General features: G+C 46.6%; 69 protein-coding genes, 1 pseudogene and 1 other annotated feature (1 of these 71 cut by a window edge). Of the genes and pseudogenes, 68 read left to right on the top strand and 2 right to left on the bottom strand.

All coding sequences use genetic code 11. From position 1 onward, the window contains the following. The 65 genes and pseudogenes from BBG47_RS10865 to BBG47_RS10545 form a co-directional block, all read left to right on the top strand. Window positions 1–1,032, top strand: the 3' portion of a protein-coding gene (locus BBG47_RS10865; RefSeq protein ID WP_021252483.1) for a PIN/TRAM domain-containing protein. It extends 54 nt beyond the left edge of the window; 1,032 of the gene's 1,086 nt are visible here — the last part of the coding sequence; the start codon falls outside the window, past its left edge; its stop codon occupies window positions 1,030–1,032. Between the two features lie 42 nt (window positions 1,033–1,074). Further along, window positions 1,075–1,773, top strand: coding sequence for a 2-C-methyl-D-erythritol 4-phosphate cytidylyltransferase (ispD, locus tag BBG47_RS10860; protein WP_065291724.1), 699 nt, complete (start codon window positions 1,075–1,077; stop codon window positions 1,771–1,773). Window positions 1,774–1,814: 41 nt separating this feature from the next. Then, the gene (gene ispF, locus BBG47_RS10855; protein WP_065291723.1) at window positions 1,815–2,297 is read left to right on the top strand and encodes a 2-C-methyl-D-erythritol 2,4-cyclodiphosphate synthase; all 483 of its coding nucleotides are present in this window, start codon (window positions 1,815–1,817) and stop codon (window positions 2,295–2,297) included. Window positions 2,298–2,340: 43 nt separating this feature from the next. Then, window positions 2,341–3,789: a glutamate--tRNA ligase gene (gene gltX, locus BBG47_RS10850; protein WP_028532527.1), complete on the top strand. Its 1,449-nt coding sequence runs from the start codon at window positions 2,341–2,343 to the stop codon at window positions 3,787–3,789. A 622-nt stretch (window positions 3,790–4,411) separates the two neighbouring features. Continuing rightward, the gene (gene cysE, locus BBG47_RS10845; RefSeq protein WP_065291722.1) at window positions 4,412–5,158 is read left to right on the top strand and encodes a serine O-acetyltransferase; all 747 of its coding nucleotides are present in this window, start codon (window positions 4,412–4,414) and stop codon (window positions 5,156–5,158) included. A gap of 30 nt (window positions 5,159–5,188) precedes the next feature. Further along, window positions 5,189–6,604: a cysteine--tRNA ligase gene (cysS, locus tag BBG47_RS10840; protein ID WP_065291721.1), complete on the top strand. Its 1,416-nt coding sequence runs from the start codon at window positions 5,189–5,191 to the stop codon at window positions 6,602–6,604. A 43-nt stretch (window positions 6,605–6,647) separates the two neighbouring features. Further along, window positions 6,648–7,127, top strand: a complete 480-nt coding sequence (locus BBG47_RS10835) for a Mini-ribonuclease 3 (protein WP_028532525.1) — start codon at window positions 6,648–6,650, stop codon at window positions 7,125–7,127. 34 nt (window positions 7,128–7,161) lie between these two features. Further along, the gene (rlmB, locus tag BBG47_RS10830) at window positions 7,162–7,905 is read left to right on the top strand and encodes a 23S rRNA (guanosine(2251)-2'-O)-methyltransferase RlmB (RefSeq protein WP_028532524.1); all 744 of its coding nucleotides are present in this window, start codon (window positions 7,162–7,164) and stop codon (window positions 7,903–7,905) included. An 11-nt stretch (window positions 7,906–7,916) separates the two neighbouring features. Continuing rightward, window positions 7,917–8,456: an NYN domain-containing protein gene (locus BBG47_RS10825; RefSeq protein WP_021252475.1), complete on the top strand. Its 540-nt coding sequence runs from the start codon at window positions 7,917–7,919 to the stop codon at window positions 8,454–8,456. 206 nt (window positions 8,457–8,662) lie between these two features. Further along, a complete protein-coding gene (gene sigH, locus BBG47_RS10820; RefSeq protein WP_021252474.1) occupies window positions 8,663–9,322 on the top strand; it encodes an RNA polymerase sporulation sigma factor SigH in 660 nt (219 codons plus the stop codon). Between the two features lie 475 nt (window positions 9,323–9,797). Next, window positions 9,798–9,947, top strand: coding sequence for a 50S ribosomal protein L33 (gene rpmG / locus BBG47_RS10815; RefSeq protein ID WP_019420680.1), 150 nt, complete (start codon window positions 9,798–9,800; stop codon window positions 9,945–9,947). A 38-nt stretch (window positions 9,948–9,985) separates the two neighbouring features. Continuing rightward, complete coding sequence (gene secE / locus BBG47_RS10810) at window positions 9,986–10,177, top strand: preprotein translocase subunit SecE (RefSeq protein WP_028532522.1); 192 nt, start codon at window positions 9,986–9,988, stop codon at window positions 10,175–10,177. A 23-nt stretch (window positions 10,178–10,200) separates the two neighbouring features. After that, the gene (nusG, locus tag BBG47_RS10805; protein ID WP_021252472.1) at window positions 10,201–10,734 is read left to right on the top strand and encodes a transcription termination/antitermination protein NusG; all 534 of its coding nucleotides are present in this window, start codon (window positions 10,201–10,203) and stop codon (window positions 10,732–10,734) included. A 76-nt stretch (window positions 10,735–10,810) separates the two neighbouring features. Continuing rightward, complete coding sequence (gene rplK, locus BBG47_RS10800) at window positions 10,811–11,236, top strand: 50S ribosomal protein L11 (RefSeq protein ID WP_021252471.1); 426 nt, start codon at window positions 10,811–10,813, stop codon at window positions 11,234–11,236. Between the two features lie 62 nt (window positions 11,237–11,298). Then, window positions 11,299–11,991 (top strand): 50S ribosomal protein L1, encoded by a 693-nt coding sequence (rplA, locus tag BBG47_RS10795; protein ID WP_021252470.1) that lies wholly within the window; start codon window positions 11,299–11,301, stop codon window positions 11,989–11,991. Window positions 11,992–12,095: 104 nt separating this feature from the next. Beyond that, window positions 12,096–12,261 (top strand) — a sequence feature (ribosomal protein L10 leader region). A gap of 61 nt (window positions 12,262–12,322) precedes the next feature. Continuing rightward, a complete protein-coding gene (gene rplJ, locus BBG47_RS10790) occupies window positions 12,323–12,826 on the top strand; it encodes a 50S ribosomal protein L10 (protein WP_021252469.1) in 504 nt (167 codons plus the stop codon). A gap of 46 nt (window positions 12,827–12,872) precedes the next feature. Beyond that, window positions 12,873–13,238, top strand: a complete 366-nt coding sequence (gene rplL / locus BBG47_RS10785; RefSeq protein WP_021252468.1) for a 50S ribosomal protein L7/L12 — start codon at window positions 12,873–12,875, stop codon at window positions 13,236–13,238. A gap of 181 nt (window positions 13,239–13,419) precedes the next feature. Continuing rightward, window positions 13,420–14,034 (top strand): class I SAM-dependent methyltransferase, encoded by a 615-nt coding sequence (locus BBG47_RS10780; protein ID WP_065291720.1) that lies wholly within the window; start codon window positions 13,420–13,422, stop codon window positions 14,032–14,034. 366 nt (window positions 14,035–14,400) lie between these two features. Further along, entirely contained in the window at window positions 14,401–17,943 is a 3,543-nt protein-coding gene (rpoB, locus tag BBG47_RS10775) for a DNA-directed RNA polymerase subunit beta (RefSeq protein ID WP_065291719.1), read from the top strand. Window positions 17,944–18,095: 152 nt separating this feature from the next. Beyond that, the gene (rpoC, locus tag BBG47_RS10770; RefSeq protein ID WP_065291718.1) at window positions 18,096–21,719 is read left to right on the top strand and encodes a DNA-directed RNA polymerase subunit beta'; all 3,624 of its coding nucleotides are present in this window, start codon (window positions 18,096–18,098) and stop codon (window positions 21,717–21,719) included. 185 nt (window positions 21,720–21,904) lie between these two features. Further along, window positions 21,905–22,159, top strand: coding sequence for a ribosomal L7Ae/L30e/S12e/Gadd45 family protein (locus BBG47_RS10765; RefSeq protein ID WP_021252464.1), 255 nt, complete (start codon window positions 21,905–21,907; stop codon window positions 22,157–22,159). Between the two features lie 136 nt (window positions 22,160–22,295). Next, the gene (gene rpsL / locus BBG47_RS10760) at window positions 22,296–22,715 is read left to right on the top strand and encodes a 30S ribosomal protein S12 (protein ID WP_005544563.1); all 420 of its coding nucleotides are present in this window, start codon (window positions 22,296–22,298) and stop codon (window positions 22,713–22,715) included. 32 nt (window positions 22,716–22,747) lie between these two features. After that, on the top strand, window positions 22,748–23,218 hold the full coding sequence (gene rpsG, locus BBG47_RS10755; protein ID WP_021252463.1) for a 30S ribosomal protein S7: 471 nt from the start codon (window positions 22,748–22,750) through the stop codon (window positions 23,216–23,218). A 62-nt stretch (window positions 23,219–23,280) separates the two neighbouring features. After that, a pseudogene (gene fusA, locus BBG47_RS10750) lies at window positions 23,281–25,357 on the top strand (elongation factor G). Window positions 25,358–25,462: 105 nt separating this feature from the next. Next, on the top strand, window positions 25,463–26,656 hold the full coding sequence (gene tuf, locus BBG47_RS10745) for an elongation factor Tu (RefSeq protein ID WP_021252461.1): 1,194 nt from the start codon (window positions 25,463–25,465) through the stop codon (window positions 26,654–26,656). A 243-nt stretch (window positions 26,657–26,899) separates the two neighbouring features. Continuing rightward, entirely contained in the window at window positions 26,900–28,234 is a 1,335-nt protein-coding gene (locus BBG47_RS10740) for a globin-coupled sensor protein (protein WP_065291717.1), read from the top strand. Window positions 28,235–28,377: 143 nt separating this feature from the next. Continuing rightward, a complete protein-coding gene (locus BBG47_RS10735) occupies window positions 28,378–29,625 on the top strand; it encodes a hypothetical protein (RefSeq protein WP_065291716.1) in 1,248 nt (415 codons plus the stop codon). 321 nt (window positions 29,626–29,946) lie between these two features. Beyond that, window positions 29,947–30,255, top strand: coding sequence for a 30S ribosomal protein S10 (rpsJ, locus tag BBG47_RS10730; protein ID WP_005544556.1), 309 nt, complete (start codon window positions 29,947–29,949; stop codon window positions 30,253–30,255). 87 nt (window positions 30,256–30,342) lie between these two features. Next, entirely contained in the window at window positions 30,343–30,966 is a 624-nt protein-coding gene (rplC, locus tag BBG47_RS10725; protein WP_021252458.1) for a 50S ribosomal protein L3, read from the top strand. 25 nt (window positions 30,967–30,991) lie between these two features. Then, window positions 30,992–31,615: a 50S ribosomal protein L4 gene (gene rplD / locus BBG47_RS10720; RefSeq protein WP_021252457.1), complete on the top strand. Its 624-nt coding sequence runs from the start codon at window positions 30,992–30,994 to the stop codon at window positions 31,613–31,615. After that, the gene (gene rplW / locus BBG47_RS10715; RefSeq protein WP_005544549.1) at window positions 31,615–31,905 is read left to right on the top strand and encodes a 50S ribosomal protein L23; all 291 of its coding nucleotides are present in this window, start codon (window positions 31,615–31,617) and stop codon (window positions 31,903–31,905) included. Before rplD ends, rplW begins: the two co-directional genes overlap by 1 nt. Window positions 31,906–31,936: 31 nt before the next feature. Continuing rightward, complete coding sequence (gene rplB / locus BBG47_RS10710; RefSeq protein WP_021252456.1) at window positions 31,937–32,767, top strand: 50S ribosomal protein L2; 831 nt, start codon at window positions 31,937–31,939, stop codon at window positions 32,765–32,767. A 70-nt stretch (window positions 32,768–32,837) separates the two neighbouring features. Then, the gene (gene rpsS / locus BBG47_RS10705) at window positions 32,838–33,116 is read left to right on the top strand and encodes a 30S ribosomal protein S19 (RefSeq protein WP_021252455.1); all 279 of its coding nucleotides are present in this window, start codon (window positions 32,838–32,840) and stop codon (window positions 33,114–33,116) included. A 33-nt stretch (window positions 33,117–33,149) separates the two neighbouring features. Then, on the top strand, window positions 33,150–33,482 hold the full coding sequence (gene rplV, locus BBG47_RS10700; protein WP_021252454.1) for a 50S ribosomal protein L22: 333 nt from the start codon (window positions 33,150–33,152) through the stop codon (window positions 33,480–33,482). A 13-nt stretch (window positions 33,483–33,495) separates the two neighbouring features. Further along, on the top strand, window positions 33,496–34,161 hold the full coding sequence (gene rpsC / locus BBG47_RS10695; protein ID WP_021259841.1) for a 30S ribosomal protein S3: 666 nt from the start codon (window positions 33,496–33,498) through the stop codon (window positions 34,159–34,161). Between the two features lie 2 nt (window positions 34,162–34,163). Then, complete coding sequence (gene rplP / locus BBG47_RS10690; protein WP_021252452.1) at window positions 34,164–34,598, top strand: 50S ribosomal protein L16; 435 nt, start codon at window positions 34,164–34,166, stop codon at window positions 34,596–34,598. After that, window positions 34,588–34,788: a 50S ribosomal protein L29 gene (gene rpmC / locus BBG47_RS10685; RefSeq protein WP_005544540.1), complete on the top strand. Its 201-nt coding sequence runs from the start codon at window positions 34,588–34,590 to the stop codon at window positions 34,786–34,788. The genes rplP and rpmC overlap by 11 nt, the downstream gene beginning before the upstream one ends. Window positions 34,789–34,851: 63 nt before the next feature. After that, on the top strand, window positions 34,852–35,118 hold the full coding sequence (gene rpsQ, locus BBG47_RS10680; protein ID WP_005544539.1) for a 30S ribosomal protein S17: 267 nt from the start codon (window positions 34,852–34,854) through the stop codon (window positions 35,116–35,118). Between the two features lie 35 nt (window positions 35,119–35,153). Beyond that, a complete protein-coding gene (gene rplN / locus BBG47_RS10675) occupies window positions 35,154–35,522 on the top strand; it encodes a 50S ribosomal protein L14 (RefSeq protein ID WP_021252451.1) in 369 nt (122 codons plus the stop codon). Between the two features lie 39 nt (window positions 35,523–35,561). Continuing rightward, window positions 35,562–35,912 carry a 50S ribosomal protein L24 gene (rplX, locus tag BBG47_RS10670; protein WP_005544537.1) on the top strand — a complete coding sequence of 117 codons (351 nt, stop codon included), beginning with the start codon at window positions 35,562–35,564 and terminating at the stop codon, window positions 35,910–35,912. Between the two features lie 27 nt (window positions 35,913–35,939). Continuing rightward, window positions 35,940–36,482, top strand: coding sequence for a 50S ribosomal protein L5 (gene rplE / locus BBG47_RS10665; RefSeq protein WP_021252449.1), 543 nt, complete (start codon window positions 35,940–35,942; stop codon window positions 36,480–36,482). Window positions 36,483–36,572: 90 nt separating this feature from the next. Next, window positions 36,573–36,758, top strand: coding sequence for a type Z 30S ribosomal protein S14 (locus BBG47_RS10660; RefSeq protein WP_005544535.1), 186 nt, complete (start codon window positions 36,573–36,575; stop codon window positions 36,756–36,758). A gap of 32 nt (window positions 36,759–36,790) precedes the next feature. Beyond that, window positions 36,791–37,189 carry a 30S ribosomal protein S8 gene (rpsH, locus tag BBG47_RS10655; protein ID WP_005544534.1) on the top strand — a complete coding sequence of 133 codons (399 nt, stop codon included), beginning with the start codon at window positions 36,791–36,793 and terminating at the stop codon, window positions 37,187–37,189. 31 nt (window positions 37,190–37,220) lie between these two features. Next, window positions 37,221–37,763, top strand: coding sequence for a 50S ribosomal protein L6 (gene rplF, locus BBG47_RS10650; protein ID WP_021252448.1), 543 nt, complete (start codon window positions 37,221–37,223; stop codon window positions 37,761–37,763). Window positions 37,764–37,827: 64 nt separating this feature from the next. Beyond that, window positions 37,828–38,196, top strand: a complete 369-nt coding sequence (gene rplR, locus BBG47_RS10645; RefSeq protein ID WP_021252447.1) for a 50S ribosomal protein L18 — start codon at window positions 37,828–37,830, stop codon at window positions 38,194–38,196. A gap of 25 nt (window positions 38,197–38,221) precedes the next feature. Further along, the gene (gene rpsE / locus BBG47_RS10640) at window positions 38,222–38,719 is read left to right on the top strand and encodes a 30S ribosomal protein S5 (protein WP_021252446.1); all 498 of its coding nucleotides are present in this window, start codon (window positions 38,222–38,224) and stop codon (window positions 38,717–38,719) included. Window positions 38,720–38,732: 13 nt separating this feature from the next. After that, window positions 38,733–38,918 carry a 50S ribosomal protein L30 gene (rpmD, locus tag BBG47_RS10635; protein WP_005544529.1) on the top strand — a complete coding sequence of 62 codons (186 nt, stop codon included), beginning with the start codon at window positions 38,733–38,735 and terminating at the stop codon, window positions 38,916–38,918. 94 nt (window positions 38,919–39,012) lie between these two features. After that, window positions 39,013–39,453 (top strand): 50S ribosomal protein L15, encoded by a 441-nt coding sequence (rplO, locus tag BBG47_RS10630; RefSeq protein ID WP_021252445.1) that lies wholly within the window; start codon window positions 39,013–39,015, stop codon window positions 39,451–39,453. Continuing rightward, complete coding sequence (gene secY, locus BBG47_RS10625) at window positions 39,453–40,751, top strand: preprotein translocase subunit SecY (protein ID WP_065291715.1); 1,299 nt, start codon at window positions 39,453–39,455, stop codon at window positions 40,749–40,751. The genes rplO and secY overlap by 1 nt, the downstream gene beginning before the upstream one ends. 142 nt (window positions 40,752–40,893) lie before the next feature. Beyond that, window positions 40,894–41,538: an adenylate kinase gene (locus tag BBG47_RS10620; RefSeq protein WP_021252443.1), complete on the top strand. Its 645-nt coding sequence runs from the start codon at window positions 40,894–40,896 to the stop codon at window positions 41,536–41,538. 3 nt (window positions 41,539–41,541) lie between these two features. Then, window positions 41,542–42,294: a type I methionyl aminopeptidase gene (gene map, locus BBG47_RS10615; protein ID WP_065291714.1), complete on the top strand. Its 753-nt coding sequence runs from the start codon at window positions 41,542–41,544 to the stop codon at window positions 42,292–42,294. Between the two features lie 9 nt (window positions 42,295–42,303). Continuing rightward, a complete protein-coding gene (locus tag BBG47_RS10610) occupies window positions 42,304–42,615 on the top strand; it encodes a KOW domain-containing RNA-binding protein (RefSeq protein ID WP_021252441.1) in 312 nt (103 codons plus the stop codon). A gap of 2 nt (window positions 42,616–42,617) precedes the next feature. Further along, on the top strand, window positions 42,618–42,833 hold the full coding sequence (gene infA, locus BBG47_RS10605) for a translation initiation factor IF-1 (protein WP_005544522.1): 216 nt from the start codon (window positions 42,618–42,620) through the stop codon (window positions 42,831–42,833). Window positions 42,834–42,934: 101 nt separating this feature from the next. Then, window positions 42,935–43,048 (top strand): 50S ribosomal protein L36, encoded by a 114-nt coding sequence (gene rpmJ, locus BBG47_RS10600; RefSeq protein ID WP_003333770.1) that lies wholly within the window; start codon window positions 42,935–42,937, stop codon window positions 43,046–43,048. A 20-nt stretch (window positions 43,049–43,068) separates the two neighbouring features. Beyond that, window positions 43,069–43,437, top strand: a complete 369-nt coding sequence (gene rpsM / locus BBG47_RS10595) for a 30S ribosomal protein S13 (RefSeq protein WP_005544507.1) — start codon at window positions 43,069–43,071, stop codon at window positions 43,435–43,437. Window positions 43,438–43,456: 19 nt separating this feature from the next. Beyond that, window positions 43,457–43,852, top strand: a complete 396-nt coding sequence (gene rpsK, locus BBG47_RS10590) for a 30S ribosomal protein S11 (RefSeq protein ID WP_021252440.1) — start codon at window positions 43,457–43,459, stop codon at window positions 43,850–43,852. A 138-nt stretch (window positions 43,853–43,990) separates the two neighbouring features. Next, entirely contained in the window at window positions 43,991–44,935 is a 945-nt protein-coding gene (locus BBG47_RS10585) for a DNA-directed RNA polymerase subunit alpha (protein WP_021252439.1), read from the top strand. 33 nt (window positions 44,936–44,968) lie between these two features. Next, complete coding sequence (rplQ, locus tag BBG47_RS10580) at window positions 44,969–45,334, top strand: 50S ribosomal protein L17 (RefSeq protein WP_021252438.1); 366 nt, start codon at window positions 44,969–44,971, stop codon at window positions 45,332–45,334. Window positions 45,335–45,606: 272 nt separating this feature from the next. Continuing rightward, window positions 45,607–46,407 carry a tRNA pseudouridine(38-40) synthase TruA gene (gene truA, locus BBG47_RS10575; RefSeq protein ID WP_065291713.1) on the top strand — a complete coding sequence of 267 codons (801 nt, stop codon included), beginning with the start codon at window positions 45,607–45,609 and terminating at the stop codon, window positions 46,405–46,407. Between the two features lie 181 nt (window positions 46,408–46,588). Next, window positions 46,589–47,026 carry a 50S ribosomal protein L13 gene (gene rplM, locus BBG47_RS10570; protein ID WP_005544500.1) on the top strand — a complete coding sequence of 146 codons (438 nt, stop codon included), beginning with the start codon at window positions 46,589–46,591 and terminating at the stop codon, window positions 47,024–47,026. A gap of 22 nt (window positions 47,027–47,048) precedes the next feature. Then, window positions 47,049–47,441 carry a 30S ribosomal protein S9 gene (rpsI, locus tag BBG47_RS10565; protein WP_005544499.1) on the top strand — a complete coding sequence of 131 codons (393 nt, stop codon included), beginning with the start codon at window positions 47,049–47,051 and terminating at the stop codon, window positions 47,439–47,441. Window positions 47,442–47,699: 258 nt separating this feature from the next. Further along, entirely contained in the window at window positions 47,700–48,392 is a 693-nt protein-coding gene (locus tag BBG47_RS10560; protein ID WP_065291712.1) for a phosphoadenylyl-sulfate reductase, read from the top strand. Window positions 48,393–48,468: 76 nt separating this feature from the next. Next, complete coding sequence (gene sat, locus BBG47_RS10555; RefSeq protein ID WP_065291711.1) at window positions 48,469–49,644, top strand: sulfate adenylyltransferase; 1,176 nt, start codon at window positions 48,469–48,471, stop codon at window positions 49,642–49,644. 99 nt (window positions 49,645–49,743) lie between these two features. Next, the gene (gene cwlD / locus BBG47_RS10550; RefSeq protein ID WP_175400512.1) at window positions 49,744–50,526 is read left to right on the top strand and encodes an N-acetylmuramoyl-L-alanine amidase CwlD; all 783 of its coding nucleotides are present in this window, start codon (window positions 49,744–49,746) and stop codon (window positions 50,524–50,526) included. 70 nt (window positions 50,527–50,596) lie between these two features. Then, window positions 50,597–51,748: an Mrp/NBP35 family ATP-binding protein gene (locus tag BBG47_RS10545; RefSeq protein WP_065291709.1), complete on the top strand. Its 1,152-nt coding sequence runs from the start codon at window positions 50,597–50,599 to the stop codon at window positions 51,746–51,748. 69 nt (window positions 51,749–51,817) lie between these two features. Here BBG47_RS10545 and gerD read toward each other — a convergent pair whose 3' ends face one another. Then, entirely contained in the window at window positions 51,818–52,498 is a 681-nt protein-coding gene (gene gerD, locus BBG47_RS10540) for a spore germination lipoprotein GerD (RefSeq protein WP_021256083.1), read from the bottom strand. Window positions 52,499–52,628: 130 nt separating this feature from the next. On the opposite strand from gerD, the gene BBG47_RS10535 reads away from it, so the two are divergent. Continuing rightward, window positions 52,629–53,231, top strand: coding sequence for a KinB-signaling pathway activation protein (locus tag BBG47_RS10535; RefSeq protein ID WP_065291708.1), 603 nt, complete (start codon window positions 52,629–52,631; stop codon window positions 53,229–53,231). Between the two features lie 38 nt (window positions 53,232–53,269). On the opposite strand, the gene pdaB is transcribed toward BBG47_RS10535, so the two are convergent. Further along, window positions 53,270–54,079 (bottom strand): polysaccharide deacetylase family sporulation protein PdaB, encoded by an 810-nt coding sequence (gene pdaB / locus BBG47_RS10530; protein WP_021256085.1) that lies wholly within the window; start codon window positions 54,077–54,079, stop codon window positions 53,270–53,272. A gap of 172 nt (window positions 54,080–54,251) precedes the next feature. Here pdaB and BBG47_RS10525 point away from each other — a divergent pair, with 172 nt between their 5' ends. Next, the gene (locus BBG47_RS10525) at window positions 54,252–54,857 is read left to right on the top strand and encodes a stage II sporulation protein M (RefSeq protein WP_065291707.1); all 606 of its coding nucleotides are present in this window, start codon (window positions 54,252–54,254) and stop codon (window positions 54,855–54,857) included. 206 nt (window positions 54,858–55,063) lie between these two features. After that, window positions 55,064–55,288, top strand: a complete 225-nt coding sequence (locus tag BBG47_RS10520) for a hypothetical protein (RefSeq protein ID WP_021256087.1) — start codon at window positions 55,064–55,066, stop codon at window positions 55,286–55,288. The last annotated feature ends 180 nt before the right edge of the window (window positions 55,289–55,468 follow it).

The following is a 55,468-nucleotide window of genomic DNA, read 5'->3' as shown; positions in this document are numbered from 1 at the left end:
ACAGAGTTCCATCGGTATTGGAATATGCAGACAATGGAGTTTTCGTCATTATCCAACCCGGGAATAACTTCTAACGGACTGTTATGGGCACTTGGCGGGGCATTTTGCTTTATTGTGATGGGTCGTGCACTTTTTACGCCATTGGCACGGTTATGGGGCAGCTTGGAAGAACGCATGGTGAATATGTCAGCAGGGATGCTGGTGATTGGAGCTTCTGGCGCATTGATGGGACTGTCCTTTGGGGGGTTGCTTGTACCGCTATTTGAGCCGTTTGGGACAGTAGGGCGTATGGTATCGGTTTGTATGATTGTCCTGCTGTCAGCAGCAGGGTTGCAAGCAGCACTTATGAAGCAGGATGAGATTGTAAAGTGGGTCTCCGCCTTCCGCATGCCTGAACGAGGTGAAGAGAAGAGCAGAGGAATGGAAGAACATAAGATCTTGGATACAAGCGTCATCATTGATGGTCGCATCGCAGATATATGCAAGACCGGATTCATTGAAGGGACAATCGTCATTCCTGAATTCGTCTTAGAGGAGTTGCAGCATATCGCGGATTCGTCGGACTTGCTCAAGCGGAACCGTGGACGCAGAGGGTTGGACATTCTGAATAAAATTCAAAAAGAACTGGAAGTAAAAGTACTCATTTATGAAGGAGACTTTGACGAAATCTCGGAGGTAGACAGCAAGCTGGTTAAGCTCGCGAAGCTGCTAAAGGGGAAAGTCGTCACGAATGATTTCAACTTGAACAAGGTATGTGAGCTGCAGGGAGTATCAGTGCTCAATATTAACGATCTAGCCAACGCTGTGAAGCCAGTGGTTCTCCCAGGAGAAGAGATTGTTGTTCAAGTCATCAAGGATGGTAAGGAACATGGTCAAGGTGTAGCCTACTTGGATGATGGTACGATGATCGTCGTTGAGGGCGGCAGAGATTATATCGGCATGACGATGGAGGTTCTGGTGACCAGTGTACTTCAGACGTCAGCAGGACGAATGATATTTGCTAAGCCAAAACTGTTGGAAAAAGCCCAATAAACAGGTATGATGGGGATACTACCATCATGGGGGTTAGTAAGGATGGACAGAGGGTTTGGCGTGGTCATAGTCGCTGCTGGCAGAGGCACGCGCATGGGCACGGAAGAGAGTAAGCAGTATTTGCATTTACAGGATAAGCCAGTAATCATCCATACCGTAGAGCGGTTTCAGTCCATGGAGGAGTGCGAATCGATCGCATGGGTAACCACGGAACAGGATTATGCGCGCTGCGAAGCATGGGTGAAACAATACGGATTGCATAAGGTTCAAGACATCGTTACAGGAGGCAAGGAACGTCAGCATTCAGTATATGCTGGCTTGCAGGCTCTGAAAGCGCGTGGACTCGAATATGTGTGCATCCATGATGGTGTACGGCCCTTTGTAGAGCCGGGCAGAGTAAGCGCATGTTACGATGCGGCCCGGCAGCACAGAGCGGCCGTATTGGCCGTTCCGGTCAAGGATACCATTAAGCAGGTGGACAAGTCCGGTATTATTACGGCAACACCCGATCGCAGCAGCTTATGGGCGATTCAGACACCACAGGCTTTCCGGCTTGCTGATGTAATGGCTGCTCATGAGCTCGCGGAGCAGGAGCAATTCGTGGGAACGGATGATGCGATGCTTGTTGAGCGGATGGGAATTGCTGTTCACGTAGTGGAGGGGAGCTACACGAACATTAAGCTAACGACGCCGGATGATCTGGATTGGGCTGCATGGTGGCTGTCTCGTCATGAAGCTTAGCGAAATTGAATGTTGAGGCAGAAGGAGAGGGAGGCTTACGTATGATTAGAGTGGGACAGGGATTCGACGTGCACCAGTTAGTAGAGGGACGGCCGTGCATTATTGGCGGCGTTCGTATTCCTTACGAGAAGGGATTGCTTGGGCATTCAGATGCTGATGTGCTTCTGCATACGGTAAGTGATGCAATTCTGGGCGCACTAGGATTAGGGGATATCGGCAAGCATTTTCCAGATACGGATCCTGCATTCAAGGATGCGGACAGCATGAAGCTGTTAGAGCATGTATGGCAGCTAGCTATTGAGCGCGGTTATCGACTAGGCAACATCGATTGCACGATTATTGCACAGAAACCGAAGATGCTGCCGCATATTCCAGCGATGGTAGCGAATATCGCTCGCGCTCTCGGCGCAGAGGATTCGCAGGTGAATGTGAAGGCTACGACAACGGAACAATTAGGATTTGCTGGACGCGGTGAGGGAATCGCCGCACAGGCTGTTGTCTGCTTATTTCACAATATGGTATGATGAAATGATTAATGGAAAGACAAAGTACGGGAGTGAAGCAATCATGAATAACGATATTCGAGTTCGTTACGCACCAAGCCCTACAGGACACTTACATATTGGTAATACGCGTACGGCATTGTTTAACTATTTGTTCGCACGTCACCATGGGGGTAAGTTCATCGTTCGCATCGAGGATACGGACGTGAAGCGCAATGTGGAAGGCGGAGAAGAGAACCAATTTACGTACATGAAGTGGCTCGGCATGGATTGGGATGAGAGCATTGATGTAGGCGGGGATTTCGGCCCGTACCGTCAGACGGAGCGCTTGGATATCTATAATAAATATGTGGACGAGCTTCTAGAGCGCGGGCTTGCCTATCGCTGCTATTGTACGGAAGAAGAGCTTGCAGCGGAGCGGGAAGCACAAGTTGAACGCGGCGAAACACCGAAGTATTCCGGCAAGTGCTGTAGCTTGTCCGCTGAGGATCATGCACACCTGGAGGCAGAAGGCCGCAAGCCTAGCATCCGCTTCCGCGTGCCGCAAGGACGCTCGTATACCTTTAATGATATGGTTAAAGGTGAAATTACGTTTGAATCCGATACAACAGGCGACTGGGTTATCGTGAAGAAGGACGGTATACCGACTTATAACTTCGCGGTTGTCATCGATGACCATTTGATGCGGATGTCTCACATTTTGCGTGGAGAAGATCATGTGACGAATACGCTTCGCCAATTGATGATCTTTGAAGCGTTTGGATGGGAAGCGCCTGTATTTGGACATATGACGCTCATCGTAAATGAGAATCACAAGAAGCTCAGCAAACGGGATGAGTCGATCATTCAATTTATTGAACAATATGAGCAGCTCGGCTACTTGCCAGAGGCAATGGTTAACTTCATCGCATTGCTTGGCTGGTCACCAAAAGGGGAAGAAGAGATCTTCTCAATGGAGGAGCTCATCTCGATCTTTGACGAGACGCGCTTGTCCAAGAGCCCTGCTGTTTTTGATACGAATAAGCTGACGCATATTAATAATACGTATATGAAGAAAGCAGAACCTGATCGCATTGCGGCATTGTCGATTCCTCACCTCCAGCGTGCAGGACGCTTGCCAGAGCAGCTGAATGAAGAACAGCAAGCTTGGGCGGCTGCACTTGTGAAGCTGTATCAGGAGCAAATGAACTGTGCATCCGACATTGTGGAATTGTCGGAGATGTTCTTCCGTGAAGAACTTGTCATCGACGAAGAAGCTAAGGCAGTGCTCGCTGAAGAGCAGGTTCCTACCGTATTGGCAGCACTTCGTGCGAAGCTGGAAGCTGCAACGACTTGGGATGCAGATACGATCAAGGTATCCTTGAAGGAAGTTCAGAAGGAAACAGGCGCCAAGGGCAAAGGTCTGTTCATGCCGGTTCGTGTTGCAGTATCTGGGCAAATGCACGGCCGTGATTTGAATGAGACGATTGTTCTGCTTGGTAAAGAGAAGGTCCTAGCTCGCTTGAATGGATAGATCAGATTTGATGTTTTTGGATAGGATTTGATTCGAATGCACATGCGGATAACTTTCATCGATTGTTATTGTCATGCAGTAGGAGCTTCGAATATACTTAACGATAGAATCCTTTTCATTATTTCGTTCTGAAGGAAAGTCATGCTTCGTACAGTATGATTGAGCATACTAATAATAGCGTTGAACGGGAGAGTATAAGCGGGATAAAAATGAACAGAGAGAACGATCGAGATAAGGTAGACTATGGATCTGGTGTCCATCGCTCCTTACAGGCTGTGAGTCGTTCCATTTTTAAGCTTATGCGATGCACCCGGAAGCTCCGTCCTTGAGCATGTACCTGGTACATGGGTAGGGGGTGGCGAATCATCCGCGTTAAGGATGTTCAAGAGGGGCAACAAGTATTTGGCTATGTCATGGTTCTGTATCCGGTGTAAGTGGAGGATAGATATACGATGGCAATAGCGAGATATGATGTTGTCCAAGCAGAGTGGAACCGCGCATCGCGTCTCTGCAGCATCATGCTGCAGGGGCGTTTTTTATTGTGATGAATTTATGTATCCGCTTGTGTGTATGAGAGAGAGGAATGCTAACTCAATTCGCTGAGTTCCGGGGGGGACAGAGCATGTGGCGTGTCATTCGAAGAATGAAATCCGATGTGCAGGCGGTGTTCGATAACGACCCGGCGGCGCGCAACCGATTCGAAGTAATCTTTACCTATTCAGGCCTGCATGCGATCTGGGCGCATCTCATTGCACATCGGTTCTATCGTTGGCGCTGGTTTACGACTGCGCGCATTATTTCGCAAATAAGCCGGTTCATGACGGGAATTGAAATACATCCTGGAGCGAGGATTGGCCAAAGACTGTTTATTGACCATGGCATGGGAGTTGTCATTGGTGAAACCTGTGAGATTGGCGATGATGTAGTCATTTACCAAGGCGTAACACTTGGAGGTACGGGGAAAGAGAAGGGGAAGCGGCATCCGACGATTGGGAACAATGTCGTCATTGCTTCTGGATCGAAAGTGCTTGGCTCCTTCACTATTGGAGACAATTCAAGCATTGGTGCCAATTCCGTCGTGCTCCGGGAAGTACCGCCGAACTGTACAGTCGTGGGCATTCCGGGACGTGTAGTGAAGCAGGATGGAGTGCGCATTGACCGCTTGAACCATGCCCAACTGCCTGACCCAGTGATTGATATGCTTCGAAGCATGCAGATTGAGATGGATGCATTGAAGGCTGAACTGTACCAACTTAAGCATCCCAAAGGCAGCGACGCTGATATTGCAGAGACTGAAATTCAAGAAAGCATACCAGTAGAGGAGTCTGTCCAACAACCGAGGAAAGAACTTGAGAAAGTGAATAAATAAATGCCCGAACATCAAGGAGGAGTGACTTGCATGACTTTGCACATTTATAATACGCTGACACGTACGAAAGAGCCGTTTCAGCCGATAGATCCGGATCGCATTACGATGTATGTATGCGGGCCAACTGTGTATGACTATATCCATATCGGAAATGCGCGGCCTGCGATCTTTTTTGACGTTGTTCGCCGTTATTTAGAGACGCTGGATTACGAAGTAAACTACATCGTGAATTTCACAGATGTTGATGACAAGCTGATCCGCAAAGCAGCTGAACTTGGATCTACGGTACCTGAGGTATCGGAGCGTTTTATTCAGGCTTTCTATGAAGATAATGATGGTCTTGGCATTCGTCGTGCATCGAATAACCCGCGTGTAACGGAAAATATGGAGGAAATCATCACCTTCATATCGGAGTTGGTAGCAAGCGGCAGGGCTTATGAGTCGGGTGGCGATGTATACTTCCGTACCAGAGAGTTTGCGAAGTACGGTCAGATCTCCCGTCAGAACGTGGATGAGCTCCAATTGGGTATTCGTATCGAAGTTGATGAGCGCAAGGAAGATGCTGCTGACTTCGTATTGTGGAAAGCAGCCAAGCCAGGCGAAATCTCATGGTCTAGCCCATGGGGAGAAGGTCGCCCTGGTTGGCATATTGAATGCTCTGCGATGTCGCGCAAGTACTTGGGTGACACGATTGATGTCCATGGCGGTGGCCAGGATCTGCAGTTCCCACATCATGAATGTGAAGCAGCGCAGTCCGAATCCGTAACAGGCAAGCCGTTAGCCAATGTGTGGATGCATAATGGATACATTAATATTGATAATGAAAAAATGTCGAAGTCCCTTGGCAATGGAGTGACGGTTCAACAACTGCGCAAGCAATATGATCCAGCTGCGCTGCGCTACTTCATGTTGTCGACACACTATCGCAACCCACTGAACTTCAATGCAGAAGCGATGGAACAGGCGGAGAAGAGCGTCAGTCGCATAGCGAATGCAGTTGCGAATGTCCGCCATGCATTGGCATCTCTGAATACAGATCCATCTGTGCAGGAAGATGCGAACGAGGCACTTCAAGTGAAGATAGCTTCCATTCTAGAGACCTTTGATGCGAAGATGCAGGATGACTTCAATACGGCAGATGCCATTACTGCTGTATTCGAATGGGCAAGTGAGGCGAATTCGTATTTGCAGCAAGCTGATTCGCTTGCAGTTGGGGACTTGGAAGCATTGCTGGATGCCTTTGAAGCGATGAACGAGGTGCTTGGACTGGTATTGGAGAAGGAAGAGGAATTGCTGGATGAGGAAATCGACCAACTTATCCAAGAACGCAACGATGCTCGCAAAGCGAAAAACTGGGCGAGAGCCGATGAAATTCGCGATCTGTTAACCGAGCAGGGGATCGTTCTGGAAGATACGCCTCAGGGTGTGCGCTGGCGTCGAAAATAGTCGCAGCGGCATTACGGTCGACGAAGGAGCTTATGCATACGCAATGAATGATAATCAACAGGAACATCAATCGACAACAATAGAAGCAAGGTCAGGGGATGCTGGAACATGGCTGTTCCCTTTCGCCCCGACCAAGCGGCCGCAGCAGCTTAATCCGATTGTACTCGCTTATATAGGCGATGCAATCTTCGAAGTTGCCATCAGACAATATCTTATATCACAGCCGAATCATCGGCCGAACCACCTGCATCGTGAAGCGACGGGGTATGTATCTGCCAAGGCGCAGGCGCGTGCGCTATCGCTTCTGATGCCGATATTAACAGATGAAGAAGCAGACGTCGTTCGTCAAGGACGCAATACGAAGTCCAGTGTGCCGAAAAGTGCGAACGTAAGTGAATATAGACAGGCTACAGCGCTTGAATCTTTATTCGGCTATTTATATCTGAATGAAAATTTTGAACGGATGCGGCAATTCGTTACTATGATTGTTCAAGCACATGGGACAGAACAGCAGCAAAAGTAAAAGGGAAACATCTAGACGGGAGGCACACTTACGCATGCATGAAGAAGAATATATTGCCGGGAAGCATTCGGTAACCGAGGCGCTCAAATCCGGGAGAACGATAAATAAAGTATGGATTGCGGAAAATGCACAAAAACATTTAACAGGGCCGATTATTGCAGAAGCCAAGAAAGCTGGCGTCGTGATTCAAATGGTCGATAAGCGCAAGCTCGATCAAATGGTCGAGGGGGTTCAGCATCAAGGAGTTGTCGCACAGGTTGCAGCTTATCATTATGTAGAAGTGGAAGATATTTTAGCTCAAGCTGAGGCTAAAGGCGAGACTCCGTTTCTGATCCTATTGGATGAGATCGAGGATCCGCACAATTTGGGTTCCATTCTTCGTACAGCGGACTGCACAGGGGCGCATGGCGTAGTTATTCCGAAGCGCCGCTCAGCTGGACTGACTGCTACGGTATCTAAGACATCTGCTGGAGCTGTTGAGTATGTGCCGGTAGCCAAGGTGACGAATTTGGTTCAGACGATGCAGCAGCTTAAAGACCGCGGAGTGTGGATCGTAGGTACAGATGTAACAGCAACTCAAGACATTTATGAAGCGGATGTATTCAATCTTCCAATCGCGCTTGTCATCGGTAACGAGAATAAAGGAATGGGCAGACTTGTTCGGGAAAATTGCGATATGTTGTATAAGCTTCCAATGGCAGGGCAAATTAACTCGCTTAATGCGTCGGTAGCTGCAGGCATCTTCATGTATGAGGTCGTGCGCCGACGTCGCGGCTGAGGCTGCCCGGTATGGATCGGCAGGATTGGCGCGATGTGCTTCTTGTTGACGGCTACAACATGATCGGGGCGTGGCCGGAATTAAGAGAGCTGAAAGATAAAGACTTAGATGAAGCAAGAGAACGACTGTTAAATATGCTTGCAGACTATCTAGCATATTCCGGCCGAAGAGTAATTGTGGTATTCGATGCATATCGCGTTCCTGGCCTAGGCGCCAAATACACCCAGGGTAAAGTCTCTGTACAGTTTACGAAGGAGAAAGAGACAGCGGATGAATGCATCGAGCGTCTTGCCAGGGAACTTGGGCATCGCCGCCGTCAAATCTACGTAGCAACATCGGACATGACAGAACAGAACGTAGCTTTTGCACAAGGTGCACTTCGTATTTCGGCACGCGAGCTGAGGCTCATTATTGTACAGGCCCGGCGTGAGGTGGAGACGAAGATTCGTGAACAGGCGCTGCAGCCGATCAAGCGTAACCCGATTGAAGGCAAGCTTAAGCTGGATCAACTGCTTAAGCTTGAACGGCTGCGCCGAGGGGAAGAAGATTGAGTAGCGTAGGACAGGAGCATGAGCGTCATTTTCAACGTTATTATTGGCGTATGCAGTCAAATGCATAGACTTATTTTGGAATAATGCTCAAATTCCGCACAGGATAAGGCTTCCTTTGGTTGACGATGATAGATAGATTCATATATACTGAATCTATCATTTGTGATGTAACGGGTGGATTGCGTTGCAGGCCGGAGGGATTGCTAGTGAGTGTTGACCTCAAAGTATTAAGCACCTCCTCATACGATCGTTCGTCGGATGAACAGCTAGTCGACGCGGTCAGGGAGGGAGATAGCGAAGCGCTCGAATACTTAATTAACAAGTACCGCAATTTCGTTCGAGCAAAAGCACGCTCATATTTTCTAATCGGCGCTGACCGTGAGGATATCGTTCAAGAGGGCATGATCGGATTATACAAGGCAATCCGTGATTTTAAGGGAGACAAGCTGGCATCATTCAAGGCATTCGCCGAACTGTGCATTACGAGACAGATTATTACTGCGATTAAGACGGCGACGCGCCAGAAGCACATACCATTGAATTCTTATGTGTCGTTGGATAAGCCGATATATGACGAAGATTCAGATCGTACCTTGCTAGATGTGATTGGTGGCTCGCGGGTGTCTGATCCAGAAGAATTGATCATTAATCAAGAAGAATTCGTTGGGCTCGAGGACAAGATGTCTGAAATTTTGAGCGATTTGGAACGGAAAGTGCTCATGTTGTACTTGGATGGGCGTTCCTATCAGGAAATTGCCGTTGATCTGGATCGCCACGTCAAATCGATAGACAATGCGCTGCAGCGAGTCAAGCGAAAGTTGGAGCGATATTTGGAATTACGGGATGGCGGGGATAGCGGATGTTAATTAGTCGAATACAGATGTAGGAGCTTATCAACCTAGTATGGGAGATAGGCTCTTTTTCATTGTGTACATAGGGAAGTAACTGTCCCCGGTTGAAGGCAACTAATTTTACATCGAAAGTTTACGAGAATGAAGGTTTAGATTGCGTAATATTCCACCATACTGATAGCGACTAGGAACATTAGTGATCTTTTCCTTTGTCAAGCAGCTGTCGGATATGATAGAGTGAATGACATCGCCCCCCACGGCGTCAACATCTTATCATTGACATCATTTGCCCCTTGTGATAAAGTGTTTTAGGTAGCCCTAAATATGCGTACGTATTTACTGAATAAGAAATGATTGGTTATTAGACTAAGAGTGGATTATTCAGCGAACAAGAGACGATTTGTCCCCCTGTAGAAGGATGGTCAATCCGTTTCTGCTTGGGGAAATTCGACGCTTCTTATCATTAAGGTGTCTTCAGGAGGTGTACTACATGCGGGTAATCGTTACGATGGCTTGCACGAACTGCAAACAACGCAACTATACGACAACAAAGAACAAACGTAATCACCCAGACCGCATTGAGTTGAAGAAATTCTGCAAGTTCTGCAACGAGCATACTTCTCATCGCGAAACGAGATAAGTCTGATGGAGGTGTAGTCCGTGGCTTTCTTCGGGAAACTGAAACAAAGTTTCGGTTCGATGTTTTCCTTCTTTGCCGACAGCTGGGGTGAATTAAAAAAGGTTCGCTGGCCCAGTCGTAAAGAACTGACAAGCTATACGATCGTCGTTTTAGCCACGGTTATCTTTATGACGCTTTATTTCTGGGTCCTTGATATCGGAATTTCCGCGATAGTCGAAGCGATTATTTAATAAAGTCCCAAGGTGGCTTAGTTATGGAAAAAAGATGGTACGTTGTTCATACCTACTCAGGTTATGAGAACAAAGTTAAAGCCAATTTGGAAAAGCGCGTTGAATCCATGGGCATGGAAGACAAAATATTCCGCGTTCTTGTTCCGATGGAAGAAGAAATGGTAAACAAGGATGGCAAAAAGAAAGTTGTCATGCGTAAAGTTTACCCGGGTTATGTTTTGGTTGAAATGATTCAGACGGATGAGTCTTGGTATGTTGTTCGCAACACGCCAGGGGTTACCGGATTCGTCGGATCTACCGGCTCTGGTTCAAAGCCTATTCCACTGTTGCCTGAAGAGGTCGATCAGATCTTAAAGACAATGGGCATGGAAGATCCGAGAGCAAAAGTCGATTTCGACTTGAAGGAATCGGTTCGCATTATGGTAGGGCCTTTCGCAAACTTCGTCGGTACGGTCGAAGAGATCATTACAGACAAGCAGAAGCTTAAGGTTCATGTCAACATGTTTGGAAGAGAAACCCCTCTTGAGTTGGATTACCACCAAGTGGAGAAGATCTAATACATCTTTCTATTGGTTTCTACTGTGAGATAGGGCAACCTGAACCTCACATAACTAGCGCAAGGAGGTGTTTGAAATGGCGAAAAAGGTCATTAAAGTCGTTAAATTGCAAATTCCAGCGGGTAAGGCGAATCCAGCGCCTCCGGTAGGTCCAGCATTGGGTCAAGCGGGTGTCAACATCATGGCGTTCTGTAAGGAATTCAATGCGAAAACAGCTGATCAAGCAGGTTTGATTATTCCTGTTGAAATCTCTGTATTCGAAGATCGTTCCTTTACGTTCATCACGAAGACTCCACCGGCTGCAGTATTGTTGAAAGTAGCAGCTAAGGTCGAAAAAGGTTCCGGTGAACCGAACACGAAAAAAGTTGCAACAGTGAAACGCGACGTTGTACGTCAAATCGCTGAGCAAAAAATGCCTGACCTGAACGCAGCATCCGTTGAATCGGCTATGCGTATGGTTGAAGGTACAGCTCGCAGCATGGGCTTTGTCGTAGAAGACTAATATGTTCTTCTTTGGCGCATGTGGGAGGTTAATCCGTTAAAACCACAAAGGAGGAAATAATCATGGCAAAACGTGGCAAGAAATATGTCGAAGCTGCAAAGCTTATCGATAGAGATGCTGCTTATGAGTCGATGGAAGCCATTGAGTTGGTTAAGAAATCGGCTACAGCAAAATTCGACGAAACAGTTGAAGTTGCTGTTCGCTTGGGTGTAGACCCTCGTAAACAAGACCAAGCTGTTCGTGGGGTAGTTGTACTTCCACACGGTACAGGTAAAACAAAACGCGTTCTCGTCTTTGCAAAAGGCGAAAAAGCAAAAGAAGCAGAAGCAGCTGGTGCTGATTTTGTAGGCGATCAAGATATGATCAACAAAATTCAACAAGGCTGGTTCGACTTCGATGTCTGCGTAGCTACGCCAGACATGATGAGCGAAGTAGGTAAATTGGGACGTATCCTCGGTGGTAAAGGTCTCATGCCTAACCCTAAAGCTGGTACGGTTACATTCGACGTTACTAAAGCTGTTCAAGAGATCAAAGCTGGTAAAATCGAGTACCGTCTGGACAAAGCAGGACAAATCCACGCACCAATCGGTAAAGCTTCTTTCGATGCAGACAAGTTGCATGACAACTTCAAAGCGTTGATCGATGCATTGAACCGTGCGAAGCCAGCAGCGGCTAAAGGCGTGTATTTGAAAAACATCGCGGTTTCTTCCACGATGGGCCCTGCAGCACGTGTGAACACAGCATCTTTCCGCTAAGATTTATTCTTTAGTGGGAATCTGTTGGCAAGTTTTGTGAGTGGTTGACATGGTTCAACTGTCCATGCTATGCTAATAGAGTTGCTAACACATGATGTGCAATTAACTTTTGAATAATCGTACCGTAGACAGTAGGTGCCGAAAGGCTTAATCTCCTACCGAGGTGTTCGAAATAGACTGAGTGCTTGGAGCGTGTCGTTGACACGTCTGCGCACCAAGTGCTATCGTGATGCCTCTGTAGTAAACTGCAGAGGCTTTTCTTATGCTGAAGTAGGTAGAAGATCTCGGACAGGATGCGGTGTTAAGTAGAACCTTGTAGGAGGTGGAACGAGTGGCAAACGCAAAAGTAATCGAAGCGAAACAGCAAGCTGTACAAGATATCGCTGAGAAATTCCGTAGCAGCGCTACAACGGTTGTTGCTGACTACCGTGGATTGACAGTATCTCAAGTTACTGAACTTCGTAAGCAACTGCGCGAAGCAGGCATCGAATTCCAAGTATTGAAAAATACATTGGTACGCCGTGCGACAGCAGAAGCTGAGTTGTCTGAACTTGATGAAGTATTGTCTGGTCCGACAGCTATCGCATTCAGTCGTGAAGACGCAGTAGCACCTGCGAAAATCTTGAACGACTTTGCGAAGAAAAACGAAGCTCTTGAAATTAAGGGTGGAGTAGTTGAAGGTCGCGTCGTTGACGTGGATCAAATCAAAGCCTTGGCAGCATTGCCTTCCCGCGAAGGTTTGTTGTCCATGTTGCTCAGCGTGCTCCAAGCACCAATGCGCAACTTCGCATTGGCTGTCAAAGCCGTTGCAGAGAAGAACGAAGCGGAAGCGTAAGCTTAATCGCGTAACATACACTTTACTAAATATGGAGGTTTAACAAATGAGCAAAGAGCAAATCTTGGAAGCCATCAAAGGCATGTCCGTATTGGAATTGAACGACCTTGTTAAAGCAATTGAAGAAGAATTCGGCGTAACTGCAGCAGCTCCTGTAGCTGTAATGGGTGGCGCAGCTGGTGATGCTGGCGCAGCTGAACAAACTGAGTTTGACGTAATCTTGACTGCACCAGGTGCAGGCAAAATCAACGTTATCAAAGTTGTTCGTGAAATCACTGGTCTTGGCTTGAAAGAAGCTAAAGACTTGGTAGACAACTGCCCGAAACCATTGAAAGAAAAAGTAAGCAAAGAAGAAGCAGAAGCAGTAAAAGCGAAGCTCGAAGAAGCTGGCGCATCTGTAGAAGTGAAGTAATCTCTGCTTGCAAAGTGCGAACCCCTTGGAACTTGTTTTCAAGGGGTTCGTTGTCTAAGATACGACTTACCGATTTAGCTTAGGTGTCATCGAATACGAAGTGTAAATAGGGAACTCGACGCGCATCTTAGCCAATGAACGATAGCACTTTTTATTTTCACCATGACAGGAAGGGATCAAGATGGCAGGGCATTATTACAGCAAGCGTCCAGATGTAGAGCATAATCGCAAGAAATGGACGGTATCCTTGCGAGGTATGCAGCTAGCATTCGTGTCGGATGCCGGTGTATTTTCCAAAGGTGGTGTCGATTACGGCAGTCGAGTGCTGATTGATTGCATGGACATTCCTGAAGACGCCACCGTTCTTGATGTCGGCTGTGGCTATGGGCCGATTGGATTAACAGCTGCAAAACTGGCTAAGCGTGGACGAGTAACGATGGTAGATGTGAATGAGCGAGCCTTAGATTTAGCGAGAGAGAACGCTCTTCTAAATGGAGTCCATAACGTCACGATTCAAGAGAGTGATGGCCTCAATGCGCTAGGTAGTGAGCATTATTCTGTTATTCTCACCAATCCGCCGATTCGTGCAGGCAAAGAGGTTGTTCATCGCATCTTTGAACAATCCTATGAGCATTTAGCAGACGGAGGTTCTCTATGGATTGTCATTCAGAAGAAACAGGGAGCGCCATCAGCGGAAGCGAAGCTGCAGCAGTTGTTTGGAGAAGATAACGTAGAGTTAGTTGTGAAGGACAAAGGGTATCGGATCTATCAAGCGAAGAAATCATTTCCAAGTTGACTCTGAGTGCCCAATATGGTATTATTATAAAATGTCAGTATTAGGATGGACTCCATGTCTACACATGGCCCAAATGTCAAGCCTTTTTTTGAAAGGATGCATACATTTTTGCGAAATGACGTATAATGTTTACATTTTGGGCAAGTCTATCGGATATGTAGTTGTATCGACAACAGGAAACGGCGACACGGGGGAAAACGGCGTCCATCGCATTTGCGTTTTGCCGTGAACGTGCGTTTTTCTTTTTTCTGACATTTTGTACTATATTATTTGTTTTTAGAGTCTCTTTCGTGGACTTTATTATAAAGGATACCGAAAAGGATTCGCAATCCATTTTTGTGAGTAGACATGAGGGGTGAGTTAAAGTTGGCAGGACATCTTGTTCAATATGGACGACGCACTCGGCGCAGTTATGCGCGCATCAAAGAGGTACTCGAAGTTCCGAACTTGATTGAAATCCAACAGAAATCGTATCAATGGTTTTTGGACGAAGGATTGCGCGAAATGTTCCAAGATATTTCGCCGATTCAGGATTTCACAGGTAATTTGGTTTTGGAATTTATCGATTACAGCTTGGGTGAACCCAAATATACAGTCGATGATTCGAAAGAACGCGATGTAACTTATGCGGCGCCGCTCCGCGTCAAAGTGCGCCTTCTTAACAAAGAGACCGGAGAGGTCAAAGAGCAGGAAGTGTTTATGGGTGATTTCCCGCTCATGACGGAAACGGGCACGTTCGTCATTAATGGTGCTGAACGTGTAATTGTCAGCCAGTTGGTTCGCTCTCCGAGTGTCTATTTCAGTACTAAAGTTGACAAGAACGGGAAGAAAACTTACACGGCGACAGTTATTCCGAATCGTGGTGCATGGCTGGAACTTGAGATGGATGCGAAGGACATTATCTATGTTCGTATCGACCGTACTCGTAAAATTCCAGTTACAGTATTGCTGAGAGCACTCGGATTCGGTACAGACGAGCAAATCTTAGATTTGCTTGGCCATGATGAGTATATCCGCAATACGCTGGACAAAGATAATACGGATTCAACAGAGAAGGCTCTGATTGAAATCTACGAGCGTCTGCGTCCGGGCGAGCCTCCTACACTCGAGAATGCAAGAAGCTTGCTGATTGCACGTTTCTTCGATCCGAAACGCTATGATCTAGCGAATGTAGGTCGTTACAAGATTAATAAGAAGCTTCACATTAAGAACCGTTTGTTCAATCAACGCTTGGCGGAATCGCTTGTTGATACAGAAACAGGCGAAATCATTGCTGAAGCAGGTCAAGTTGTTGACCGTCGTCTCTTGGACGAAATTCTGCCTCGTCTTGAAAGCAATGTAGGTTTCAAAACCTATCATGTGGCAGGCGGAGTTATGGAGTCGGAAGATATTCCGGTTCAAGTAATCGACGTGTTCTCGCCAATTGAGGACGGTAAAGTTACTAAAATTATTGCAAATCGCAATATCGACAAGTCCGTGAAGAACATTACTCCTGCGGATATCATTTCGTCGATCAACTATTTTATTAACTTGCTGCACGGAATTGGTAGCACAGATGATATCGACCACTTGGGTAACCGTCGTCTGCGTTCCGTTGGTGAATTGCTGCAGAACCAGTTCCGTATCGGTTTGTCCCGTATGGAGCGCGTTGTGCGCGAGCGGATGTCCATTCAGGATGCGAACGTGATTACGCCACAGGCGCTCATTAACATTCGACCGGTTATTGCATCCATTAAAGAGTTCTTCGGTAGCTCGCAGTTGTCTCAGTTCATGGATCAGACGAACCCACTTGCGGAACTTACGCATAAGCGTCGTCTGTCTGCACTCGGACCTGGTGGTTTGACGCGTGAGCGCGCGGGCTTTGAAGTTCGTGACGTCCATCCATCCCACTATGGCCGTATGTGTCCGATCGAGACTCCAGAGGGTCCGAACATCGGTTTGATCAACTCCTTGTCTACGTTTGCTCGAGTGAACGAGTATGGTTTCATTGAAGCACCATATCGTTGGGTCGATCCGAAGACAGGGCAGGTTACAGAACAAATCGATTACATGACTGCTGACGAAGAAGATAACTATGTAGTCGCACAGGCGAATGCACCGCTGAATGAAGACGGCACATTCCGTGACGAAACAGCTATCGTTCGTTACAACAAGCAATCAGATAACATCTTGACGATGCCTACGGATCGTGTTGACTACATGGACGTATCGCCGAAGCAGGTTGTGTCGGTAGCGACAGCGCTCATTCCGTTCTTGGAGAACGATGACTCCAACCGTGCGCTCATGGGATCGAACATGCAGCGGCAAGCGGTGCCTTTGCTCATACCAGAAGCTCCGTTTGTTGGTACAGGAATGGAATACAAGTCTGCAAAAGACTCTGGTGTATGTATCGTCTCCAAAGTAGACGGTGTCATCGAGCGTGTTACAGCGAATGAAGTTCAAGTTCGCAAGGTTGAAGTGATTGATGGTAAAGAGGTCAGAGGTGACCTCGTCAAATATAAATTGCAGAAGTTTATGCGTTCCAACCAAGGAACATGCATTAACCAACGTCCACTTGCCAAGAAAGGCGATATCGTTAAGAAAGGCGACATCTTGGCGGACGGCCCTTCCACAGAGGTCGGTGAATTGGCCCTTGGACGCAACGTTGTTGTCGCGTTCATGACATGGGAAGGTTACAACTACGAGGATGCGATCTTGCTCTCCGAGAAGATGGTGAAAGAGGATGTATACACGTCCATTCACATCGAAGAGTACGAGTCCGAAGCTCGTGATACGAAACTTGGACCAGAAGAGATTACTCGTGATATTCCGAACGTCGGCGAAGAAGCGCTCAAGAACTTGGATGAGCGCGGAATCATTCGCGTCGGTGCGGAAATTAAAGACGGTGACATTCTCGTTGGTAAAGTAACACCTAAAGGGGTTACGGAACTGACAGCAGAAGAACGCCTCTTGCATGCAATCTTCGGCGAGAAGGCGCGTGAAGTACGTGATACTTCCTTGCGTGTGCCTCACGGTACTGACGGTATCGTCGTTGATGTTAAAGTATTTACACGTGAGAACGGGGACGAACTCCCTCCAGGTGTGAATCAACTCGTTCGTGTTTATATTGCCCAAAAACGTAAAATTTCCGAGGGCGATAAGATGGCGGGACGCCACGGTAACAAGGGTGTCATCGCACATATCTTGCCTGAAGAAGATATGCCGTTCCTTCCGGACGGTACGCCTGTTCAAGTCGTCTTGAACCCACTAGGGGTACCATCGCGGATGAACATCGGTCAGGTACTCGAGGTTCACTTGGGTATGGCGGCACGTTATCTCGGTATGCACATGGCTACTCCGGTATTCGACGGTGCTACAGAGTATGACGTGTTCGATACGATGGAAGAAGCAGGCATGCAGCGCAACGGTAAGACAATCTTGTACGATGGTCGTACAGGTGACCCGTTCGAGCGCGAAGTTACGGTTGGTGTCATGTACATGATCAAGCTCGCACACATGGTTGATGATAAGATCCATGCTCGTTCTACTGGACCATACTCTCTCGTTACGCAGCAGCCGCTTGGTGGTAAAGCACAGTTCGGTGGTCAGCGCTTCGGGGAGATGGAGGTATGGGCACTCGAAGCCTATGGTGCAGCTTATACATTGCAAGAGATTCTTACAGTCAAGTCCGATGATGTCGTCGGCCGCGTGAAGACGTATGAATCGATTGTGAAGGGCGAAAATGTTCCTGAGCCAGGTGTTCCTGAATCGTTCAAGGTTCTTATCAAAGAGCTGCAAAGCTTGGGTATGGATGTCAAGATCTTGACAGAGAACGAAGAAGAAATTGAGATGCGTGAAATCGATGAAGATGACGATATTCCGCAGGATAAGTTGAATCTCGGCATGGATGACGAGTACGTCACCGAGTAAGCTGCCGAAGTCGTATAACGTTGGATCGGACGGTGGCCGTTAGCGAATTGCTATACGGCCACCGCCAGCCCATATATGGTTCGAACACAGAATTCCGCTCCTGTGTACTGACAGAGCGGTACACTCAAGTACAGATTAAGGAGGGTCGCTCCTTGATGGACGTCAACAATTTTGAATTTATGAAAATCGGGCTTGCCTCTCCCGAAAAGATTCGTTCTTGGTCCCGTGGCGAAGTCAAGAAGCCGGAAACGATTAACTATCGTACGCTCAAGCCGGAGAAAGAAGGTTTGTTCTGCGAGAAGATTTTCGGACCGACGAAGGACTGGGAGTGTCATTGCGGTAAATACAAGCGTGTACGTTACAAAGGCGTTGTCTGTGATCGATGCGGCGTTGAAGTAACACGCCAGAAGGTGCGCCGTGAACGGATGGGCCATATTGAATTGGCTGCTCCTGTATCGCACATTTGGTACTTCAAGGGAATTCCAAGCCGCATGGGCTTGGCGCTGGACATGTCTCCACGCTCCTTGGAAGAGATCATTTACTTTGCGTCTTATGTTGTAACAGAGCCTGGGGATACACCTCTTGAGAAAAAGCAACTGCTTTCCGAGAAGGAATATCGCAGCTACCGTGAGAAATATGGTCATGCATTCCAAGCTGGTATGGGTGCTGAAGCAGTTAAGAAGCTGTTGCAAGACTTGGATGTTGAGAAAGAACTTGAAGTGCTGAAGGAAGAGCTTCGTACGGCACAAGGCCAACGCCGCAACCGTGCGATCAAGCGACTAGAAGTAATCGAGGCATTCCGTAACTCTGGTAACCAACCAGATTGGATGATTCTCGATGTTCTTCCGGTTATTCCTCCAGAGCTTCGTCCAATGGTACAGCTCGATGGCGGTCGCTTCGCGACGTCTGACTTGAATGACCTGTATCGCCGTGTTATCAACCGGAACAACCGTTTGAAGCGTTTGCTTGACTTGGGTGCTCCGGACATTATCGTGCAGAACGAGAAGCGCATGCTGCAAGAAGCAGTAGACGCCTTGATTGATAACGGTCGCCGTGGTCGTCCAGTAACAGGCCCTGGTAACCGTCCATTGAAATCGCTCAGCCATATGCTTAAAGGTAAGCAAGGTCGCTTCCGTCAGAACTTGCTCGGGAAACGGGTTGACTACTCTGGTCGTTCCGTTATCGTCGTAGGTCCTTACTTGAAGATGTACCAATGTGGTTTGCCGAAGGAAATGGCGCTTGAGCTGTTCAAACCTTTTGTCATGAAAGAACTCGTGAATAAAGGTTTGGCACACAACATTAAGAGCGCGAAGCGTAAAGTAGAGCGCATTAGCCCGGAAGTATGGGACGTTCTCGAAGAAGTTATTCGTGAGCATCCAGTATTGCTTAACCGTGCACCAACACTTCACCGTCTCGGTATCCAAGCATTTGAACCGATTCTGGTAGAAGGGAAAGCAATCCGTCTTCACCCACTCGTATGTACAGCCTACAACGCTGACTTCGACGGTGACCAAATGGCGGTTCACGTTCCGTTGTCTGCAGAAGCACAAGCAGAAGCCCGTCTTCTTATGCTCGCTTCCGGCAACATCTTGAATCCGAAAGACGGTAAGCCAGTTGTAACACCATCTCAGGATATGGTTCTTGGATCCTTCTACTTGACGATGGACAACAAGGAAGCTAAAGGAACAGGTATGATCTTTGGCTCCGTCAATGAGGCTGTATCTGCTTATCAACGTGGTTCAGCATCCTTGCATGCACGTGTTGCAATTCCAGTACGTGAATTGGGCAAGTCTGACTTTACTGAAAAACAACAAGATGCGTTCCTTATTACAACGGTTGGACGTATCATTTTCAACGAAATATTCCCGGCAGATTTCCCGTACATCAATGAGCCGACGAAGCGCAATTTGTTCGAGGGAACACCGGATCATTATTTCGTATACGAGAAAGGCGCGAATATTAGAGAAATAATCGAAAATATTCCGCAAACAGGTGGGGTAGGTAAAGACTATCTTGGTCAAATTATCGCCCGCTGCTTCGATGTATTCCATACAACGAAGACTTCGGTTATTTTGGATCGAATCAAGGAGATCGGCTTTACGTATTCCACAAAAGCAGGTATCTCGATTGCGGTATCCGACGTTATCGTACCGCAAGAGAAAGTGGATATTTTGAAGGAATCCGAAGAGAAGGTTCGTGTCATTACAAATCAGTATCGTCGTGGTCTGATTACGAATGAGGAACGTTACGATCGTGTTATCGAGGTATGGTCGAACACGAAAGATCGTATTACCGAGATTTTGATGAAATCGATGGAAAGCTACAACTCCATCATGCTCATGGTTGACTCCAAAGCACGGGGTAACAAATCGCAGATTACTCAGTTGGGTGGTATGCGTGGTCTCATGGCCAACCCGTCGGGTCGAATCATCGAGTTGCCAATTAAATCGAACTTCCGTGAGGGCCTGACGGTCTTGGAATACTTTATTTCCACTCACGGTGCGCGTAAAGGTCTCGCGGATACGGCTCTTCGTACGGCGGATTCGGGTTACTTGACTCGTCGTCTCGTTGACGTTGCACAAGACGTTATCGTTCGTGAAGAAGATTGCGGTACGGATAAAGGCTTCTTAGTAGCCAACATCTCCGACGGTAAGGAAGTTATCGAAGGCTTGTACGACCGTATCGAAGGTCGCTATTCCGGTGAAACGGTTCGTCATCCGGAGACAAAGGAGATCCTTGTTAACCGTAACGAACTGATTGATACGGATAAGGCAGAGTTGATCGTCAATGCTGGCGTCAAGAAGATGATGATTCGTTCCGTACTCAGCTGCCGTGCTCGTCACGGTGTATGTAAGATTTGTTATGGTCGCAACCTGGCGACTGGTAAGCACGTTGAAATTGGTGAATCTGTTGGTATCATCGCGGCTCAGTCCATCGGTGAACCAGGTACACAGCTCACCATGCGTACGTTCCATACCGGTGGTGTCGCGGGTGACGATATTACACAAGGTTTGCCGCGTATCCAAGAGTTGTTCGAGGCGCGCAATCCGAAAGGGCAAGCGATCATTTCCGAGATCGATGGTGTGGTTAAAGAAATTCGCGAAGCGAAAGATCGTCGTGAAATCGAAGTCCAAGGTGAGGCAGAGTCCAAAGTGTACTCCGTCACATACGGTTCTCGTGTCCGCGTAAGCGAAGGCATGGCAATCGAAGCCGGCGATGAGATTACAGACGGTTCTATCGACCCTAAAGAAATGCTCCGCATTAAAGGTATCCGTGGCGTTCAGAACTACATCTTGCAGGAAGTTCAACGCGTATACCGGAACCAAGGGGTAGAAATTAACGATAAGCACGTTGAAGTTATGATCAAGCAAATGCTTCGCAAAATCCGTATCATCGATGCGGGTGAAACGACATTGCTTCCAGGGTCATTCGTTGACATGCATGAATATGAAGCAGCGAACAAAGAAGCGATCCTCTCTGGCAAGGAACCTGCTGTTGCGAAACCGATCTTGCTCGGTATCACGAAGGCATCCTTGGAGACAGACTCCTTCTTGTCTGCAGCATCCTTCCAGGAGACGACTCGCGTTCTTACTGATGCAGCGATCAAAGGTAAAGTCGACCAATTGCTCGGCTTGAAAGAGAACGTTATTATCGGTAAGTTGATTCCTGCAGGTACAGGTATGAACCGTTATCGCAGCGTTAAAGTGATTAATCCGCTTGACGAGGAAGTAACGGAAGAATCCCTAGATGCAGCAGGAGTTGGCGCAGCGGAGTAAGCTCTACTATAGAGGTTTCAAATGAGGTGGTTGGCGCTGTCTAGATGGCGCCAACCTCCATTTTTGTGACAAATATATCGTTTTAAAAAAGAAGTTATGAAATTGCTTGACACTGGGTAAACGAAGTGCTATTATGTCGTAGTGTGCCCAAGACAAAGACCTGTACTTTTGGAGGAACATGCATCATGTGTAATGAAAAAGGTTTACAGGATGCAACAATTCGTATTGGGACGAAGCAAACATTGAAGATGGTTGAACTTGATAAAGCCATCGAGGTGTACATTGCCGAAGACGCTGATGAACACGTTACATCGAAAGTCGTAAGCTTATGTGAGAAGAAGGGCATCAAATTGACATATGTCAGCACGATGCGCGACCTTGGCAAGGCATGCGGCATTGAAGTAGGTGCAGCAGTCGCAGCTGTCGTTGAAGAAGAATAGGGAAGCCGATTGTTTTTGTAACAGAAGAAATTCTGGGGCAAAGACATTTCATTTGTTCATTTATGAACCACCTGGATCTGTGGACTTAAATGAATGATTTGTGAAGGTGTCGATAATATGGGAAGGGGGTGCCAACATGCCAACAATTAACCAATTGGTACGTAAGGGCCGCAAAGATAAAGTAACTAAATCCAAATCCCCAGCTTTGCAAAAAGGTTTCAACGCGTTGAAACGCGAAGAAACGGATTTGAGCGCGCCACAAAAACGCGGTGTCTGCACTCGTGTAGGTACAATGACTCCGAAGAAACCGAACTCCGCGCTTCGTAAATATGCTCGTGTTCGCTTGACGAACCGTGTAGAAGTTACAGCGTACATCGGTGGTATCGGCCACAACTTGCAAGAGCACAGTGTTGTTCTCGTTCGTGGTGGTCGTGTAAAAGACCTTCCGGGTGTTCGTTACCACATCGTTCGCGGTGCATTGGATACTGCAGGTGTAAACAATCGTATGCAAGCTCGTTCCAAATACGGTACGAAGCGTCCTAAAGCTAAGAAATAAGAAGTTAATGCTACTCAGAAAGGGGGATTCACATGCCACGCAAAGGTCCTGTTACTAAGCGCGACGTGTTGCCGGATCCGGTGTATAACAGCAAGCTTGTTACTCGCTTGATCAACCGCATCATGCTCGACGGTAAACGTGGTGTTGCTCAATCGATCTTGTACAACTCTTTCGAAATCATTCGTGAGCGTACAGGCAACGATCCTATGGAAGTATTTGAAGCAGCACTGAAAAACATCATGCCAGTCCTTGAAGTTAAAGCTCGCCGTGTAGGTGGTTCTAACTATCAAGTACCTATCGAAGTTAAACCTGAGCGCCGCACATCCTTGGGATTGCGCTGGTTGGTTAACTACTCCCGCAACCGCGGTGAGAAAACGATGGAAGAGCGTTTGGCAGCAGAGATTATCGATGCTTCCAACAACACTGGTGCAGCAGTTAAAAAACGCGAAGATACGCACAAAATGGCTGAAGCGAACAAAGCGTTTGCTCACTACCGTTGGTAGGATAAAGCTGTTTTGGTCTCGATATTCGAGTAACCAAACCCAATTTGAAGGGAGACCATACCATGGCAAGAGAGTTCTCCTTAGCAAATACGCGTAACATCGGAATCATGGCTCACATCGATGCCGGTAAAACAACAACTACGGAACGTATCTTGGTTCTACACAGGCCGTACTCACAAAATCGGAGAGGTGCATGAAGGCGCCGCTACGATGGACTGGATGGAACAAGAGCAAGAGCGTGGTATTACGATCACTTCCGCTGCGACTACAGCGCAATGGAAGGGCCATCGTGTAAATATCATCGACACTCCGGGGCACGTTGACTTTACGGTAGAGGTTGAGCGTTCCCTTCGCGTATTGGACGGAGCAGTAGGCGTGTTCTCCGCTAAAGAAGGCGTAGAACCGCAATCTGAAACGGTATGGCGTCAAGCTGACAAGTACAGCGTACCTCGTATCGCTTACGTTAACAAAATGGACATCATCGGCGCTGATTACCTCAACGTTATTGAGTCCATGAAGGATCGTTTGCAAGCGAACGCTGTTGCAATTCAGCTGCCTATCGGTGCAGAAAACGACTTCACAGGCATCATTGATTTGATGGAAGAGAAAGCTTACATCTTCAAAGATGACTTGGGTAAAGAAGTTGATGAAACAGAAGTTCCTGCTGAGTTCAAAGACAAAGTCGCTGAACTTCGTATGGAAATGATCGAGAAAATCGCAGAACTCGACGAAGAGCTGATGATGAAATACCTCGAAGGAGAAGAGATTTCGGTTCCAGAACTGAAAGCTGCTCTTCGTAAAGGGGTATGTAATGTTCAAATCTTCCCAGTAGTATGTGGTTCTTCTTACCGTAACAAAGGCGTGCAGCTCATGATTGACGCTGTCGTTGACTACTTGCCATCCCCACTTGATGTACCTGACATTAAAGGTCATCTTGAAGATGGTGAAGAAGAAGTTCGTCATTCTTCGGACGAAGAGCCGTTCTCGGCACTTGCGTTCAAGATCATGACTGACCCTTATGTTGGTAAGTTGACGTTCTTCCGCGTTTACTCTGGTGTATTGAACTCCGGTTCTTACGTCTTGAACGCGACAAAAGGCAAACGTGAACGTATTGGCCGTATCCTTCAAATGCATGCGAACAGCCGTGAAGAAATCGCTACAGTACATGCTGGCGATATCGCTGCTGCCGTTGGTTTGAAAGATACCGGTACAGGCGACACACTCTGCGATGAGAAGTCTCCGATCATCTTGGAATCCATGAACTTCCCAGATCCGGTTATCAGTATCGCAGTTGAGCCGAAGACAAAAGCAGACCAAGATAAAATGGGTACTGCTTTGTCGAAATTGACAGAAGAAGACCCAACACTCCGTGTTTACACTGATGAGGAGACAGGTCAAACGATCTTGTCCGGTATGGGTGAGCTTCACCTCGATATCATCATCGACCGTATGCGTCGTGAGTTTAAGGTTGAGACGAACGTAGGTAGCCCACAGGTTGCTTACCGTGAGACATTCCGTCAACAGGCTAAAGTTGAAGGTAAATTCGTACGTCAGTCCGGTGGTCGTGGTCAATACGGTCACGTATGGATCGACTTCGAACCTCTCGAAGCAGGATCAGGATTCGTGTTCGAGAACAAAATCGTTGGTGGCGTAGTCCCTCGTGAATACGTACCTGCGGTTCAAGCTGGTATTGAAGAATCCATGAAGAACGGTGTCTTGGCAGGCTTCCCATTGGTTGACCTCAAGGCTACTATCTTCGATGGTTCCTACCATGATGTTGACTCCAATGAAATGGCGTTTAAAATCGCTGGTTCCATGGCGCTTAAAGCTGCTAAGGACAAGTGTAAGCCAGTATTGCTTGAGCCAATCATGAAAGTAGAAGTTACAGTACCAGAAGAGTACATGGGCGACGTTATGGGTATGTTGAACTCCCGCCGTGGTCGTATCGAAGGTATGGATACTCGTGCAGGTGCACAAATTATCCGTGCTAAGGTGCCTCTCTCCGAGATGTTCGGTTACTCCACAACATTGCGTTCCGGTACTCAAGGACGCGGTGTGTTCTCTATGGAACTCTCTCACTATGAAGAAGTTCCTAAGAATATCTCCGAAGAGATTATCGCGAAGAACAAAGGCGAATAATTTCGCTTCTGATTCATTTGCTATCGGCTGAGCGCATGACTTGTCATGTGTCTCGGCTGCTTATAACATATATCTATTCCACTTATTGAAGGAGGACTAGTTCAAATGGCAAAGGCTAAGTTTGAACGTACGAAACCGCACGTTAATATCGGTACAATTGGTCACGTTGACCATGGTAAAACAACTTTGACAGCGGCTATCACAACAGTTCTGTCTAAAAAATATGGTAACGGTGCAGCTGTAGCATTCGATCAAATCGATAAAGCTCCAGAAGAGCGCGAGCGCGGTATCACAATCTCCACGTCCCACGTAGAGTATGAGTCCGCTAACCGTCACTATGCACACGTTGACTGCCCAGGTCACGCCGACTATGTTAAAAACATGATCACTGGTGCTGCTCAAATGGATGGCGCGATTCTCGTAGTATCCGCAGCTGACGGCCCAATGCCACAAACACGCGAGCACATCTTGTTGTCTCGCCAAGTAGGCGTACCTTACATCGTCGTATTCATGAACAAATGCGACATGGTTGAAGACGAAGAGTTGTTGGAATTGGTTGAAATGGAAATTCGCGATTTGCTTAGCGAATACGAATTCCCTGGCGATGACACTCCAGTTATCCGCGGTTCCGCTCGTGAAGCTCTTCAAAACCCAGACGGAGAATGGGCTGACAAAATCGTTGAATTGTTCACACAAATCGACGAGTACATCCCAACTCCAGAACGTGACACTGACAAGCCATTCTTGATGCCAGTCGAGGACGTATTCTCCATCACTGGTCGTGGTACAGTTGCTACTGGCCGCGTAGAGCGTGGTACTGTTAAAGTCGGCGACGAGATCGAAATCGTTGGTATCCAAGAAGAGACTCGTAAGTCCGTAGTAACAGGCGTTGAAATGTTCCGTAAACTTTTGGATTCCGCTCAAGCTGGTGACAACATCGGTGCGTTGCTTCGTGGTGTAGACCGCAGCAACATCGAGCGTGGTCAAGTATTGGTTAAACCAGGTTCGGTTAAACCACATACTGAGTTCACTGCTCAAGTTTACGTTTTGACTAAAGAAGAAGGTGGCCGTCATAAGCCATTCTTCACAGGCTACCGTCCACAGTTCTACTTCCGTACAACGGACGTAACTGGTATCATCAACTTGCCAGAAGGTACTGAAATGGTTATGCCTGGTGACAACATCACAGTTACTGTACAATTGATCGCTCCAATCGCGATCGAAGAAGGTACACGCTTCGCGATCCGCGAAGGTGGCCGTACAGTAGGTGCTGGTGCGGTTGCAACTATCATTAAATAATGATAGTACCGACAATAGTCGGTAATAAGAGCCCCTTATCCTTACGGATAAGGGGCTTTTTGCTTTACAAAAAACTCAGCTTTTGTTCAATATTCTTTCAAGAAGTCCCTTTCAGATCACTGTACATGATTTCTGTTATAGCGCTATAATATGTAACAATATACGCTTACATATAGGTATGTAGAGCTAGTAATATAGGGATTTAGGCCGATAAGTGAGGCGCAGGAAGGAAGAGCGACTGAAATGAGCAAAAAGTTATTAGGATGGGCAGGAAAGTGGAATAAGGAACAAGCTGTGGATAGAATTGCAGCAATATACGAAGAAGATAAATTAATGGAGCAAGGTATGATTCATTTATCCACAACTCATCCTATACATAAACAAATCGAAGTGATCGGATTGACAACAGAAGACCTAACTTTACTGCGCCAGCTCAAGCCATATTTATTGCCGCATATGAAATCATTAACGGAGGCATTTTATTCGGTTATTTTGAGTGTAGAGCATTTAAAGCAACTCATAACAAAACATAGTACAATCGAACGATTGCAGCTAACGCTCGAGCGTCATATCGAAGAAATGTTTGATGGAAAGATAAATGATGAATTTGTAGTGAAACGAATTCGGATTGCAGACGTTCATCGCCATATCGGTCTCGAAACGAAATGGTACATGGCAGCTTTTCAGAATATGCAGAACCGGCTTCTTGATCTGATTGCAGCGGAGATCCGCAACGTAGAAGATCGAATGAAGGCGATCTTGGCTGTGAATAAAATATTGAACTTGGAACAACAGCTTGTCCTTGAGGCATATGAAGAACGAAACCGATTAGAACGAGAAGAACAATATCAACAGGTCAAGAATGAACTGAAGGGGAGTATCGCACAACTTAGTAATCAACTTGAACTGTTAACGACGGAAACAAAGCATACAATTGAACAACTGGTCGAACGAGGCAAGAGTGTAAAAAATATCATTGAACATACAGCTTCTACTGTACGGCATGCTCAACTAGAGGCAGATGAGGGGGAGCGAATGATGCGTACGTATATCGAGCGTATTCAGGACATTGACCACAACGCTTTGCTGATGAAGGGGCATGTTGATCAGTTGAAGGACACGTCTGCTCAGATCAGGACAATTGTTAGTGCTGTAAAGGAAATTGCAGGTCAAACGAAACTGCTGTCGCTTAATGCATCTATTGAAGCAGCGCGTGCAGGTGAACATGGTGCAGGTTTCGCTGTAGTAGCCAAAGAAGTGAACAAGCTGGCTGATCATACAAAGGATACCGTAGCTCATATTGAAGAACTCGTCGGCAATTCGAATTTGGCAACGAATGCAGTTGTATATAATATTGAAGTTGTGAAGTCGAGTGTAGGAGCAGTTCGGGGACAAGCAGATGCTGCCGGAAACGCGTTCCAGCAAATTGTTGATCATGTTGAGCACAGTACATCGAAAATGGAGCATATCCAAGGAGAGATGAGCGATTTGCTGCAAATGATCAGTCATATCCATGAGGCGACAGCTGAAGTTGCGGCATCTGCAGAGCAGCTCAACCGAACGACGAAGCATTTGTAGTCTAATTGATTTCTTATTCGATAGAAATATAGCATACAGTGGAAGAGACTGGTTTAATAACTAGTCTTTTTCTATGTTATGGCAGTTTATCGTGTTATGATTGCTTTCGTATTTACTTCGATATGATGAACAGGGGGAGACAAATGAGAAAGTGGATGAGTCACGCAATTGTTTTAACGCTAGTGAGTGTGTTGCTATTAACGTCTATGGCTGGTACCGCTTCAGCGAAATCAGAATTTTTGAAGGAAGGTACAATAGTAGGTAAAGTTTCTAAGGCACAATTAAAAGGTTCAATTAATGGAATAGCTATTACAGGGTATACGTTTCGCGATTCACTGTGGATTCCAGTTAGTCATTTATCACAATATGGGTTCGACATACAAGCCAATGGGAATTCCGGACCAATTCGAATTCTTCGAAATACAAGTAAACCTGTAAAAGGGATGGCAGCTGATAAAATAAAGAAGCCAACAAGCAAGCTCACAAACGTTCATTTCACGCAAAAAGACGTTTTGTTAGGTAATCGCAAGCTTACTACATATCAAATTGATAATTCAGCTGTTATTCGATTAAATGACTTAGCTTTGTTTGGTGAAGTACTATGGAATGGACAAAGTAAAACGCTTGAGTTAAAACTAGGCAATATGGAATATGAAAATACTCTCGGCATTTGGATTGCAGGTGATAAGGCATATAATAGAAGTGATAAACAGATAAATGAAATAAGCATTAAACACTTCTTCATGTATAGAGGGAATTTGTATGACGTAAGTGAAGTTATCGATACTTCAGGTAAGCAATTTGCAGATATCCAAGGACTCATTGATCCAGATTCAAAAGAGAAGCTTGTAGATACTTACATTGGTTCAACTGTTGAATATGTAATTACATCGACTGGAGATCAAATCGATAATCCATACTTGAAGCAAGATAGTGATTATTATAAGAGCAAGACAATGGCAGAAGACGTATTGTTCCAATTGAAAAGTGTGAAGACCTATATGGAAGCAGCGGAAAAAGAATACTACATGAAATTGAAAGAGGAACTAAAAAATAACGGAAATCGTCCTCTTAAATTCGTAACACAAAAAATTACTTACAATCGTTTTGGAAGTCCAGAAGTCAACTTATCACTAAAAAATCTAACTGAGAAAAAAGTCGTTTCTTTTGAATTGACGATAACCGGTTATGATGGGAAAGGTCGCATCGTGAAGAACAGCATCACTGGGGAAAGCCAAGTAAAAGGACGAGCTAAAGATTTTGGGAAGTATGGACCTGGAGATGTTATTGAATTTACATGGGTGATGGATTTTTATAACGATATGGTCAAGGCGAATGCTAAACTTACATCGGTTAAGTTCTCCGACGGCACAGTATGGAGAGCGAAGTAATTCGGGCAGCTTACGGAGGCTGGAACAACATCCAGAACCTTCAACTTTCATTATTTATATAAATTGTGATAGACTCTAACAAGTGCCTAATAGAATCGATTCATGTAGTGTCCTGGCTGTCTGCAAGCATCGTCAAAAAGAGTTACGAAAAAAACTTGCAATAGTCGGGACATTTATATATAATAGTGAATGTTGTTCGTCGACGTTGCGATGAAGTGAGAGGTTACCGACACACCCGGCCCCTTTGCCATGGCGATGTGTTAGGAAAATTTTCACGGAGTATGTCCGATGCAAAATTGGGCGATAAAAGGAGGGACTAAAATGGCAAAGCAAAAAATTCGTATCCGCTTGAAAGCATACGATCACAGAATTCTTGACCAATCCGCTGAGAAAATCGTTGAAACGGCTAAACGTTCCGGTGCTGGAGTATCCGGTCCAATCCCGTTGCCAACGGAGAAGCAAATCATTACGATTCTTCGTGCGGTGCACAAGTATAAGGATTCCCGCGAGCAGTTCGAAATGCGCACTCATAAGCGCCTTATCGACATCGTGAATCCAACGCCGCAAACGGTGGACGCGCTGATGCGCTTGGACTTGCCGTCCGGTGTAGATATCGAAATTAAATTGTAAGACAGTTGAAACGGTTATCCACATGTGGATAGCGAAGCCGTTTCTACTTCATTATGAACGGACTAAGGAAAGAAAAGAGGTGTCAACATGAAAGGTATCTTAGGTAAAAAGCTCGGCATGACTCAAGTATTTACCGCTGAAGGTAATGTACTGCCGGTAACTGTTATCGAAGCTGGCCCTTGCGTCGTTCTTCAAAAGAAAGACGTTGAGAACGATGGCTACGAAGCTATTCAAATCGGCTACGCTGATAAGAAAGAAAAGCGTGCTACGAAACCAGAAATCGGTCACGCGAAAAAAGCTAACGCAACACCTAAGCGCTACGTTAAGGAACTTCGTGGTGTGGATCTTTCTCAATATGAAGTTGGCCAAGAATTGAAGGCTGATTTGTTCGCTGAGGGAGAATTCGTTGACGTTACAGGTATCTCGAAAGGTAAAGGCTTTGCCGGCGTAATTAAGCGTTGGGGACAAAGCACGGGTCCTATGTCTCACGGTTCCCGTTACCATCGTGGACCAGGTTCCATGGGTTCCATTCAAGCGAACCGCGTACCGAAGGGCAAACGCCTTCCAGGTCACATGGGTACTGACACTGTAACAATTCAAAATCTTGAAGTTGTTAAAGTGGATGCAGAACGCAATGTTATCCTCGTTAAAGGTTCTATTCCAGGCCCTAAAAACAGCTTCGTTAACGTTAAATCTGCAATTAAAAAGTAATTGGTGAGGAAAGGAGGAGCACATTATGCCTAAAGTAGCAGTTTACAACATGAGCGGTGCGCAAGTTGGCGAGATCGAATTGTCCGACAGCGTATTCGGCATTGAACCAAACAAAAACGTACTTCATGATGCAGTTGTGATGCAGCTTGCATCTATGCGTCAAGGTACTCATAAAGTTAAAGGCCGTTCCGAAGTTCGCGGCGGCGGTCGTAAACCATGGAAACAAAAAGGCACAGGTCGTGCGCGTCAAGGTTCCATTCGTTCGCCACAATGGGTTGGCGGCGGTACAGTATTTGGACCGACACCACGTAGCTATGCTTACAAGCTTCCTAAGAAAGTTCGTCGTTTGGCGATTAAATCCGCATTGTCTTCGAAAGTGTTGGCAGAGCAAATTATCGTAATCGATAGCCTTGCTTTGAACACGCCTAAAACGAAGGAATTCGCGGCAGTATTGAACAACCTAAAAGTGGATCGCAAAGCGCTTGTCGTGCTTCCTGAGTACAACGACAACGTGGCACTTTCCGCTCGCAACATTCCTTCTGTGAAGCTTGTTGCAGCTGATGGTGTTAACGTATATGATGTTCTTCGCCATGAGAAGCTCATCATCACGAAGGATGCGGTTCAGAAGGTAGAGGAGGTGTTCGCATAATGAAAGACCCTCGCGATATCATTAAGCGTCCGGTTATTACTGAGCGTACAGCAGACATGATGAATGACTTGAAATACGTATTCGAAGTTGATATGCGTGCTAACAAGACTGAAATCAAATTGGCTGTAGAGCAAATCTTCAAAGTGAAGGTAGCGAACGTGAACACGCTTCGTATGCCTGCTAAGCCAAAACGCTATGGCCGTCACTCCGGCTACACTTCCGAATGGAAGAAAGCGTTCGTCACTTTGGCAAAAGACAGCAAGCCACTCGAGTTCTTCGAGACGGTTTAATATAGACTTCTGAAGTAAGGAGGGAAAACAAGTGCCTATCAAAAAGTACAAACCGACATCCCCGGCTCGTCGTAATATGAGCGTGTCCACGTTCGAAGAAATTACAACGAATGTACCGGAGAAATCGTTGCTGGCGCCTTTGAGCAAAACTGCTGGCCGCAACAACCAAGGTAAAATTACGGTTCGTCACCACGGTGGTGGCCACAAACGTAAATACCGTATCATCGATTTCAAACGTAACAAGGATGGCATTCCAGGCCGCGTTGCTACAATCGAGTACGATCCAAACCGTACTTCCAACATTGCGTTGATCAACTATGCTGATGGTGAAAAGCGTTATATCATCGCTCCTAAAGGATTGAAAGTAGGCGACGTTATCGAGTCCGGTACCGGCGCAGACATCAAGATCGGTAACGCATTGCCAATGGAAAACATTCCAGTAGGTACAGTTATCCACAACATCGAATTGCAACCAGGCAAGGGTGGTCAGTTGGTTCGCGCCGCTGGTACGGAAGCTCAATTGCTTGGTAAAGAAGAGAAGTACGTAACAGTACGTTTGTCTTCTGGCGAAGTTCGTAAATTGTTGAAAGTGTGCCGTGCTACAATCGGTTCCGTAGGTAACGGTGACCATGAGCTTATCAAAATCGGTAAAGCAGGCCGTAACCGCTGGTTGGGCAAACGTCCAGTCGTTCGTGGTGTGGTAATGAACCCGGTTGATCACCCTCACGGTGGTGGTGAAGGTAAAGCTCCAATCGGTCGTAAGTCTCCTATGTCTCCATGGGGCAAACCGACACTTGGTTACAAAACGCGTAAAAAAGGTAAACATTCCGATAAATATATCGTTCGTCGTCGCACGAAATAATATGTTTCCATTTGATTGCGCAGCAGCGTAATCACAAACGAATCAGTTCTGTCGAAGGGAGGATTCATATATGGGTCGCAGTTTGAAAAAAGGACCATTCGTTGATGGTCACCTGATGAAGAAAGTTGAAGGATTGAACGATACAAGCAAGAAAGTTGTTATCAAGACTTGGTCCCGTCGTTCTACAATTTTCCCTCAATTTATCGGTCATACGTTCGGGGTATATGACGGACGTAAACATGTACCAGTATACGTAACGGAAGATATGGTTGGGCATAAGCTTGGCGAATTCGCACCAACACGTACGTACAAAGGTCATGACGATGACAGAAAAACAGGCAAACGCTAATTATTGATATAGCATTCGAGGGGAGGTACTTCCATGCAAGCAAAAGCACATGCGAATAACATTCGCATCGCCCCACGCAAGGTTAAGCTGGTTATTGACTTGATCCGCGGCAAACAAGTGGGCGAAGCAATCGCAATTTTGCGCCACACGCCGAAGTCAGCTTCGCCAGTGGTTGAAAAATTGTTGAACTCTGCAATTGCCAATGCAGAACACAACCATCAAATGGACGTTAATAGTCTCGTTATTTCGGAAGTCTTCGTAAACCAAGGACCAACGATGAAACGTTTCCGTCCACGCGCTATGGGACGTGCGAGCCGCATTAACAAAAGAACAAGCCACATCACGCTTGTAGTATCTGAAAAATAAGGAGGGACAACGTGTGGGTCAAAAGGTAAATCCAGTCGGACTTCGAGTGGGCGTTATCCGCGATTGGGAATCCAAGTGGTATGCCGAAAAAGATTTCGGTACATTGCTCATCGAAGACGTGAAGATTCGTGAATTCCTTAAGAATAAATTGAAAGAATCCGCCGTATCCCGCATTGAGATTGAACGTGCAGCTAACCGCGTGAACGTTACAATCCACACTGCGAAACCGGGTATGGTAATCGGTAAGGGCGGTTCCGAAGTTGAAGCACTTCGTCGTGAAGTAACGAAAATTGCTAACGGCAAAAAAGTACACATCAACATCTCGGAAATCAAAACTCCAGATTTGGACGCAACTCTCGTTGCAGAGAGCATTGCACAACAACTGGAACGCCGCGTTTCTTTCCGCCGCGCTTTGAAACAGTCAATTCAACGTTCCATGCGCTCTGGTGCGAAAGGGATTAAGACACAAGTTAGCGGTCGTTTGGGCGGTGCTGAAATCGCTCGTACAGAAGGTTACAGCGAAGGGACAGTGCCACTTCATACGCTTCGCGCCGACATCGACTACGGCACAGCTGAAGCTCATACAACTTACGGCCGTATCGGCGTAAAAGTATGGATTTATCGTGGAGAGGTACTTCCTACGGCTAAGAAAAAGGCTGTTGAGGAAGGAGGCAACTAATCATGTTGGTACCTAAACGTGTAAAACACCGGAAGCAGCAAAAAGGACGCATGAAGGGTCAAGCTAAAGGTGGCACGACAGTTCACTTCGGTGAATACGGGTTGCAAGCATTGGAGCCTACATGGATTACGAATCGTCAAATCGAGGCTGCTCGTATTGCGATGACTCGTTACATCAAACGTGGCGGTAAAGTATGGATTAAAATTTTCCCAGATAAACCAGTAACGGCTAAGCCGCTTGAGGTTCGTATGGGTAGCGGTAAAGGTAACGTTGAGAAGTGGGTTGCTGTAGTTAAGCCTGGTAAAGTAATGTTCGAACTTTCCGGTGTACCTGAAGAGGTAGCTCGCGAAGCTATGCGCCTTGCTGCTCACAAACTGCCTATCAAGACTAAGTTTGTGAAACGTGAAGAAATGGGTGGTGAAGCAAATGAAAGCTAGTGAATTCCGCAACTTGACCACTGCCGAAATCGAACAAAAGATTGCCGGATTCAAGGAAGAACTTTTCAACCTCCGTTTCCAATTGGCTACCGGACAGCTTGACAACCCAACTCGCATTCGTGACGTGCGTAAAGCGATTGCTCGTGCACATACGATTCTGCGTGAAAGAGAACTTGGTATTACTAGCTAATACACCAAGATGTCAGTTTCGGAAAAATAGACATCCTGTATCCAGGAAGGAGGCAGAACACTAATGAGTGAAGTACGTAACGCTCGTAAAGTGCAAATTGGTAAAGTTGTCAGCGATAAAATGGACAAAACAATCGTAGTAGCGGTTGAGACATACAAAAAGCATGATTTGTATCACAAACGCATCAAATACACGAAGAAGTTCAAAGCGCATGACGAAAATAACGAAGCCAAAATTGGCGATACTGTAAAAATCATGGAGACGCGTCCGTTGTCGAAAGACAAGCGCTGGAGACTCGTTGAAATCGTTGAGAAAGCAGTTATCGTTTAATGAACGGATAGTTTCACCGAAAGGAGGACATTCGAATGATTCAAGCATTTTCACGTTTAAATGTAGCAGACAACTCTGGTGCGAAAGAACTGATGTGTATTCGTGTGTTGGGCGGTACTGGCCGTAAATCAGCTCACATCGGTGACTTGATCGTATGCTCTGTCAAACAAGCAACACCAGGCGGCGTTGTCAAAAAGGGTGACGTAGTCAAAGCGGTTATCGTTCGTACGAAGCGTTCTGTACGCCGTAAAGACGGTTCTTACATCGCATTTGACGAAAACGCAGCGGTTATCGTGAAAGAAGATAAGGGCCCACGTGGGACTCGTATTTTCGGACCTGTCGCTCGCGAGCTTCGCGAAAAAGACTTCATGAAAATCGTTTCCCTGGCACCGGAAGTTATCTAATCAGCTTGCCCGCCAGGCAAGACTCAGGAGGTGTGACACATGCCACGATTGAAAAAAATTCTCGAGTCGCATAACAACAAATTGCACGTGAAAAAAGATGACACTGTCATCGTAATTACGGGTAAAGATAAAGGCAAAAAAGGCCGTGTTATTGCAGCATTCCCTCGTGAAAACCGCGTTATTGTGGAAGGCGTAAACATGGTGAAGAAGCATCAGAAGCCTAACGCTAAGAACCCACAAGGCGGTATCGTTGAGCAAGAAGCAGCAATTCATGCATCTAACGTTATGCACGTGGATCCAAAGTCGGGTAAAGTAACGCGCATCGGTTACAAAGTGGAAAACGGTAAAAAAGTGCGCGTAGCTAAACGCTCCGGCGAAATTATCGACTAATCGCTTCGGAAAGGAGGTCCATTCTACATGGCAGCTCGTTTGAAAGAACGTTATTTAAACGAAATTACTCCTGCGCTAGTGCAGAAGTTCAACTATACATCAGTAATGCAAGCACCAAAAGTGGAGAAAGTCGTCATCAACATTGGTATGGGTGAGGCTGTTCAAAACTCCAAAGTTTTGGATGCTGCAGTAGCTGAATTGCAACTAATCGCTGGTCAAAAGCCAGTAATCACTCGCGCGAAGAAGTCTATCGCAGGCTTTAAACTTCGTGAGGGAATGCCGATTGGTGTGAAAGTCACATTGCGTGGTGAGCGCATGTATCACTTCTTGGACAAATTGTTCAATGTCACGCTTCCTCGTGTCCGCGACTTCCGCGGTATCTCGAATAAAGCGTTTGACGGCCGCGGCAACTACACACTCGGTTTGAAGGAGCAAATTATCTTCCCTGAAATCGAGTATGATAAAATTGACAAGGTTCGTGGTATGGATATCGTCATCGTTACAACAGCGAAGACGGACGAAGAATCCCGCGAATTGTTGACGCAACTCGGCATGCCTTTCACGAAGTAATTCGTTTTAAAGGTCGGTTACGTTTGAGATACGGACTGAGCAATCAGTTCTGAATCCATCGACACAAATCTCTAGGAGGTGTCAACTCACGTGGCAAAAACTTCGATGAAAATCAAGCAACAACGCAAACCGAAGTTTGAAGTACGGGCATATACGCGCTGTGAGCGCTGCGGACGTCCGCATTCCGTATTACGTAAGTTCAAAATTTGCCGGATTTGTTTCCGCGAATTGGCATATAAAGGCCAGATTCCTGGCGTTAAAAAAGCAAGCTGGTAATCAACCCTGTTGCGGGAAGGAGGTTTACACTAATGGTTATGTCCGATCCGATTGCAGATATGCTTACACGCATTCGCAATGCTAATACAGTGCGTCATGAAACGGTGGAAATGCCTGCTTCTACTATGAAGAAGCAAATCGCAGAAATCTTGAAGCGTGAAGGCTTTATCCGTGACGCTGAATATATCGATGACAACAAACAAGGGATCATTCGCGTGTTCCTGAAGTACGGTGCAAACAACGAGCGTGTTATCACAGGCTTGAAGCGCATCAGTAAACCAGGACTGCGCGTGTACACGAAGGCTAATGAGGTTCCTCGCGTACTCGGCGGTCTCGGTATCGCAATCATCTCGACGTCCAAGGGCGTCATGACTGACAAAGAAGCTCGCCAGTCCAAATCCGGCGGCGAGGTAATCTGCTACGTTTGGTAAACCATTCGCATAAGATTGGAGGTGCAACAACATGTCCCGTATTGGTCGCAAACCAATTGAGGTACCAGGTGGCGTAACTGTCACTTTGGAAAACCACGTTATTACAGTAAAAGGACCGAAAGGAACTTTGACTCGTGAACTTCACAAAGACATGAAAGTGTCTGTAGAAGAGAACGTCATTTCCGTAGAACGTCCTTCTGAAAATAAACTTCATCGTTCGTTGCACGGTACAACACGCAGCGTAATCAACAACATGGTTAGCGGAGTAACTGATGGTTTCTCCAAAACCCTTGAGTTGGTCGGTGTAGGTTACCGTGCAAACAAATCCGGCGACAAGCTTGTCTTGAACGTTGGTTACTCCCATCCGGTTGAAATTACACCGGAAGCTGGTATTGAATTCGAAGTGCCTGCTCAAACGAAAATCATCGTTAAAGGCATTGATAAAGAGCGCGTTGGTGCTTATGCAGCGAACATTCGTGCAGTACGTGAGCCAGAACCTTACAAAGGTAAAGGTATCAAGTACGAAGGCGAACGCATCATTCGTAAAGAAGGTAAAGCAGGCAAGAAGAAGTAAGATCTTGCCTAGCTCACTTACCTTAGCAGCTTAATGGTTAAACTGAAGGGAGTGAAACAATCCGATGATTACCAAAGGCGATAAGAACAAAGCTCGGTTGAAAAGACACCTGCGTGTCCGTAAAAAAATCGAAGGTACAACGGAACGTCCTCGCTTGAACGTATTCCGTTCTTCTAAACATATTTACGCTCAACTTATCGATGACGTGAAAGGCGTAACAGTCGCTTCCGCTTCGACTATGGACAAAGAGCTTCGTGAAGATATCAAAAATGGTGGTAACGTAGAATCCGCTCGCAAAGTTGGCGAATTGATCGCAAAACGTGCGAAAGAGCAAGGATACGAGACAATCGTATTCGATCGTGGCGGTTACTTGTACCATGGACGTATTCAAGCTTTGGCTGACGCAGCACGCGAAGCTGGTCTTGAATTCTAATTTTTAATCGAAGGAGGTAAACGACTTGCGAGTTGATCCAAACACGTTAGAACTTTCTGAAAAAGTTGTTCAAATTAACCGCGTTGCTAAAGTTGTTAAAGGCGGACGTCGCTTTAGCTTTAGCGCTCTCGTGGTTGTCGGCGATGGCAAGGGCTGGGTTGGCGCTGGAATCGGTAAAGCATCCGAAGTACCAGACGCAATCCGCAAAGGTATCGAAGACGCTAAGAAAAACCTGATTCATGTTCCGTTTGTTAACACGACAATCCCTCACCAAGTAATTGGTCAGTTCGGCGCTGGTAAAGTTCTTTTGAAGCCAGCATCCGAAGGTACTGGGGTTATCGCAGGCGGTCCTGTTCGTGCCGTTCTTGAGTTGGCTGGTGTAGGCGATATCTTGACGAAATCGCTTGGTTCCTCTAACTCCATGAACATGGTTAACGCTACATTGGAAGGCTTGTCTCGTTTGAAGACAGCTGAACAAGTAGCTAAATTGCGCGGTAAAACCGTTGAAGAACTGTTAGGTTAAGGAGGGGACGAAGATGGCGAAATTGCAAATTACCCTCGTTCGCAGTCTGATCGGTCGCCCGGAAACTCATCGCCAAACGGTGAACACTTTGGGTTTGCGCAAGTTGAATCAGACGGTTGTTCATAACGACAACGTTGCGATCCGCGGAATGGTAAACCAAGTTAAACACTTGGTTGAAGTCAAAGAGATCGAAGCGTAAGGGTAAAACCATACGACTTCTGTAATCAGTTATAGATTACATGATACAATACAAAAGATTAGAGTCATAAATATTAAAGGAGGTGCGACGAACGATGAAGTTGAATGAACTTTCTCCGGCACCTGGTTCCCGCCAAACACGTAACCGTGTAGGCCGTGGTATCGCGACAGGAAACGGTAAAACATCTGGCCGTGGTCACAAGGGTCAAAATTCCCGTTCCGGCGGTGGTGTTCGTCCGGGCTTCGAAGGTGGACAAAACCCACTTTACCGTCGTCTGCCAAAACGCGGCTTTGTAAATCCAACTCGTAAAGAGTATGCGGTAGTTAACGTAACGGATTTGAACCGCTTTGAGGCTGGTACGGAAGTAACTCCGGAATTGTTGATGGAACAAGGCATCGTGAACAACCCAATGAGCGGAATCAAAGTATTGGGCAATGGCGATTTGTCCGTCAAATTGACGGTCAAAGCTAACAAGTTCTCTCAATCTGCGGTAGAGAAGATCGAGGCTGCCGGCGGTAAATCCGAGGTGATCTAATGTTCAAGACCGTATCGAATATATGGCGAGTCGAGGACTTGAGACGTAAGATTTTGTTTACGCTCATGGTTCTGATCGTTTATCGCGTCGGGTCCTTTATACCGGTTCCCGGCGTCGATACGTCGGTCTTTGCTACAGCAAGCCAAAACACGGACTTGTTCAGCATGCTGAACACTTTCTCTGGTGGTGCGCTGTTTAAATTCTCTATCTTTGCTCTAGGAATTATGCCGTACATTACGGCCTCGATCATCGTACAGCTTCTGTCGATGGACGTTATTCCGAAATTTACACAATGGGCAAAAGAAGGAGAAGTCGGCAAACGTAAGCTTTCCCAAATTACGCGCTACGGCACAGTAGTATTGGGATTGATTCAAGCTTTCGGTACGGCGATTGGGTTTAATCGCATGTACGGTGCGCAGCTGGTTCCAGGTGCAACATATGCGGATTATATCCTAATCGCGATTGTCTTGACTGCTGGTACGGCGTTCTTGATGTGGATCGGTGAACAAATCACGGAAAAGGGTATCGGCAACGGTATTTCGATTCTGATCTTCGCAGGTATCGTCGCAGCTATCCCGATTCATATTGGGGAAATTTATCGTAGTCAATTTGCCGATGCAAGCGGACAATTGTTCCTCAACATCGTCAAAATGATCGTTATCGTATTGGTTATCGTGCTGATTGTGATCGGTGTTATCTACATTCAGCAAGGGAACCGTAAAATCCCGGTACAATACGCTAAACGTGTTGTGGGTAACAAAATGTATGGTGGACAGAACACACACATTCCGCTTAAAGTAAATGGTGCAGGCGTTATTCCGGTCATCTTTGCTTCTTCGCTCTTGATGTTCCCGGCTACAATTGCTCAATTCTGGGCGGATAAGCCGTGGGCTCGTTGGATCATTGAACATATGGGATTGAACAAGCCGCTGGGCATGTTCTTATACGTTCTTCTGATTATCGGGTTTACGTTCTTCTACACGTTCGTACAGTTGAATCCACAACAAATGGCAGATCAAATGAAAAAGAATGGCGGATATATCCCAGGAATTCGTCCGGGGAAAGCAACAGCAACGTACTTGACTCGAGTTATGTCTCGTATCACACTTGCAGGTGCTATCTTCCTCGCTGGCGTATCCATCTTGCCAGTGTTCTTCGGAGCACTAGCTGGATTGCCGCAATCTGTTCAAATTGGCGGTACTTCGATTCTGATCGTTGTCGGCGTTGCGCTTGACACAATGAAGCAAATCGAAAGCCAGTTGATCAAACGTCATTACAAAGGTTTCATTAATAAATAGGCAATAGGTTCCGGTGAGACCATCTAGGCTCATTGGCACCTATTGTGCTGTTCTTGTAGAGCAGAGGCTTAACGAATGGCATCGAAGCACCCCACTTCCGACGAAGTTAAGCCTGTGCTTACCATAAAGGGAGTGACATTCGATGAACATTCTATTCATGGGGCCTCCTGGGGCAGGAAAAGGAACACAGGCCGAGCGCATCGTAGAACAATTCGGCGTTCCTCATATCTCGACAGGAGACGCATTCCGCAAAGCAATTGGAGAAGGCACTCCTATCGGATTGAAGGCTAAAGAGTACATTGATCAGGGTCTGCTCGTTCCAGATGACGTGACGGTAGGCATCGTGCGAGAGCGCCTTGCACAACCTGATTGCGAGAAAGGGTTCCTTCTGGATGGTTTCCCGCGCACATTGGCGCAAGCTGAAGCGTTGAATAGCATCTTGGTAGAACTGAATCGCAGTCTTGATCATGTCATCAACCTGAGCGTTGACCGCGATTTACTGCTGGCGCGTCTTACAGGACGACGCATTTGCAAGTCTTGCGGCGCGACGTACCATGTCATCTACAACCCGCCTAAACAAGAGGGCGTTTGTGATAAGTGTCAAGGCGAGCTGTACCAACGTTCGGATGATTCCGAAGAGAAAGTCGGCACACGTCTTGATGAGTACATCAACAAAACGGCACCTTTGCTCGCATACTATGAGGACAAAGGCTTGTTGCGTCAGGTTGACGGGGAGAAGGAAATTGATACGGTCACGTCAGAAATCGTATCTTTACTGCGGGGTTAAACCATGATCATTTGTAAGTCCGAAGTGGAGTTAGGCTTCATGAGGGAAGCTGGGCGAATTGTTGCGGAAACGCATCGTCTTTTAGCGAAAACGATTGAGCCAGGGATTACCACTCTCGAGCTTGATTCGATCGCGGAATTGTTTATTCGCAGCCAAGGAGCAACACCTTCTTTCAAGGGCTACAACGGTTTTTCCGGCAGCATTTGCGCGTCAGTGAACGAAGAACTGGTTCACGGCATTCCCGGAAAGCGCAAGTTAAACGAAGGCGACATCATCAGCATCGACATCGGTGCGGAATACCGCGGATATCACGGTGACTCTGCCTGGACATATGGGGTTGGGAAGATAACGGAGGCAGCTCAGCAGCTGCTTGACGTAACGGAGCAATCACTTTATGCTGGCTTAGCGCTGGTTAAACCGGATGTACGGTTGTACACGATATCGCACGCGATTCAACGCGTGATCGAGGATGCAGGTTTTTCCGTTGTACGGGAATATGTCGGACACGGAATCGGTGCGGAGCTTCATGAAGAGCCGCAAATTCCGAACTACGGCATTCCGGACCGCGGACCACGCTTGAAACCGGGCATGGCGCTCGCGATTGAGCCGATGGTCATTGCCGGTGGGCGTCACGTCAAAACGCTCACTGACAACTGGACGGTCGTGACGGTGGACAGTTCATGGTGTGCTCATTTCGAGCATACGGTGGCTGTAACGCCGGACGGATGCGAAATTTTGACGAAGCTGGTTGAGTAGGTGAGAGGCATGAATGAATATTCCACTCCGCGTCTCGGCCAATTCGTCAAGGTTCTTCAGGGTCGTGATGAAAGCAAATATGCGGTTATCATTGATATTGAGGAGTCGCGCTACGTCAAGATAGCGGACGGAGACAAACGAAAGTTTGATCAACCAAAGCGTAAAAACTTGCTTCATCTCGAATTGCAACCTGCAATTAGCCATGAAGTTGTCCATAGTTTACACGAAAGCGGACGGGTAACGAACAGCAAGCTTCGTTATGTTATAGCGAAGTATGCTGAACAACAAGCCGCTGCACATGCTGATGAGAAAGGAGAATGACGTTGGCCAAGGAAGATGTAATTGAAGTTGAAGGTGTTGTAATTGAACCGTTGCCGAATGCAACGTTCCGTGTTGAGCTGGAGAATGGTCACCAAATTCTTGCCCACGTTTCCGGAAAGCTGCGGATGCATTTCATCCGTATCCTGACGGGGGACAAAGTGGTCGTTCAACTGTCGCCATACGATTTGAGTAAAGGTCGCATCACATATCGGAAGTAGTGCTCGGATCGTTCCGAGTCGCGCTTGCATGAACTTGCAGGCCGTTCACGCGTCAGGAAGACGGTTTGACGTGCTACTTGAGAAACTGGGAGGTATTCAGCATGAAGGTAAGACCTTCTGTTAAGCCCATTTGCGAGAAATGCAAAGTCATTCGTCGCAAAGGCAACGTTATGGTAATCTGTGAAAATCCGAAACACAAACAAAAACAAGGATAATAGAAGGGGGTGTAGCGTAAATGGCTCGTATAGCTGGTGTAGACTTGCCACGGGATAAACGCGTTGAGATCGCCTTGACATACATTTTTGGTATTGGTAAAACAACTTCTAAAAAGGTAATTGCTGAGGCTGGCGTTAACCCTGATACTCGCGTTCGCGATTTGACGGAAGATGAGGTAAACAAAATTCGTGAGCTGATTGACAAAACGGTTAAGGTTGAAGGTGACCTTCGTCGTGAGATTTCTCTGAACTTGAAGCGTTTGGTTGAAATCGGATGCTATCGTGGTATCCGTCATCGCCGTGGATTGCCTGTTCGTGGACAACGCACGAAAACAAATGCTCGTACACGTAAAGGCCCTCGTCGTACTGTAGCGAACAAGAAGAAGTAATAAGGGGGGATAAGTAGCAATGGCAAAACCAAAAAAAGTCGTACGTACTAAACGTCGTGACCGTAAAAATATTGAGACTGGTGTGGCTCATATCCGTTCCACGTTCAACAACACGATCGTGACAATCACGGATCCACACGGCAACGCAATTTCTTGGGCTAGCTCCGGCGGTTTGGGCTATAAAGGCTCCCGTAAATCTACGCCATTCGCAGCTCAAATGGCTGCTGAATCCGCAGCAAAAGCTGCTATGGAACATGGCATGAAGACGGTAGAAGTTATGGTTAAAGGCCCAGGCGCAGGTCGTGAAGCTGCCATCCGTTCTCTGCAAGCTGCAGGTTTGGAAGTTAGCATGATCAAAGACGTAACGCCAATCCCGCACAACGGCTGCCGCCCACCAAAACGTCGTCGCGTATAATGACGGCAACACCGATGCGTGTAGTATTAAGCTAGCGCCTGTTGGGAAGAATGGTTGTTTAGGCATACTGCATGAATCGACCGACCGTAGGTGTTTGACGTTAATGAACGCCAGCGACGTTTTAAGGAGGGTTATATAGTGATTGAGATCGAAAAGCCGAAGATTGAAACCGTGGAAGTCAATGAGGAAGGCACATACGGCAAATTTGTCGTAGAACCTTTAGAGCGTGGATACGGTACGACGCTGGGTAACTCCCTGCGCCGTATTCTCCTCTCCTCGTTGCCCGGTGCAGCAGTGACGTCCGTTCAAATCGACGGTGTCTTGCACGAGTTCTCGACAATTCCAGGAGTCTATGAAGACGTAACTGAGATTATCTTGAACTTGAAGGCCTTGTCGCTGAAAATCCACTCTGATGAAGAGAAAATTCTCGAAATCGATGCGGAAGGCGAAGGGGTAGTAACGGCTGGCGATATTCGAGCGGATAGTGATGTGGAAATTTTGAACCCGGATCTCCGCATTGCGACATTATCACAAGGTTCCAGACTCCATATGCGCATCTATGCGAATCGTGGACGTGGTTACGTACAAGCAGATCGCAACAAACGGGAAGATCAGCCTATCGGCGTAATTCCAGTTGATTCGATCTACACACCAATCTCGCGTGTAAACTACACAGTAGAGAACACTCGTGTTGGTCAAGTAACGAACTACGACAAGCTGATGCTTGAAGTATGGAGTGACGGAAGCATTCGACCGGAAGAAGCGGTTAGCCTCGGCGCGAAGATCCTTACAGAGCATCTGATGCTCTTCGTTGGACTGACTGACGAAGCGAAAGACGCGGAAATCATGGTTGAAAAAGAGGAAGATAAGAAAGAGAAAGTTCTTGAGATGACTATCGAAGAGCTGGATCTCTCCGTTCGTTCCTATAACTGCTTGAAACGTGCCGGCATCAATACGGTTCAAGAGCTGATTACGAAAACTGAAGAAGATATGATGAAGGTTCGCAACTTGGGCCGCAAATCTTTGGAAGAAGTTCAAGAGAAGCTCGAAGAACTCGGATTGGGCTTACGCATGGAAGACTAAACGGGACTTGGCAAAGAAGGAGGGGAAATAGCAATGGCATACCAAAAGTTGGGTCGTGACTCTAGCGCGCGTAAAGCTTTGTTCCGCGACATGGTTACTGACTTGTTCTTATATGAGCGCATCCAAACAACTGAAGCGAAAGCGAAAGAAGTTCGTTCCATCGCTGAGAAGTTGATCACGTTGGCGAAACGCGGTGACTTGCATGCTCGCCGTCAGGTGGCAGCATTCGTTCGTCGCGAAACGTTGAACGGTGAACAAGATGCAATCCAAAAGCTGTTCTCGGAGCTTGCACCACGTTACGCAGAGCGTCCAGGTGGCTACACACGTATCATGAAACTGGGACCACGCCGTGGCGACTCCGCGCCTATGGTTTATTTGGAACTGGTTGACCGCGTGTAATTGCGGTTGCAGAATACGTTCAATACGTCGTGTAACAGCGTCGTAAAAAGAAGGCTCCCATGAGGAGCTTTTCTTTTTAACTGTGTTAGGATTGGAGCCAACTTCTGTTGGCTTCCTGTCTTGACTCTTGCAATGATTCCACTTATGAATTTATGTGCTATATATTTCATGTGGTGAATGAATGCGAGAATACGCAATGCAGCGGCTGTCTTTATGCGAATAGAGATAGTGGCGACTGCCTGTTCACAGAGCAGTGAATGAAAGGAGTCTTCATGCGTAACGTAGGAATGCTTGTAAGTTACGATGGAACAGCTTACAGCGGTTTTCAGATACAGCCGAATGAAGACACGATACAGGGTCGTATTGAGCAAGCTATCAAGATGCTGACGAATGAATCCATAAGCATTCATGCTTCGGGTCGGACAGATGCAGGGGTGCATGCTTACGGCCAAGTATTTCACTTCATGACCGAATCGGCGATTCCGATTGACCGGTGGACGATTGCGATCAATTCGCGTTTGCCGGATGACATTGTCATCCGTGAGACGTGGGAGGCGCCATTGTCATTCCATTCTCGTTACTCGTCGAAGCGGAAGACATACCGCTACTCCATCATTGCAGAGCGGAAGCCGGATGTATTCCGGAGGTTAACCGAGTTCTTTTACCCGAAGCCTCTGGATGTCCGTGCAATGCAAGAAGCCATTACTCATATAGTAGGGGAACATGACTTTACTTCGTTTACTTCTCCGAAGTCGACGAAGGTGAGTAATGTCCGTACGATCTATGACGCCCACATCGAATATGAACCGAGCGTAACGGGGGAAGAAGGCCGCGGTCGCATTCATATCGTAGTGACAGGCAATGGTTTCTTATACAATATGGTTCGCATCATTGCAGGCACACTGATACGGGTGGGCCAGGGTAAGCTTGCACCGCATGACATCCCACGCATCTTGGAAGCGAAGAATCGACAAGTGGCAGGTCCATTGGCGGTTCCGCATGGATTGATGCTGTGGAGCGTGGAATACGGTGGCGAAGAGCGACTTGAGTCCATAAACAACGTATCCGAGTGAATCGAAATATTTTCTTGCAATATGCCCTAATCTATTGTAAAATAACATTTGTGTTTCTTTAGGCTTTCCCACAGCCCCCCAAAGAAATCACACTGCAGATTGCAGTTCATGAATGAAAATCAACGATTGAATGAATATACACAAGCTAGACAGGAACGAATGTTATTAAGGAGGATATTTCATGCGTACCACTTACATGGCGAAGCCAGCTGACGTTGAGCGCAAATGGTTCATTATCGACGCTGAAGGCAAGACACTTGGCCGCTTGGCGAGCGAAGCAGCTGCACTTATTCGCGGCAAACACAAACCAACTTTCACGCCACATGTTGACGGCGGTGATTTCGTTGTTATCATCAACGCTGAGAAAATCGTGTTGACAGGTAAGAAATTGACTGACAAGAAATACTATCGTCACTCCCACTATCCAGGCGGTTTGAAAGTGACATCTGCACAAGAAATGTTGAACAACAAGCCAGAGCGTATGATCGAACTTGCTGTTCAAGGGATGTTGCCTAAGACTCGCATGGGTAACAAAATGAAGCTTCGCGTTAAAGCATATGCAGGCGCTGAGCATCCACATCAAGCACAACAACCTGAAGTTTACGAACTTCGCGGATAATAAATAAAGGGAGGACAGTTTCATGGCACAAGTACAATACTATGGGACAGGTCGTCGTAAGCATTCCGTAGCGCGTGTTCGCCTTGTACCAGGCGAAGGCCGCATCGTGATCAACAAACGTGACCTTAATGAATACTTTGGTTTGGAAACATTGAAGCTTATCGTGAAGCAACCATTGAACCTTACAGAAACACTCGGTAAATACGACGTGTTGGTATTGGCTCATGGCGGCGGTATCTCCGGTCAAGCAGGCGCAATCCGTCACGGCATTTCCCGTGCATTGCTCAAGGCTGACCCTGAGCTTCGTCCAGCTTTGAAAAAAGCAGGATTCTTGACTCGCGACCCTCGTATGAAAGAGCGTAAGAAATACGGTCTTAAAGCAGCTCGTCGCGCACCTCAGTTCTCCAAACGTTAAGATTGGATTACCGAACATACAGCCCTTTCTTGGCCCTTGGCCAAGGAGGGCTTTTTTGTATGTTAAGAGCTGCTCTGGAATCTGTATACACTCCACTTTTCCCGCACCTAGGACATTTAGCCGGAATAGGCTGTAATCATATGTCTATCTCTTTGTAAATTTCGAATTGACAAAGCAAAGAAACGATCTATAATTATTAATTATACAAAACATACCAAAATACTAGGAATAAAAGGTGAGTATGTGGAGGATGCGAAAATGAATTTATTGGAGAAAGAGGCTCTTGTACATGAGAAGGCGGAGCAATATGAGCAGTCCAATCCGGAAGAGGTAATCGCTTGGGCTGTTAAGGCGTTCCCGAATATTACGTTCGCTTGTAGCTTTGGTGCGGAGGATGTTGTGCTTGTAGACATGCTGCAGCGGATCAGTCCTTCGACCGATATTTTTTACTTGGATACGGATTTTCATTTTCAAGAGACATACGAGACAAGAGATCGCATTACGGAGCGTTACAGTTTAAACTTTGTACGCGTCACCCCGCAACTTACCCCTGAAGAGCAATCCGAGACATACGGTGATGAATTGTGGCTTAGTAATCCCAACCAATGCTGCAATCTGCGTAAAGTCGAACCACTCACTGGCATTCTGAGCAAATATGATGCATGGATTACCGGTATTCGAAGAGATCAAGCCCCAACACGAGCCAATACACGAAAAGTAGAATACGACTCGAAATTCGGCCTCATCAAATTCAATCCATTAGCTGCTTGGACATCAGAAGATGTATGGAACTATATCCGCACTAACGATATCATTTATAACCCCCTACATGACCAAGGATATCCCAGTATAGGATGCTCCTATTGTACGCGCGCCGTTCAAGCAGGTGAAGATCCAAGGGCTGGACGTTGGTCAGGATCAGCGAAAATAGAATGTGGGCTTCACAAGTAATAAGTGCGTGGGTACCATTTGATTTGCTAATAAAGAATGGTACTATTTCCACATGCAGAGGAGAGGTGCTAAGAAGATGTCAACAATTGAGCCTCACGGAGGTAAACTAATCAATCGAATGGTTCCAGAAGACGAGAAGGAGCAGAAGCGCAATGAAGCGGCAGCTCTGCCGCGCATATCGCTCGATGCACGTACATTATCGGATATCGAAATGATAGGGGTAGGTGCTTTTTCTCCCCTTGAAGGCTTTATGAATGAAGATGACTACAAAAGTGTTGTAGACCAGATGAGATTGGCGAATGGAACGGTATGGAGCTTACCTATTACACTGGCAGTCTCGGATGAGGCAGCTAAGACGCTTAGCACAGGAAGACCAGCTGCGCTTGTTGGGGAAGGAGACGGGGAGTTGTATGGGGTTATTGAAATAGAGAGCATATACCAGGCTGATTTACTGCATGAAGCAGAACAAGTGTACAGAACGATGGATACAGCACATCCAGGAGTGGAGAAGCTGCTAAAGCGTCCTTCTACATATGTGGGAGGCAAAGTATCTGTATTGAAGCGCAGACAGCCGGAGCAATTTTCCCAATATTATTTTGATCCTGTGGAGACGCGGCAATTGTTTGCGGACAGAGGCTGGAGAACTGTTGTAGGTTTCCAAACGCGAAATCCGGTGCATCGAGCTCATGAGTACATCCAAAAGAGTGCGATGGAGATTGTGGATGCTCTATTTCTAAATCCGCTTGTAGGGGAAACGAAGTCTGATGACGTCCCGGCTGATGTGCGTATGCGCAGTTATGAAGCGCTACTGGCGAATTATTATCCAGAGAATCGCGTGTTTCTTGGGGTATTCCCAGCTGCGATGCGTTATGCAGGACCAAGAGAAGCTGTATTCCATGCCATTGTGAGAAAAAATTACGGCTGCACCCACTTCATTGTTGGCCGAGACCATGCAGGTGTGGGCGATTATTATGGCACGTATGACGCCCAGCATATCTTCAGCTCCTTCGAACCCGAAGAATTGGGGATTCAGCCGTTATTCTTCGAGCACAGCTTCTACTGTAAGACATGTGGAGGTATGGCCTCCAGCAAGACCTGTCCTCATGATGCAACCCATCATTTGACCCTATCCGGAACGAAGGTGCGTGCGCTATTGCGTGACGGTACATGTCCACCCCCTGAATTCTCAAGACCTGAGGTGGCACGCATTCTGATCGAAGGCATGGCACACTCAACAACTGCCCAAAAGTAATTGAATATAGAGGAACCTGTGGATCGTTAACGTATATTTGTCCACCTCGTCCCATATAGATGATTAGAAGTCTTTATGGAGCGGAGGTGGGCTTTTTTTGTGAAAAAAGTAAATTGGGAACAAAGCAGTCAGAAGCGAAGACATACGTCAATCTTATGGATACCACTGCGAAATGTCCGTCGCTGGTTAATAAGTTTATGCTTGCTGCTTCTAGTCGTTGTTGTGATGACGATGGAGATGCCGGTAACGAAGACATGGACCTATTGGTCCATTCCTCTATCGGGCAGAGTGATTGCTATCGACGCAGGGCATGGTGGAGTAGATGGCGGGGCTGTTGGTCGCGAGGGGTTATTAGAGAAGGACATTAACCTAACGATTGCACTACTTCTTCGTGATTACTTGCAGCAAGCTGGGGCTATTGTGGTCATGACCCGGGAAGGGGACTATGATTTGGCGGATAAGGACACTAAGGGATACTCCCGCAGGAAGGCAGAGGACTTGAAGAAGCGTGTTGGTTATATCGAGGAGAAGAAAGCGGATGTTGTCATTAGCTTGCATATGAACAGCGTACCTTCTTCTCGCTGGAGTGGAGCACAGGCTTTCTATACGAATCGCCATCCGGGTAATGAACAGCTTGCGAAGTGGATTCAAGCTGAAATTCGTACGAATCTGGCCAATACGGATCGGGAGGCCAAGCCTACAGATCGGAAGCTCTATTTTATGGATCATATTTCGATCCCAGCTGTGTTGGTGGAGTCAGGCTTCTTATCGAACCCAGAAGAGTCACGGAGTCTGGCGAATGAAGAATATCAGCGGAAGCTAGCTGCATCGATCTACAAGGGAATTCTGCGATATATTGCAGGAGAAAAAACTGGAAAATGATGACCTTATGCTATAATAGAAACGGTTACATAGTGACCGATCTGAACTTCATAGGAGACGAGGTGCCATCATGACGACGAAAGAAGAAGTGCTGCAATCACTGCAGGGTTTGCAGGAACCAGTGTCGGGACAAGACATGACAAGCCTTCATTGGATTCGCGATATGATGATTAAGGAAGATGAAGTGAAGCTGACGGCAATCGTAGCGCCACAAGCAGCAGATGCAGCCGCTAGAGAGGCGCTAGTCGGACAGATTAAGGAGCGTCTAGCAGCAATTGAGCTGCACAATGTATATGTTCGTACTCGCATCGCATCTGAAGCTGAGCTGAGTGCAGCTGGAATAGCGGTACAAAGCGGGCAATCAGCAACCGATCATGCGGGTAATGGCCGTGATTCCCAAGAAGGGAGTGCTCCTCGTGGACACGGTGCTGGATTAGAACAGCATCCTATCTTGGATCCGGCATCTGGAGTGAAATTTATCGCAATTGCCAGCGGCAAAGGTGGAGTTGGCAAATCGACAGTGACCGTGAACCTTGCGGTTGCGCTCGCTCGTCTCGGCAAACGTGTTGGCCTAATAGATGCAGACATATATGGATTCAGTGTACCTGACATGATGGGGATTGAAGACCGCCCTGTCGTTGTAGACAACTATATCATTCCACAGGAGCGCTTCGGAGTGAAGGTGATGTCCATGGGTTTCTTCGTAGAGGACAATAGTCCGGTCGTATGGCGCGGTCCAATGCTTGGCAAGATGCTGCGGAATTTCTTCCAAGAAGTGCAGTGGGGGGAGCTTGATTACATGCTTCTTGACTTGCCTCCAGGTACGGGGGATGTAGCCTTGGATATTCACCAAATGATACCGCATAGCCAAGAGATCATCGTAACGACACCACATGCGACAGCTGCCTTCGTTGCGGCTCGAGCAGGCACGATGGCCATTCATACGAAGCATGAGATTATCGGTATCGTCGAAAATATGTCCTATCTGGAATGCGGTTCTTGTGGCGAGAAGCAATATGTATTTGGACGAGGGGGCGGTGCTAAGCTGGCAGATGAGCTTCATGTTGACCTGCTTGCGCAGCTTCCGCTCGGCGCTCCAGACAATCATCCTGCAGAACCGGATTATGCTCCTTCTGTATATAAGGCAGATTCGTCAATTGGCAAGCAATTCGATGAGTTGGCGGCTGCCGTTGATGCGAAGATGCAAGTTGTGCAGGCCTAACAATGTCGGAGAGGCCTCATCATGAGTGCCTCTCCATAAGTGAGGAATAGAGGGGGAAAGAGTGGGCTCCTAGCCTTCTCCACTACCACCTTCTTCTTCCGATCCACCCTCACTCTCACCGCCTTGCTTTTCCTTTTCCCCACCTTTTTTCTTTCCTTCCTTTTCTTTTTCTTTTTCCTTCGGCTGCAATTCTTCTTTAACGACCTTCCCTAATAAGTCCATGATTTCAAGCTTAAATATAGGGCTATTCAAAGCATCTTTCATTACAGTCTGTAGCTGTTTGCGATACTCTGGTGTCTTCATCATATCCAAATAAGACTTCATCATGTCTGGAGATTTAACAATGTCGCCAAAGTCCTTCTGATACTCTGGGTCTTTCATTAAAGTCTTCAGGATTTGTTTGTTTTCCTTGCTTACCGCCTTGGCGAATTCCCCGGCAAACTTCGGATCTTTCATTACTTTATCGAGGACTTTCTCATAATCGGGTGATACAAGTGTATCCTTAACTGCCGTTCGGATCTGCTCCTGCTGCTGCATATTTAATGATTGGGCTTGCATGCCGCCTCCGCCAGATGGACCGGATTGGATCGCCTTCTGCGCTTCCTCTGTCTTTAAAATATCGACAACCATCGTTTTAACTTCTTTATAATCGAGATTACTGCTTTGTGTGGGCTGCTCCATGCCGCAAGAGGTCAACAGCACGATTACGACGAAACTGACGATCGCAAGTTTGCCCAGTGGTGCCTTCATAACAGCTTCGCTCCCTTCTGTCCATGTCCTCACGCGTAGTATGTGGAGGAAATTATGAATTATGTTTGACAATGATAGTTTTTTGCTGAGAACATTGGTAAAATAATGAACATTGCGGAGGTGGAGCACCATGAATTTGAAAAAATGGTCTTATTTATTTTGGACGACTACGTGTATTGGTGGGGCAATCAGTCTCGGCATTGGCCTCGCATTACAGGTATTTCAAGGAGAAATGGGCAATTTTAGAGGGCCAGTGGATATTTTGCTTAATGTGCTTCAGTTAATCTTGAGCGGATGTATGATCAGCGTCTATTCGCAGATGGGATTCTTCGCATATCTGACGTTGAACTATATTGCCATTGGCTTGTTCAAGAAGGGATGGCCGTATGTTCAGGTATTATTGACCGTGATTGCACTACTCGATCTAATGTTCCTGCGCATGCTTCTGGGAAACAGGCCAGAAGGAGTACGTGGAGGGGGTTACGAGGATATCGTGCTGGGTTTAGTTGTCCTAGTGCTTGCTGTAGCTGTTTCTTATTGGAAAGTAAAAGCGACAAATGCAACAGCTCTCATTCCTACCTTATTCTTCATGATTGCAATCACCACAGTGGAGACACTGTCGGCACTTAACATTGGAAATATGGCTACCTGGTTCGTTTACATACCGCTCGCAATATGCAATGCATATCAAATCTTGATGCTGCATCGATTGGTGGGCACAGCAAAAAGCTGACGGAAATCTGTCAGCTTTTTTGTATACCTTTACATCCGTTACATGCCTACTGCATTTTGCAAATGTTCCATCATCGTTGCTTGATCCTGAATCGTTTTGCTCTTCATTTCCGTTTGTTGAATCAGCTCAGAGACCGTAACGAACTCATATCCCTTTGCGGACAATTGATCCAGAATGGTCGGCAAGGCGAGATGGGTTTGCTTGCATGAATCACTAGCGTGCATGAGAATAATGTCTCCAGGATGTGCTTTACTAACGACGCGGTTCACGATCGTTTCAACCCCGGGATTTTTCCAATCCAATGAGTCGGTATCCCATTGTATGACCTTGTAATTCAGACTGTTAGCAATTTGCAGGACGCGCTTGTCAAAGTCACCGTTCGGCATACGAATCAGATTCGGTGCTTTCCCTGTAACTTCAGATAGAATATTGTGGGCCGCCTGAATCTGCTTACGTATCTCTTCATCGCTCATGCTGCTGTAATTGTCATGCTTGTGGCCGTGACTTCCAATTTCGTAGCCAGCAGCCTCAATTTTCTTTACGAGGTCACTATGCGTCTTGCTCCAAGGGGAGGAGAGGAAGAACGTTGCTTTTTTTACACCCTTCTCCTGCAAGATCTGCAAAATTGGCTCAACTCGTGTATCCCCCCAGCTAATATCGAACGTGAGGGCGAGCATCTTTTTATCAGTTGGGACGCTGTAGATAGCGGAAGGGCTGCTGCCTTCTGAAAATACGGTAATATTGTCGCTCTCTACGTAAACGACGCCAGCGGCGAATAGCATTGCAATTGCAAGTACAAATACACGCTTTATTTTCTTGCCGCTAAATACATAAAAGTAATTATTCATACCAAGGCTGCTCCTCTCGTAACGTTTTGAATGGGGCGAACTAGGGTGGTATCTTGCTGCCTAATACTAATGCCCGTCGACAAGCTGCAGCTTGTCATGCTTGTTTACTACACTGTATGCTGAGTGTATGGAATTATGTCTGCAAGTCAGTCTGAAAGGAGGAGTGTACAATATGCTTCGATTCTCATCGTGGTGGAATACGCTGAAGCAGTTGCGCTGGTATCTCATTGCCGCTGTGTTGCTGTTTGCTGTAGGGTATGTGCTTGGCAATCAGTGGAGCGGGTTTGAGGGCTTCATCATGGAACAGCTCAAGGGGATTCAAGGTATGCGGGATCAATTGATGCAATCTGATAATCAAGAATTGTCTTTCTTCGTATTTATTTTCTATAACAATGCGATTAAGGCTATCATGATCATGTTTGCTGGGATCGTATTAGGGATCGTACCAGCGGGGTTCCTTATTATTAATGGAATGGTGATCGGATTGCTGCTGCGAATTATGGAATCGCAGGGTCTTGATTTAGCAAGCACGATTATTAAGGGTATACTTCCGCATGGAATACTTGAAATTCCTGCAATTCTAATTGCCGGTGCTTATGGAATGAGATTTGGTATCTTGATCTTGCAGCGATTCTTCAGCAGACGTATGCGTGCTGAGGGGCCAACGATTATGGATTGGATAAAGCAGACTGGAGCAGGGGCGGTATGGGTAACCGCAATGCTGCTAGTTGCTGCTATTATTGAGAGTACCGTAACTTTCTGGTTGATGAATGGTTAACTAGATAAACGAATCCGCGCCTCCCTGTGATAAAACAGCTCAAAAATGAGCATAACAGTAAAGCGGCACCATTCTTTCTGTAATTGAACAGAAGCGGGTGCGAGTTACTTCCCTATAAGCAGACACTATAGAGTGTTAAGCAGTGGGGAAGTAAGCGTTATGTTCGAAGACAGGGGTATTGTCGTCAAGGGAGGATGCGGACAGTTATGCTAGGATTTTTGTTCAATGAGAGAGAATGTAAAGAATTGAGCTATATGCTGCGCAAGGAATTGGATGAGATGCTATTTGATTTAAGCGATAAGCGATTAGAGGCAGAAATACGGGATGCGATATCGAAGCGATACCGTACCGTATTTCGCATGTACGCGCGTATTGCATCACCTAAAGAACTGTCCAAGTATGCTAGAAATCATCGGAATGTTACTATGTAATAAAAAAGTTTTAAAAAAGTGTTGACGTGTTTTCGAATATATGATAAATTATTTTTCGTTCCCTTCTGAACGACTTCGACATGAAGCGAGCGGGAACAACAATCATAACGAACGGTTGAAAAAACATTTTAAAAAAGTGTTGACAACAACTGAACGAAATGATAAGATATAAAAGTCGCC

Source organism: Paenibacillus sp. KS1 (assembly GCF_001680695.1).
Lineage (GTDB): Bacteria > Bacillota > Bacilli > Paenibacillales > Paenibacillaceae > Paenibacillus_B > Paenibacillus_B suaedae.
The sequence above is the reverse complement of the archived record's forward strand: the minus strand, read 5'-3'. Positions and strand labels throughout refer to the sequence as shown.

What these genes read in the sequence shown, in the direction of transcription:
- ispD (WP_065291724.1), top strand. Translation starts at nt 1,075, where the DNA reads ATGGACAGAGGGTTTGGCGTGGTCATAGTCGCTGCTGGCAGAGGCACG.
- ispF (WP_065291723.1), top strand. Translation starts at nt 1,815, where the DNA reads ATGATTAGAGTGGGACAGGGATTCGACGTGCACCAGTTAGTAGAGGGA.
- gltX (WP_028532527.1), top strand. Translation starts at nt 2,341, where the DNA reads ATGAATAACGATATTCGAGTTCGTTACGCACCAAGCCCTACAGGACAC.
- cysE (WP_065291722.1), top strand. Translation starts at nt 4,412, where the DNA reads ATGTGGCGTGTCATTCGAAGAATGAAATCCGATGTGCAGGCGGTGTTC.
- cysS (WP_065291721.1), top strand. Translation starts at nt 5,189, where the DNA reads ATGACTTTGCACATTTATAATACGCTGACACGTACGAAAGAGCCGTTT.
- BBG47_RS10835 (WP_028532525.1), top strand. Translation starts at nt 6,648, where the DNA reads ATGAATGATAATCAACAGGAACATCAATCGACAACAATAGAAGCAAGG.
- rlmB (WP_028532524.1), top strand. Translation starts at nt 7,162, where the DNA reads ATGCATGAAGAAGAATATATTGCCGGGAAGCATTCGGTAACCGAGGCG.
- BBG47_RS10825 (WP_021252475.1), top strand. Translation starts at nt 7,917, where the DNA reads ATGGATCGGCAGGATTGGCGCGATGTGCTTCTTGTTGACGGCTACAAC.
- rpmG (WP_019420680.1), top strand. Translation starts at nt 9,798, where the DNA reads ATGCGGGTAATCGTTACGATGGCTTGCACGAACTGCAAACAACGCAAC.
- nusG (WP_021252472.1), top strand. Translation starts at nt 10,201, where the DNA reads ATGGAAAAAAGATGGTACGTTGTTCATACCTACTCAGGTTATGAGAAC.
- rplK (WP_021252471.1), top strand. Translation starts at nt 10,811, where the DNA reads ATGGCGAAAAAGGTCATTAAAGTCGTTAAATTGCAAATTCCAGCGGGT.
- rplA (WP_021252470.1), top strand. Translation starts at nt 11,299, where the DNA reads ATGGCAAAACGTGGCAAGAAATATGTCGAAGCTGCAAAGCTTATCGAT.
- rplL (WP_021252468.1), top strand. Translation starts at nt 12,873, where the DNA reads ATGAGCAAAGAGCAAATCTTGGAAGCCATCAAAGGCATGTCCGTATTG.
- BBG47_RS10780 (WP_065291720.1), top strand. Translation starts at nt 13,420, where the DNA reads ATGGCAGGGCATTATTACAGCAAGCGTCCAGATGTAGAGCATAATCGC.
- BBG47_RS10765 (WP_021252464.1), top strand. Translation starts at nt 21,905, where the DNA reads ATGTGTAATGAAAAAGGTTTACAGGATGCAACAATTCGTATTGGGACG.
- rpsL (WP_005544563.1), top strand. Translation starts at nt 22,296, where the DNA reads ATGCCAACAATTAACCAATTGGTACGTAAGGGCCGCAAAGATAAAGTA.
- rpsG (WP_021252463.1), top strand. Translation starts at nt 22,748, where the DNA reads ATGCCACGCAAAGGTCCTGTTACTAAGCGCGACGTGTTGCCGGATCCG.
- tuf (WP_021252461.1), top strand. Translation starts at nt 25,463, where the DNA reads ATGGCAAAGGCTAAGTTTGAACGTACGAAACCGCACGTTAATATCGGT.
- BBG47_RS10740 (WP_065291717.1), top strand. Translation starts at nt 26,900, where the DNA reads ATGAGCAAAAAGTTATTAGGATGGGCAGGAAAGTGGAATAAGGAACAA.
- BBG47_RS10735 (WP_065291716.1), top strand. Translation starts at nt 28,378, where the DNA reads ATGAGAAAGTGGATGAGTCACGCAATTGTTTTAACGCTAGTGAGTGTG.
- rpsJ (WP_005544556.1), top strand. Translation starts at nt 29,947, where the DNA reads ATGGCAAAGCAAAAAATTCGTATCCGCTTGAAAGCATACGATCACAGA.
- rplC (WP_021252458.1), top strand. Translation starts at nt 30,343, where the DNA reads ATGAAAGGTATCTTAGGTAAAAAGCTCGGCATGACTCAAGTATTTACC.
- rplD (WP_021252457.1), top strand. Translation starts at nt 30,992, where the DNA reads ATGCCTAAAGTAGCAGTTTACAACATGAGCGGTGCGCAAGTTGGCGAG.
- rplW (WP_005544549.1), top strand. Translation starts at nt 31,615, where the DNA reads ATGAAAGACCCTCGCGATATCATTAAGCGTCCGGTTATTACTGAGCGT.
- rpsS (WP_021252455.1), top strand. Translation starts at nt 32,838, where the DNA reads ATGGGTCGCAGTTTGAAAAAAGGACCATTCGTTGATGGTCACCTGATG.
- rplV (WP_021252454.1), top strand. Translation starts at nt 33,150, where the DNA reads ATGCAAGCAAAAGCACATGCGAATAACATTCGCATCGCCCCACGCAAG.
- rplP (WP_021252452.1), top strand. Translation starts at nt 34,164, where the DNA reads ATGTTGGTACCTAAACGTGTAAAACACCGGAAGCAGCAAAAAGGACGC.
- rpmC (WP_005544540.1), top strand. Translation starts at nt 34,588, where the DNA reads ATGAAAGCTAGTGAATTCCGCAACTTGACCACTGCCGAAATCGAACAA.
- rpsQ (WP_005544539.1), top strand. Translation starts at nt 34,852, where the DNA reads ATGAGTGAAGTACGTAACGCTCGTAAAGTGCAAATTGGTAAAGTTGTC.
- rplN (WP_021252451.1), top strand. Translation starts at nt 35,154, where the DNA reads ATGATTCAAGCATTTTCACGTTTAAATGTAGCAGACAACTCTGGTGCG.
- rplX (WP_005544537.1), top strand. Translation starts at nt 35,562, where the DNA reads ATGCCACGATTGAAAAAAATTCTCGAGTCGCATAACAACAAATTGCAC.
- rplE (WP_021252449.1), top strand. Translation starts at nt 35,940, where the DNA reads ATGGCAGCTCGTTTGAAAGAACGTTATTTAAACGAAATTACTCCTGCG.
- rpsH (WP_005544534.1), top strand. Translation starts at nt 36,791, where the DNA reads ATGGTTATGTCCGATCCGATTGCAGATATGCTTACACGCATTCGCAAT.
- rplF (WP_021252448.1), top strand. Translation starts at nt 37,221, where the DNA reads ATGTCCCGTATTGGTCGCAAACCAATTGAGGTACCAGGTGGCGTAACT.
- rplR (WP_021252447.1), top strand. Translation starts at nt 37,828, where the DNA reads ATGATTACCAAAGGCGATAAGAACAAAGCTCGGTTGAAAAGACACCTG.
- rpmD (WP_005544529.1), top strand. Translation starts at nt 38,733, where the DNA reads ATGGCGAAATTGCAAATTACCCTCGTTCGCAGTCTGATCGGTCGCCCG.
- rplO (WP_021252445.1), top strand. Translation starts at nt 39,013, where the DNA reads ATGAAGTTGAATGAACTTTCTCCGGCACCTGGTTCCCGCCAAACACGT.
- secY (WP_065291715.1), top strand. Translation starts at nt 39,453, where the DNA reads ATGTTCAAGACCGTATCGAATATATGGCGAGTCGAGGACTTGAGACGT.
- BBG47_RS10620 (WP_021252443.1), top strand. Translation starts at nt 40,894, where the DNA reads ATGAACATTCTATTCATGGGGCCTCCTGGGGCAGGAAAAGGAACACAG.
- map (WP_065291714.1), top strand. Translation starts at nt 41,542, where the DNA reads ATGATCATTTGTAAGTCCGAAGTGGAGTTAGGCTTCATGAGGGAAGCT.
- BBG47_RS10610 (WP_021252441.1), top strand. Translation starts at nt 42,304, where the DNA reads ATGAATGAATATTCCACTCCGCGTCTCGGCCAATTCGTCAAGGTTCTT.
- rpmJ (WP_003333770.1), top strand. Translation starts at nt 42,935, where the DNA reads ATGAAGGTAAGACCTTCTGTTAAGCCCATTTGCGAGAAATGCAAAGTC.
- rpsM (WP_005544507.1), top strand. Translation starts at nt 43,069, where the DNA reads ATGGCTCGTATAGCTGGTGTAGACTTGCCACGGGATAAACGCGTTGAG.
- rpsK (WP_021252440.1), top strand. Translation starts at nt 43,457, where the DNA reads ATGGCAAAACCAAAAAAAGTCGTACGTACTAAACGTCGTGACCGTAAA.
- rplQ (WP_021252438.1), top strand. Translation starts at nt 44,969, where the DNA reads ATGGCATACCAAAAGTTGGGTCGTGACTCTAGCGCGCGTAAAGCTTTG.
- truA (WP_065291713.1), top strand. Translation starts at nt 45,607, where the DNA reads ATGCGTAACGTAGGAATGCTTGTAAGTTACGATGGAACAGCTTACAGC.
- rplM (WP_005544500.1), top strand. Translation starts at nt 46,589, where the DNA reads ATGCGTACCACTTACATGGCGAAGCCAGCTGACGTTGAGCGCAAATGG.
- rpsI (WP_005544499.1), top strand. Translation starts at nt 47,049, where the DNA reads ATGGCACAAGTACAATACTATGGGACAGGTCGTCGTAAGCATTCCGTA.
- BBG47_RS10560 (WP_065291712.1), top strand. Translation starts at nt 47,700, where the DNA reads ATGAATTTATTGGAGAAAGAGGCTCTTGTACATGAGAAGGCGGAGCAA.
- sat (WP_065291711.1), top strand. Translation starts at nt 48,469, where the DNA reads ATGTCAACAATTGAGCCTCACGGAGGTAAACTAATCAATCGAATGGTT.
- BBG47_RS10545 (WP_065291709.1), top strand. Translation starts at nt 50,597, where the DNA reads ATGACGACGAAAGAAGAAGTGCTGCAATCACTGCAGGGTTTGCAGGAA.
- gerD (WP_021256083.1), bottom strand. Translation starts at nt 52,498, where the DNA reads ATGAAGGCACCACTGGGCAAACTTGCGATCGTCAGTTTCGTCGTAATC.
- BBG47_RS10535 (WP_065291708.1), top strand. Translation starts at nt 52,629, where the DNA reads ATGAATTTGAAAAAATGGTCTTATTTATTTTGGACGACTACGTGTATT.
- pdaB (WP_021256085.1), bottom strand. Translation starts at nt 54,079, where the DNA reads ATGAATAATTACTTTTATGTATTTAGCGGCAAGAAAATAAAGCGTGTA.
- BBG47_RS10525 (WP_065291707.1), top strand. Translation starts at nt 54,252, where the DNA reads ATGCTTCGATTCTCATCGTGGTGGAATACGCTGAAGCAGTTGCGCTGG.
- BBG47_RS10520 (WP_021256087.1), top strand. Translation starts at nt 55,064, where the DNA reads ATGCTAGGATTTTTGTTCAATGAGAGAGAATGTAAAGAATTGAGCTAT.